Source organism: Flavobacterium praedii (assembly GCF_026810365.1).
Taxonomy (GTDB): Bacteria; Bacteroidota; Bacteroidia; order Flavobacteriales; family Flavobacteriaceae; genus Flavobacterium; species Flavobacterium praedii.
The window spans coordinates 3915858-3973528 of sequence record NZ_CP113948.1; the positions used below are offsets into that span (position 1 = coordinate 3915858).

The window sequence follows — 57671 nt, forward strand, 5'->3', positions numbered from 1 at the left end:
TTTTCTAACTGAGTTGCATCACTTGAAAGTTTTACATTTACATTTGTTGAACTTGCTGATTTCTCTGATGATCTCATCCCGACATAGCTAAATACCAATACATCACTTGGTGCTGCTTTAATGGTATACTTACCATCGAAATCTGATTGTGTTCCAGTTTTTGTTCCTTTTATTAATACACTTACACCTGGTAATGGCATTCCTGCATTGTCGGAAACAATTCCTGAAACAGATCTTTCTTGCGCAAAAGTTAGTTGCGCCATTAGTACTACTAGAAGTACTAAGAATCCATTGAACTTTAGTTTCATTTTTAAATATTTTGAATTAGTGAGGCAAAAATCATAATAAATTGTTAAGTATCCTAATAACTTAAACTCTTTTTTTTGTTAAAGCTAAAATTTAACATTATAACTTATGGTTATGTTTGTGTTATATAATTTTATTTCTTCTTTTTTTGTTTTGCCATTTGTTATGGAGAATTTCATTAAGCCATTATCGGTTAATATGCCAAAACCAAGCCCAATGCCTATAAGGTTCTTATTTTTGTTTTCTGTTTTTATGGTTGTTGGATCATTGTAAAAACAGTAATCTAGTACTGAATTAAGGTATATTTTGGGAGAAAGTAAATATCGATATTCTGTCATTAGTCCGGTCATAAAATTACTTTGCAGACTATTTTCTGTAAATCCTCTTATTGAATTTGTACCTCCAAAACGATACAATTCGTTTGTTAAATAAGTTTTGCTTTTTAATATGAAACTTTGAAAGTTAAAATATATAAAGTTATTCTTATTAAGATGCAAATTATTCATTATGTTAAAATTTACAAAATTTTGTTTTGTAGATGTGTTTTGTGTGTTTGTTCTTTTTCCGGTTCCTATAGTCAATTTTATATAATTTTTTATTGGAAATAAGTTGTTCTTAAAATCATTTTTATTCAATTCAAAGTTCGATGTTAAAAAAGTGCTGTTGTAATCATTTAAATTAATTGTATTTGAATTTTGTATATCGCTTGATTCGGTTGATTCAAATCCTAAGTATATTCGTTTGTTGTAGTTTATTAAATAACCAAGTTGAATTGTTGTTTTTGTGTTTTGAAAAATACTGTCTTGTTTAAATATGTTGATTTGTCCCTTAATTCCTAAACGACTATTAAGGATATATGGTATTTCGATCTTTAGGTTGAATATTTTTTGATTATTACCATTTTCTTTCCAGTATACTGATAATTCTTCTCCGTTTTTTATTGCATTAATTAGTGTTAGATCTAAAAACCCGTTAAATTTTATTTTTTTATTTTCGGAATTATTGAATCCTAAATATCCATCAAAATTATTAGCTTTTCTTTTTTCTAAATAGACAAATACTTTAGTGCTGTCTTTTGAAAAAAGAATTTCAGGGTATTTAGTTTGATTTATAAATCCAAATTTTTCAAAATCATTATGAATGTTTTCTACGATTTCATTATTGAATATTGTGTCTTTGTATTTTTTATTTATTTGAATTTCGGCGCCTTTTGGGAAAATATTTTTTTGGGTTTGTGTACTGTATTTTAGTTCAATTTTTTTTAATTTTCTTTTGCTTCCCGGTTTTATAATTAATGTGGTATATAATATTTGTTTTTTTTCTGTAAAGTTGATTAGTTTTACTTTTGCGAATGAATAACCTTTTTTTTCTAATTTTTGTGAAGTTTGTTTTAAAAACGATTCTATTTGAGAATATGGTAAAAAGATGGAGTCTTGTTTTAGATCTAATATTTCTAATATTTTTATTTCGTTTTTTATACCTATATATATATGTAATTCTTTTATTTTATTTTCAAGAGATATTTTCGCGATATAACTACTGTCTTTTTCTTTAATGATATGTGATATTTTGTTGTAGATATAGCCTGCTGTGGCTAGTTTTTGTGTTATTGTTTTGATTTCATCGTTTGCTTGTTTTGTGTTTAAGAGTTTGGATGTGTATCCAATAGAATCTATTGTTTTAGTTTCTGCAATAGAATTTCCGATAATTTTTATTTGTATCTCTTGACTTTTTATAGTTAAACTATAAAAAATGGCAATTAAACATAATATGATTTCGTGTTTCAATTTTGATTTATTTATATGAATGTCATTGTGCAAATATCTATTGTTTGTTTGAAATTTCATAATTTTTTAAAATTGTTAAATATTACCATTTTTAATTGAGTGTGTTTTTGTATTGTATTTAAAATAATAAAAGTGTATTGGTTTAATTGACAATAGTCTGCTTCTGTTGAAAATAAATCGAATATGGTTTGTAGAGTGAAAAATATTTTATACATTTGCAACCCCGTAAAAAGCGGGAATTTAATATAATAAGAAATTTTTAGTATTAATTATGCCAACAATTCAACAATTAGTAAGAACAGGAAGAACTCAGATAACTAAGAAGAGTAAATCGGTTGCTTTAGATTCTTGTCCTCAAAGAAGAGGGGTTTGTACGCGTGTTTACACTACAACACCAAAAAAACCAAACTCTGCAATGCGTAAAGTAGCGCGTGTACGTTTGACAAATGGTAATGAAGTGAATGCCTACATCCCTGGAGAAGGACACAATTTACAAGAGCACTCGATAGTATTAGTTAGGGGTGGAAGGGTAAAAGATTTGCCAGGAGTAAGATATCACATCGTTCGTGGTGCACTTGATACGTCAGGAGTAGCAGGAAGAACGCAAAGAAGATCTAAGTACGGAGCAAAACGCCCAAAAGAAGCAAAAAAGTAATTTAAAACGTTATTCTTGTAGAGACGCGATTTATCGTGCCTAGATGAGTATGAAATTTTATTAAAAAAAAGACATGAGAAAAAGAGCGGCAAAGAAAAGACCACTTTTACCAGATCCAAGGTTTAATGACCAATTGGTAACACGTTTTGTGAATAACTTAATGTGGGATGGTAAGAAATCAACAGCTTTTAAAGTTTTTTATGATGCAATTGACATTATAGAGGCTAAAAAGCAAGATGCAGAGAAACCTTCATTAGAAATTTGGAAAGATGCTTTAACAAACGTTATGCCTCACGTAGAAGTACGTAGTCGTAGAGTAGGTGGAGCTACATTTCAAATTCCAATGCAAATTAGACCAGACAGAAAAATATCTATGGCTATGAAATGGTTGATTCTTTATTCAAGAAGAAGAAACGAAAAATCAATGGCACAAAGATTAGCTTCAGAATGTTTAGCTGCTGCTAAAGAAGAAGGGGCAGCTGTTAAGAAAAGAATGGATACTCACAAAATGGCAGAGGCTAACAAAGCATTCTCTCACTTTAGATTTTAATTCTTAAGAAATGGCTAGAGATCTTAAATATACAAGAAATATAGGAATTGCTGCTCACATTGATGCTGGTAAAACAACAACAACAGAGCGTATATTATTCTATACTGGAAAATCACACAAAATTGGTGAAGTACACGATGGTGCTGCAACAATGGACTGGATGGCACAAGAGCAAGAAAGAGGTATTACAATTACTTCTGCTGCTACTACTTGTGAATGGAATTTTCCAACTACACAAGGTAAAATTTTACCTGAAACATTACCTTATCACTTTAATATTATCGATACCCCGGGACACGTTGACTTTACAGTTGAAGTAAACCGTTCTTTGCGTGTACTTGATGGTTTGGTTTTCTTATTTAGCGCGGTTGATGGTGTTGAGCCACAATCAGAAACTAACTGGAGATTAGCAGATCAATACAGGGTACCACGTATTGGATTTGTTAATAAAATGGATAGACAAGGATCTAACTTTTTGATGGTATGTCAACAAGTAAGAGATATGTTAAAATCAAATGCTGTTGCAATCACTTTGCCAATTGGTGAGGAAAATGATTTTAAAGGCGTTGTTGATTTGGTAAAGAATCAAGCTATAGTTTGGCATGAAGAAGGTTTAGGGGCTACTTATGATATTGTGCCTATTCCTGAAGATATGCTTGAAGAAGTAAAAGAATACAGATCAATTCTTATTGAAGCAGTTGCTGATTATGATGAGAATTTGCTTGAAAAATTCATGGAAGATGAAAACTCTATAACAGAGGAAGAAATCAACATTGCTTTAAGAGCTGCTGTAATGGATATGGCTATCATTCCTATGATTGCTGGTTCTTCTTTTAAAAACAAAGGGGTTCAATTCATGTTGGATGCAGTGTGTAAATACTTGCCGTCTCCAATGGATAAAGAAGGTATTACTGGTATTCATCCAGATGATGCTGAATTGCTTGAAGAAGATCAAACTAAAATATTGCGTAAGCCAGATGTTAAAGAGCCATTCGCTGCTTTAGCTTTTAAAATTGCTACTGACCCATTCGTAGGTCGTTTGGCTTTCTTCCGTGCTTACTCAGGACGTTTAGATGCAGGTTCTTATGTCTTAAACACTCGTTCTGGAAACAAAGAAAGAATTTCTCGTATCTACCAAATGCATGCTAACAAACAAAATCCAATCGAATATATCGAGGCGGGTGATATTGGAGCGGCTGTTGGATTTAAAGATATTAAAACAGGAGATACATTGTGTGATGAAAAACACCCTATTATTCTTGAGTCAATGAAATTTCCAGCGCCAGTAATTGGTATTGCTATTGAGCCTAAAACTAAGGCTGACGTAGATAAAATGGGTATGGCTTTGGCTAAATTAGCTGAAGAAGATCCAACATTTACAGTTAGAACTGATGAAGCTTCTGGTCAAACTATTATTTCTGGTATGGGTGAGCTTCACTTGGATATCTTGGTTGATAGGATGAGACGTGAATTTAAAGTTGAAGTAAACCAAGGTGAGCCTCAAGTTGAATACAAAGAAGCGTTTACTAAAAAAGCTCAACATAGAGAAACTTATAAGAAACAATCTGGAGGTCGTGGTAAATTCGGTGATATCGTATTTATTTTAGAGCCTGCTGATGAAGTTGATGGTAAAACTCCAGTTGGATTACAGTTTGTGAATTCTGTAAAAGGTGGTAACGTGCCAAAAGAGTATATTCCTTCTGTTGAAAAAGGTTTCCGTGAAGCTATGAAAACGGGTCCTTTAGCAGGATATCAAGTAGATAGTTTAAAAGTAACTTTGTTAGACGGATCTTTTCACCCAGTCGATTCTGATGCTCTTTCGTTTGAATTAGCTGCTAGAATGGGTTATAGAGAAGTGGCTAAAGCTGCTGGAGCTGTAATACTTGAGCCAATCATGAAAATGGAAGTGATTACACCAGAAGAAAACATGGGAGATATCGTTGGTGATATTAACCGTCGTAGAGGTCAGGTGAATGATATGGGAGACAGAGCTGGTGCTAAAACTATTAAAGCTGATGTGCCTTTATCAGAAATGTTTGGATATGTTACTACATTAAGAACATTATCTTCTGGTAGAGCAACTTCAACAATGGAATTTTCACACTACGCTGAAACACCTTCTAATATTTCGGAAGCAGTTATCAAAAAAGCAAAAGGAAACGCATAATCTTTAAGAAAATGAGTCAAAAAATCAGAATAAAATTAAAATCTTACGATCACATGTTGGTAGATAAGTCTGCTGAAAAGATTGTAAAAACGGTAAAAAGTACAGGTGCTGTTGTAACTGGTCCAATTCCATTACCTACACACAAAAAACTTTTTACAGTTCTACGTTCTCCACACGTTAACAAAAAAGCGAGAGAGCAATTTGAAGTAATGTCATATAAAAGATTAATTGACATTTATTCTTCTTCATCTAAAACTATTGATGCTTTAATGAAACTTGAATTGCCAAGTGGAGTTGAAGTTGAAATCAAAGTTTAAGTACTTTAAGAGTAAAAAGGAACGCTGTTTTTAAGCAAAAAATATTTTTTTGGTTTGTATGTAAATAAGTTATACATTTGCACCCACTAAAAAAATAGGATTTGCTTAAAAGCTGCGTTCTATATTTATATTTAATAATTAATAATTAATATTTATGTCTGGGTTAATTGGTAGAAAAATCGGCATGACTAGTATTTTCGACGAAAACGGGAAGAATATTCCTTGTACAGTAATCGAAGCTGGACCATGCGTTGTTACCCAAGTCAGAACCAAAGGTGTTGACGGGTACGAAGCGTTGCAACTTGGTTTCGATGACAAAAACGAGAAACATTCCACAAAAGCGGCTTTAGGTCACTTTAAAAAAGCGGGAACTGTAGCTAAGAAAAAAGTCGTTGAATTCCAAGATTTCGCAACAGAACAAAAATTAGGAGATCTTATTGATGTTTCTATTTTTTCTGAAGGAGAATTTGTAGATGTACAAGGTGTATCTAAAGGTAAAGGTTTTCAAGGGGTTGTAAAACGTCACGGTTTTGGTGGTGTTGGTCAAGCAACTCACGGTCAACATAACCGTTTAAGAGCGCCAGGTTCTGTAGGAGCTTCTTCTTATCCATCTAGAGTATTCAAAGGAATGCGTATGGCTGGAAGAATGGGAGGAGATAATGTAAAAGTTCAAAACCTTAGAGTTTTAAAAGTAGTTGCTGAAAAGAACCTACTTGTTATAAAAGGATGTGTTCCTGGATGTAACAACTCTTATGTAATCATTCAGAAGTAATGGAAGTAAAAGTATTAGATTTCAACGGAAAAGATACTGGAAGAAAAGTTCAACTTTCTGATTCAGTATATGCAATTGAGCCAAACAATCACGCAGTATATCTTGATGTTAAGCAATATCTTGCTAATCAAAGACAAGGAACGCACAAAGCTAAAGAAAGAGCTGAAGTAGCGGGAAGTACTCGTAAAATTAAAAAACAAAAAGGAACTGGTACTGCTCGTGCGGGTAGTGCAAAGAATCCATTGTTTAAAGGTGGTGGAACAGTTTTTGGACCAAGACCAAGAAGTTATTCATTCAAATTGAATAAAAGCTTAAAACGTCTTGCTAGAAAATCTGCTTTCTCTATTAAAGCAAAAGAGTCAAATATAATTGTACTTGAAGATTTTAATTTTGAAACGCCAAACACTAAAAATTTCATTAATGTTTTGAAAGCTTTAGAGTTAGAAAACAAAAAATCACTGTTCGTGTTGGGTGATACAAATAAAAATGTATATTTGTCCTCACGTAATTTAAAGGCGGCTAATGTTGTAAGTAGCTATGAATTAAGTACTTACGCTATTTTACATGCTAATAATTTAGTGCTTTTAGAGAGTTCTTTGGAAGTAATTGAAGAAAATTTAAGTAAATAATAGGATATGAGCATCATAATTAAACCTATAGTAACGGAAAAAGTAACCAAAGAAAGTGAAGTTTTAAACCGTTTTGGATTCGTTGTTAACAAAAAAGCAAACAAAGTGCAAATTAAGAAAGCTATTGAAGCTGCTTATGGAGTTACTATTTTGAGTGTTAACACAATGAATGTAAGACCAGACAGAACTACAAAATACACTAAAAGTGGTTTAATCAGTGGAAAGACAAATGCTATTAAAAAAGCAATTGTACAAGTACAAGAAGGAGAAACAATTGATTTTTACAACAATATCTAAGATAAAATGTCAGTAAGAAAATTAAAACCTATTACCCCAGGTCAGCGATTTAGAGTTGTGAATGGTTATGACGCCATTACAACTGATAAGCCGGAACGCTCTTTGATAGCGCCGATAAAAAACTCTGGAGGTAGAAATAGTCAAGGAAAGATGACCATGCGTTATACGGGTGGTGGTCACAAGCAGAGATATCGTATTATTGATTTCAAACGTACAAAAGAAGGAATTCCAGCTACAGTGAAATCAATCGAATATGATCCAAATCGTACTGCCTTTATCGCTTTATTAGCTTATGCTGATGGTGAAAAAACTTATGTTATTGCTCAAAATGGATTGAAAGTTGGTCAGAAATTAGTTTCTGGTCCAGAATCTCAACCAGAAATTGGTAATACATTACCTTTAAGTAGAGTTCCACTTGGAACTGTTATTTCTTGTATCGAATTGAGACCAGGGCAAGGAGCTGTAATCGCTCGTTCTGCTGGAACATTTGCTCAATTAATGGCAAGAGATGGAAAATATGCAACAATTAAAATGCCTTCTGGAGAAACAAGATTAATCTTGTTAACTTGTTCGGCTACAATTGGAGCGGTTTCTAATTCAGATCACCAATTAGTTGTATCAGGAAAAGCTGGTAGAACAAGATGGTTAGGAAGAAGACCTAGAACAAGACCTGTTGCAATGAACCCTGTCGATCACCCAATGGGTGGTGGTGAAGGACGTTCTTCTGGTGGACATCCACGTTCAAGAAATGGAATACCAGCTAAAGGTTATAGAACTCGTTCTAAGAAAAACCCGAGTAACAAGTATATCGTAGAACGTAGAAAGAAATAATAAGATATGGCACGTTCATTAAAAAAAGGACCTTTCGTTCATTATAAGTTAGACAAGAAAGTTCAAGAAAACATTGCAGGTGGAAATAAAGGAGTTGTTAAGACATGGTCTAGAGCTTCTATGATTACTCCAGACTTTGTTGGACAAACTATCGCAGTTCATAACGGTCGTCAATTTGTACCAGTTTACGTAACAGAAAACATGGTAGGTCACAAATTAGGAGAATTTTCACCAACTAGATCTTTTAGAGGTCATGCTGGAGCAAAAAATAAAGGTAAAAAATAAGAAGCAATGGGAGTTCGTAAAAGAGAAACAGCAGATGCGAGAAAAGAGGCTAATAAGTCTTTAGCTTTCGCAAAATTGAATAACTGCCCTACTTCACCTAGAAAAATGCGCTTAGTAGCGGACTTGGTAAGAGGTCAGAAGGTAGAAAGAGCACTAAACATCTTGAGATTTAGTTCTAAAGAAGCTTCAAGAAAATTAGAGAAATTGGTTTTATCTGTTATTGCCAACTGGCAAGCAAAAAACCCTGAAGCTAATATGGAAGAAGCTGGTTTATTTGTTAAGGAAATCCGTGTAGATGGTGGAATGATGTTAAAAAGACTTCGTCCAGCTCCACAAGGAAGAGCACACAGAATAAGAAAACGTTCAAATCACGTAACAATCGTGTTAGGAGCTATCAATAACACACAAAGCAATTCTTAAGCAGCATGGGACAAAAGACAAATCCAATTGGAAATAGACTTGGTATCATCAGAGGATGGGACTCAAACTGGTATGGTGGAAATGATTATGGTGATAAACTTGCCGAAGATCATAAAATCAGAAAGTATATCCATGCTCGTTTATCAAAAGCAAGTGTATCAAAAGTGATTATTGAGAGAACTTTAAAACTTGTAACCGTTACTATCACTACTGCTAGACCTGGTATTATTATCGGAAAAGGTGGACAAGAGGTAGACAAGTTGAAAGAAGAACTTAAAAAAATTACTGACAAAGAGGTTCAAATCAACATCTTTGAAATAAAAAGACCTGAACTTGACGCGTATCTAGTTGCTACAAGCATCTGTCGTCAAATCGAAAGCAGAATTTCTTACAGACGTGCAATCAAAATGGCTATTGCTGCTTCTATGCGTATGAACGCAGAAGGTATCAAAGTTTTGATTTCTGGACGTTTGAATGGTGCTGAGATGGCTCGTTCAGAAGGTTTCAAAGAAGGTAGAATTCCTCTATCAACTTTCAGAGCAGATATTGATTATGCGCTTGCAGAAGCTCACACTACTTATGGTAGAATGGGAATTAAAGTGTGGATCATGAAAGGTGAAGTTTATGGAAAGAGAGATCTTTCTCCGCTAGCAGGAATGGATAAAAAACAATCTGGTGGTGGTAAAGGTGGAGATTCTCCTAGAGGAGATAGAAAGCCTTTTAATAAAGGTGGTAAACCAGACGCTCGTAAACGAAAGTAAATTTTTAAACTAAAAAAAAATGTTACAGCCTAAAAGAACAAAATACCGTAAGGTACAAAAAGGTAAAATGAAAGGAAATTCTCAAAGAGGACATGAACTTTCTAATGGAATGTTTGGTATTAAATCTGTACATGAAGATGGAATGTTCTTAACCTCTCGTCAAATCGAAGCTGCGCGTATTGCTGCAACTCGTTTTATGAAAAGAGAAGGACAATTATGGATCAAAATATTTCCAGACAAACCTATCACTAAGAAGCCTCTTGAGGTACGTATGGGTAAAGGTAAAGGTGCAGTTGAGTATTGGGCTGCCGTTGTTAAACCCGGAAGAATAATGTTTGAAGTTGGAGGAGTACCTTTGTCAGTTGCAAAAGAGGCGTTACGTCTTGCGGCTCAAAAACTTCCAGTAAAAACTAAATTCGTTGTTGCTAGAGATTTCGAAGCATAATCTATATTATATTATGAAACAATCAGAAATAAAAGATCTTTCTGCAGCAGAGTTGCAAGAAAAACTTAGCCAGACTAAGAAGGCATATGCCGACCTAAAAATGGCTCACGCTATTTCACCAATTGAGAATCCGCTTCAAATTAGAGGTGTAAGAAGAACAGTTGCAAGATTAGCTACGGAACTTACTAAAAGAGAATTACAATAATTCTGCTGAAAGATGGAAGAAAAAAGAAATTTAAGAAAAGAAAGAGTTGGGGTTGTTACTTCAAACAAAATGGATAAATCCATTGTTGTTGCTCAAGTAACAAAAGTAAAACACCCATTATACGGTAAGTTTGTGTTGAAAACAAAGAAATTTGTAGCACATGACGAAACAAACGACTGTAACATTGGAGATACTGTAAGAATTAGCGAAACGCGTCCTTTGAGTAAATCAAAATGTTGGAGATTAGTTGAAATCCTAGAAAGAGCTAAATAATTATGGTACAACAAGAATCAAGACTAAAAGTAGCAGATAACACGGGAGCAAAAGAAGTTTTAACTATTCGTGTTTTAGGAGGTACCAAAAGAAGGTATGCCTCTGTTGGAGACAAGATTGTAGTATCTATAAAAGACGCAACACCTAACGGAAACGTTAAAAAAGGTGCTGTTTCAACTGCAGTTGTTGTACGTACCAAAAAAGAAGTGAGAAGAGCTGATGGTTCTTATATCCGTTTCGATGATAATGCATGTGTTCTTTTGAATGCTGCAGGTGAAATGAGAGGAACTCGTGTTTTTGGTCCGGTAGCAAGAGAACTTCGTGAAAAACAATTCATGAAAATTGTATCATTAGCACCAGAAGTGCTTTAATTCGTTTTAAGATGATAAAGCTAAAAATAAAATCAGGAGACATCGTAAGAGTAATTGCTGGAGACCATAAAGGAGCTGAAGGTAAAGTTTTACGTGTTTACCGTGAGAAAAACAAAGCAATTGTTGAAGGTGTAAACATGGTTTCTAAACATACGAAACCTAGTGCAAAAAGCCCTCAAGGTGGTATTGTAAAGAAAGAAGCTTCTATTCAAATCTCTAACATCTCTTTAATAGATCCTAAAACTAAGGAAACAACAAGAGTAGGTATTAGAGTTGAAGGAGATAAGAAAGTAAGATTTTCAAAAAAATCTAATCAAGTACTATAGTAATGGCATATATACCTAGACTAAAAGAAGAATATAAGAGTAGAGTTATCTCTGCTCTTAAAGAAGAATTCGGTTACACAAACGTAATGCAAGTTCCTAAATTGGAAAAAATCGTTTTGAGTAAGGGAGTTGGTGCAGCAGTATCTGATAAAAAATTGATTGACTATGCAGTTGATGAATTGACAAAGATAACTGGACAAAAAGCAGTATCTACAATCTCAAAGAAAGACGTTGCGTCATTCAAATTGAGAAAAGGAATGCCTATTGGAGCAAAAGTTACTTTGCGCGGTGAAAGAATGTATGAGTTTTTAGATAGACTTATAACTTCGGCGTTACCACGTGTTAGAGATTTCAGTGGTATTAAAGCAACTGGTTTTGATGGTAGAGGAAATTATAATTTAGGTGTTTTAGAGCAAATCATTTTCCCGGAAATTGATATTGACAAAGTAAATAAAATATCTGGAATGGACATTTCTTTTGTAACCACTGCAAAAACAGACAAAGAAGCAAAGTCATTGTTGGCTGAATTAGGTTTACCTTTTAAAAAGAATTAAGATATGGCTAAAGAATCAATGAAAGCCCGTGAGGTTAAGAGAGAAAAAACGGTTGTTAAGTATGCTGAGAAAAGAAAAGCTTTGTTAGAAGCTGGAGATTTCGTAGGTTTGCAGAAATTACCGAAAAATGCTTCACCAGTACGTTTGCACAATCGTTGCAAATTGACAGGTAGACCAAGAGGGTATATGCGTCAATTCGGTATTTCACGTGTAACATTTCGTGAAATGGCTAATAATGGACTAATACCAGGTGTTAAAAAAGCATCTTGGTAGAAAAATATTCAGACGTGAGTAATCACGTCTGTTTTTCACATTTATAAACTGGTTTCAGGTTCAATTACGTTTAATTGAAAACCGTTACCGCAAATCAATACATATGTATACAGATCCTATTGCAGATTATTTGACGAGAGTTAGAAACGCTGTGGCTGCAAACCACAAAGTTGTCGAAATTCCAGCATCTAATTTAAAAAAAGAAATAACAAAGATCTTATTTGATCAAGGTTATATCTTAAGTTACAAATTTGAAGACAACTCTGTACAGGGTTCAATCAAAATTGCTTTGAAGTATGATAAAGATACCAAAGAGCCTGTAATTAAAGATATCCAAAGAATTAGTAAACCAGGTTTACGTAAGTACGCAGGTGCTTCTAAAATACCAAGAATCCTTAATGGATTAGGAATTGCTATTGTTTCAACTTCAAAAGGGTTGATGACAGGAAAACAAGCCAAGCAATTAAATGTAGGAGGAGAAGTAATTTGTTACGTATACTAATTTTAAAGACTATATAAGATGTCAAGAATAGGTAAAAGCCCAGTAACAATACCTGCTGGAGTAACTGTTACAGTTGCAGATGGTATTATTACAGTAAAAGGAAAAAACGGTCAGCTTACACAGGAGTTCTCGGACGTAACTGTTACAGTTGAAGGAGATCAAGTTCAAGTTGAAAGATCTTCTGATCATAAAGACCAAAGAGCAAAACACGGATTGTATAGATCTTTGATTAATAACATGGTTATTGGTGTTACAGAAGGTTTTACAAAATCTTTAGAATTGGTAGGAGTTGGTTATAGAGCTTCAAATCAAGGTCAAAAGTTAGATTTGGCACTTGGGTTCTCTCACAATATTATTTTAGAAGTAGCTCCAGAGGTAACACTTGAAACTATTTCTGAAAAAGGAAAAAACCCAATTGTAAAATTAACATCATTAGATAAACAACTTTTAGGTCAAATTGCGGCTAAAATTAGAGGTTTCCGTAAACCAGAACCATATAAAGGAAAAGGTGTTAAATTTGTAGGTGAAGTATTAAGAAGAAAAGCAGGTAAATCAGCTTAAAAAATAAGATTATGTCATTAACAAAACCTGAAAGAAGACAACGAATTAGATTCAGAATTAGAAAAACGATTAGTGGTACTGCTACTAATCCAAGACTATCTGTATTTAGAAGTAACAAGGAAATTTACGCTCAATTAATTGATGATGTAAACGGAGTTACTTTATTGGCTGCTTCTTCAAGAGAAAAAGAAATAGGAAAAGGTACGAATATTGAAGTAGCAACTGCAGTTGGGAAACTAGTAGCAGAAAAAGCTTTAAAAGCTGGTATAGATGTAGTAACATTCGATAGAGGAGGTTATTTATATCACGGTCGTATTAAATCATTAGCGGAAGGCGCGAGAGCGGCTGGACTTAAATTCTAATATAGTATGTCTAATAGTAAATACAAGAATGTAGAGCTAGTAAAACCAAGTGGTCTTGAATTAAAAGATCGTTTGGTAAGTGTAAATCGTGTTACTAAAGTTACAAAAGGTGGTAGAGCTTTCGGTTTTTCTGCAATTGTAGTCGTAGGTGATGAAAATGGAGTAGTTGGACATGGATTAGGAAAATCTAAAGATGTTTCTGAAGCAATTGCGAAAGCAGTGGAAGATGCAAAGAAAAATTTAGTAAAAATTCCTTTGAATGGACAATCTGTTCCTCACGAACAAAAAGGTAAATTTGGTGGTGCACGTGTATTCTTAATTCCTGCTTCTCATGGTACAGGAGTTATTGCTGGTGGAGCTGTTCGTTCAGTTCTTGAATCAGTTGGGATTCATGATGTATTATCTAAATCACAAGGATCTTCAAATCCTCACAACGTGGTAAAAGCAACTTTTGATGCTTTATTACAAATGAGAAGTGCTTATACAGTTGCAAAACAAAGAGGCGTTTCTTTAGAAAAAGTTTTTAAAGGTTAATTCAAGGAAATTATGGCTAAATTATTAGTAAAACAAGTTAGAAGCAAAATTAACTGTCCTCTTACTCAAAAAAGAGGTTTGGAAGCTTTAGGTCTACGTAAAATGGGACAAGTTGTAGAGCATGATTCAAATCCTACAATCCTTGGGATGATAAATAAAGTTAAACACTTAGTTTCTGTTGAAGAAGCTAAATAACAAATACTGTTATGAATTTAAGTAACTTACAACCTGCTGAGGGTTCTACACACAATCAAAATAAAAGATTAGGTAGAGGTGAAGGTTCTGGTAAAGGTGGTACTTCTGCAAGAGGTCACAAAGGAGCAAAATCTCGTTCTGGTTATTCTAAAAAGATTGGTTTTGAAGGTGGTCAAATGCCACTTCAAAGACGTGTACCTAAGTTTGGTTTCACTAACATCAATCGTAAAGAATACGAAGGTGTTAATCTTGATACTCTTCAATTATTAGTTGATAATGGAGTAATTACAGATACTGTTGATATGACAGTTTATGTAGCTAATCGTCTTGCTACCAAAAATGAAATCGTTAAGATTTTAGGTAGAGGAGAATTGACAGCAAAATTAAAAGTAACTGCTCACAAATTTACTGCTACTGCAAAAGCTGCTATTGAAGCTGCTGGTGGAGAAGCTGTAATCATGTAATTTTTCAATTAAGATGAAGAAATTTATTGAATCAATAAGTAATGTTTGGAAAATAGAAGAACTAAAAAATAGAATTCTTATTACTTTAGGTCTACTTCTTGTTTATCGTTTTGGTGCCCATGTTACACTTCCTGGAATTGACGCAACTCAATTGACTGGATTAGCTGGACAGACAAAAAATGGATTAGGATCTATTCTAGACATGTTTACCGGAGGTGCATTTTCTAAAGCTTCAGTTTTTGCTTTGGGTATTATGCCTTATATTTCTGCATCTATTGTTGTGCAACTTATGGGAATTGCTATTCCTTATTTGCAAAAACTTCAAAGCGATGGAGAGAGTGGTAGAAAAAAAATCAATCAAATTACCCGTTGGTTAACTATTGTTATTACTTTAGTACAAGGACCAACTTATATCTACAATCTTTATAGAACTTTACCTAGTTCAGCATTTTTATTAGGGTTTAATTCTTTTGAATTTTTGTTTTCTTCAGTTGTTATTCTAGTTACTGGTACAATTTTTGCCATGTGGTTAGGAGAAAAAATTACTGATAAGGGAATTGGAAATGGTATCTCCCTTTTAATTATGGTTGGTATTTTAGCTAGATTGCCACAAGCTTTTATGCAAGAGTTTACAACAAGAGTTACTAATAACAACGGAGGGCCAATGTTATTGGTTATCGAAATTATTATTTGGTTACTTGTTATTATTTCTTGTGTGTTATTAGTAATGGCAATAAGAAAGATCCCAGTACAGTATGCGCGTCGTACAACATCTGGTGATTTTGAGCAAGATATGATGGGTGGTAACAGACAATGGATACCATTAAAGCTTAATGCATCTGGTGTAATGCCAATTATATTTGCACAAGCTATTATGTTTATACCTGCAGCTGTTGCTGGTTTGTCTAAATCAGATGCATCTCAAACTATTGTTGGTGCTTTTAGTAATATGTTTGGATTTTGGTATAATTTAGTTTTTGCGACTTTAATTGTTGTTTTTACTTTCTTTTATACTGCAATTACAGTACCTACTAACAAAATGTCTGATGATTTAAAGAGAAGCGGTGGTTTTATTCCTGGTGTTAGACCTGGGGCTGAAACTTCTGATTATCTTGATAAAGTGATGTCTTTGATAACTTTTCCAGGATCTTTATTTCTTGCTTTGATAGCTGTGTTCCCAGCAATTGTTGTAAGTCTTATGGATGTTCAACAATCTTGGGCTATGTTTTTTGGAGGGACTTCATTGATAATTATGGTTGGAGTTGCAATTGATACAATTCAACAAATCAATTCATACTTGTTGAATAAACATTATGATGGTTTGATGAAAAGTGGTAAAAATAGAAAAGCAGTAGCTTAACTTATGGCAAAACAATCAGCAATAGAACAAGACGGATCTATCATCGAAGCATTATCAAATGCGATGTTCCGTGTAGAGTTAGAAAATGGACATATTGTAATTGCTCATATTTCTGGAAAAATGCGAATGCATTATATCAAGTTATTACCTGGTGATAAAGTGAAACTAGAAATGAGTCCTTATGATTTGTCAAAAGCAAGAATTACTTATAGATATTAAAGGATATTCACTATGAAAGTTAGAGCATCAGTAAAAAAGAGAAGTCCCGAGTGCAAAATTGTACGTAGAAAAGGGAGATTGTACGTAATAAACAAAAAGAATCCTAGATTTAAACAAAGACAAGGATAATTATGGCAAGAATAGCAGGGGTAGATATCCCAAAAAATAAGAGAGGTGTTATAGCACTTACCTACATCTTTGGATTAGGAAAAAGTAGAGCTATTGAGATTTTAGAAAAAGCTCAAGTTAGCCAAGACAAAAAAGTTCAAGATTGGAATGATGACGAAATCGGAGCAATTCGTGAAGCGGTATCAACTTTCAAAATTGAAGGAGAATTACGTTCAGAAGTTTCTTTAAACATCAAACGTTTAATGGATATTGGTTGTTATAGAGGTATCCGTCATAGATCTGGTCTACCATTAAGAGGACAAAGAACTAAAAACAACTCTAGAACAAGAAAAGGTAAAAGAAAAACTGTTGCGAACAAGAAAAAAGCAACTAAATAATAAGTAATATGGCTAAAGCAACTGCAAAAAAACGTAAAGTTATCGTTGAATCAACGGGAGAAGCTCATATTTCTGCTACCTTCAATAACATCATTATTTCTTTGACAAACAAAAAAGGTGAAGTTATTTCTTGGTCTTCAGCTGGTAAAATGGGTTTTAGAGGTTCTAAAAAGAATACTCCATACGCAGCTCAAATGGCAGCAGAAGATTGTAGTAAAGTAGCTCTTGAGGCTGGACTTAAAAAAGTAAAAGTATATGTAAAAGGACCAGGAAATGGACGTGAGTCTGCAATCCGTTCTTTGCATAATGGTGGGATTGAAGTGACTGAGATTATCGATGTTACTCCTATGCCGCATAATGGTTGTCGTCCTCCAAAAAGACGTAGAGTTTAATACTCAAATTTAATAATAGTATAACCTAGATTGAAAATAGATTATCGAAGGATAAGACCTGAATTCATAATCTCAATCTTAAACAATTTAAAATGGCAAGATATACTGGTCCTAGTACAAGAATCGCTCGTAAATTTGGCGAAGCGATTTTCGGAGACGATAAAGCTTTCGAAAAAAGAAATTATCCACCTGGTCAACACGGGATGGCTAAAAAAAGAGGAAAAAAATCTGAATATGCTGTTCAATTAATGGAAAAGCAAAAAGCTAAATATTCTTATGGAATTTTAGAAAAACAATTCAGAAATTTATTCGAAAAAGCATCAGCTACAAAAGGTGTAACTGGTGAAGTTTTGTTACAATTGTGTGAAGCAAGATTAGACAATGTGGTTTTTAGAATGGGAATTGCTCCAACTAGAAGAGGTGCTCGTCAAATCGTTTCTCACCGTCACATTACTGTAAACGGAGAAAATGTAAATATTCCTTCTTATCACTTGAAACCAGGTGATGTAGTAGGTGTTCGTGAAAAATCTAAATCTATAGAGGCTATCGAACGTTCTTTATCAAATTCTAGTCATGTTTATGAGTGGATTACTTGGAATAATGAAACTAAATCAGGTACTTTTGTAACTGTTCCTGCAAGACTTCAAATTCCAGAAAACATCAAAGAACAATTAATCGTAGAGTTGTACAACAAATAATAATTGACTTAGTCGAAATTTATGGCAATATTTAATTTTCAGAAGCCCGATAAAGTTATCATGATCGATTCAACCGATTTTGAAGGTAAGTTTGAATTCAGACCTTTAGAACCAGGTTACGGATTGACCGTTGGTAATGCACTTAGAAGAGTTTTGCTTTCAGCATTAGAAGGTTATGCAATTACATCTGTTCGTATAGAAGGTGTAGATCATGAGTTTTCTACTATTTCAGGAGTTGTTGAAGACGTTACCGAAATTATCCTTAATCTTAAACAAGTGCGTTTCAAACGTCAAATTGAAGATATCGATAATGAAGCAGTTACAATATCTGTTTCCGGTAAAGATCAATTAACAGCTGGTGATTTTCAAAAATTTATTTCCGGTTTCCAAGTTTTGAATCCAGAACTTGTTATCTGTAATTTAGATAGTAAAATTAAACTGAATTTCGATTTAACAATCGAAAAAGGTAGAGGATATGTTCCTGCTGAAGAGAACAAAAAACAGAATGCTGCAATAGGAACTATTTTTACTGACTCAATTTTTACTCCTGTGAAAAATGTGAAGTATGCAATTGAAAACTTCCGTGTAGAGCAAAAAACAGATTATGAAAAATTGGTTTTTGAAATAAAAACTGATGGTTCAATTAATCCAAAGGATGCTCTTACTGAAGCTGCAAAAGTTTTAATTCATCATTTCATGTTGTTTTCTGATGAAAGAATTACACTAGAGGCTGACGAAATTGCACAAACAGAATCTTATGACGAAGAGTCATTGCATATGAGACAACTGCTTAAAACTAAGCTTGTTGATATGGATCTTTCTGTTAGAGCATTAAATTGTTTGAAAGCGGCTGAAGTTGATACACTTGGTGATTTAGTATCGTTCAATAAAAATGACCTAATGAAATTTCGTAATTTCGGAAAAAAATCTTTAACGGAGCTAGATGAATTAGTTGCGATTAAGAATTTGACCTTCGGAATGGATTTAGCAAAATACAAACTAGATAAAGAATAATCTAATCCCGCTTGCGGGGTTAAATTTCATAAAGCAATGAGACACGGAAAAAAATTCAATCACTTAAGCAGACAGACAGCTCATAGAAGTTCTATGTTAGCTAATATGGCTTGTTCTCTTATTGAGCACAAACGTATTAATACTACTGTTGCTAAAGCTAAAGCGCTTAAACAATTTGTTGAGCCGCTTATAACAAAATCAAAATCAGATACTACTCACAATCGTCGTATCGTTTTTGCTTACTTACGTAGTAAATATGCAGTAACTGACTTGTTCAGAGATGTAGCAGCTAAAGTAGGTGACCGCCCAGGAGGATACACTCGTATCATTAAAGTTGGAAATCGTTTAGGAGATAATGCTGATATGGCAATGATCGAATTAGTTGATTTCAATGAACTTTATAATGGAGGTAAAAAAGAAGTTAAAAAAGCAAAAAGCCGTCGTGGTGGAAAAGCTAAAAAAGCAGATGAGGCTACTGAGGCTCCTGCTGCTGAGGCTGAATCAACTGATACTGCTGAATAATTATGAGAATAATTATTTGATAATAATTAAGGATAAACTATTTATAGTTTATCCTTTTTTTTTGATTTTATTTTTAGTTAAAATTGTAGATTCTCTTTTTTTTTGTTTTACTGTTTAAAATGGTTTTTTCTTTTTTTAAACATTTTATTAATTTTTTGTTAAGCTACTCTGTAGAGTATTAATTTGTATTAATTATTACTAAAAAACGTTGCATCCACTGTTTTAAACAATTAAATTTGCACAATATTTAAAATACACATGAAATATACAACACGAAAACGCGCTATTCTTCTATTAAGTGACGGAACCATATTCCACGGTAAATCTATCGGAATTAATGGAAAAACATTTGGTGAAGTTTGTTTTAATACTGGTATGACAGGATATCAAGAGATTTTTACAGATCCTTCTTATTTTGGTCAATTGATGGTAGCTACAAATGCCCATATAGGAAATTATGGTGTTAATGATAAGGAAGTTGAATCTAGTAGTATAAAAATTGCTGGTTTAGTTTGTAAAAATTTTAGTTTTAGTTATTCTAGGGTAGATTCCTCAGGAAGTTTAGAAGATTATTTTATAAAACAAAATTTAATTTGCATTTCAGATGTTGATACACGAGCATTAGTTAGTTACATTCGTGAGCATGGAGCTATGAATGCTGTTATCTGTACTGATGAGACGCCTGTTAATGAGTTGAAAGAGTTGTTATCTAAAGTGCCAGATATGAAGGGTTTGGAGTTGGCATCAAAGGTGTCTACATTAGAGCCTTATTATTATGGTGATGAAAAATCTACCTATAAAATTGCAGCTTTAGATTTAGGAATTAAAGAGAATATACTTCGTAATTTTGCTAAAAGAGATTGTTACATTAAAGTTTTCCCTTACAATTCTTCTTATCGAGAATTAGCAGCTTTTAATCCAGATGGTTTTTTCTTGTCTAACGGGCCTGGTGATCCTGATCCTTTGGATAGTGCAATACAGGTAGCAAAGGAAATTCTTCAAAATAATAAGCCATTATTTGGTATTTGTTTAGGGCATCAAGTAATAGCTTTAGCTAATGGAGTTTCTACATTCAAAATGTTTAACGGTCATAGAGGAATAAATCATCCTGTACAGAATATTATTACAGGAAAAGGAGAGATTACTTCTCAAAATCATGGTTTTGCAGTAAATAAAGAAGAGTTAATTAATCATCCAGATTTAGAAATAACACATTTACATTTAAATGATGGAACTGTAGCAGGGATGAAAATGAAAAATAAGAATTGTTTTTCAGTGCAATATCACCCAGAAGCGAGTCCAGGTCCGCACGATTCTTCTTATCTTTTTGATCAGTTTATCGAAAACATGAAAACAGTATAAGACTAAAACGTTATCGTTAATAAAAAAATATATATTAACGTTTTCAGAATAAAGACTTGTGAATTATTTTGCTTAATTTTGAGTAAAATACAAATTAATAACATAAAAAATAAGAATAATGAGTATTATTATTAAAATTCACGCAAGACAAATTTTTGATTCTAGAGGTAATCCTACAGTAGAAGTTGATGTAATTACTGAAAATGGTGTCTTAGGACGTGCTGCTGTTCCTTCAGGGGCTTCTACGGGAGAACACGAAGCACATGAACTTCGTGATGGAGGGAAAGCTTTTCTAGGAAAAGGAGTTTTGAAAGCGGTTGAAAATGTAAATACTAAAATTGCTGAAGAATTAGTTGGAACTTCTGTTTTCGAACAAAATCTTATAGATCAAATGATGATTGACTTGGATGGTACTGCAACTAAATCTAATTTGGGAGCAAATGCTATCTTAGGAGTTTCTTTGGCAGTTGCTAAAGCAGCAGCAGAAGAGTTAGGATTGCCTTTGTATAGATATGTAGGTGGTGTTTCTGCTAATACATTGCCTTTACCGATGATGAATATCATCAATGGAGGATCTCATTCTGATGCCCCTATCGCTTTTCAAGAATTTATGATTATGCCAGTAAAAGCGACTTCTTTTGCACAGGCTTTACAAATGGGTACTGAAATTTTCCATAACCTTAAAAAAGTGTTACACGATAGAAATCTTTCTACTGCTGTAGGTGATGAAGGTGGATTTGCTCCAACTTTGGCTGGAGGAACAGAGGATGCTTTAGATACTATAAAAAAAGCTGTTGAAATGGCAGGATATACTTTCGGAGACGAAATTATGATTGCTTTAGATTGTGCTTCTGCGGAATTCTATGTAAATGGTAAATATGATTATTCTAAGTTTGAAGGGCCAACTGGTAAAGTTAGAACATCTGCTGAACAAGTTGAGTATTTGTCAGAACTAGTTTCTAAATATCCAATTATTTCTATCGAAGATGGAATGGATGAAAATGACTGGGATGGTTGGAAAATGTTGACTGATAAAATCGGTCACAAAGTACAATTAGTAGGTGATGATTTGTTTGTTACTAATGTAAATCGTTTGTCAACAGGTATAGAAAAAGGTATTGCTAATTCTATTTTAGTAAAAGTAAACCAAATTGGTACTTTGTCTGAAACAATTGCAGCAGTAAATATGGCTAAAAATGCTGGTTATACATCTGTAATGTCTCACCGTTCAGGAGAAACTGAAGATTATACTATTGCTGATTTAGCAGTTGCTTTAAACTGTGGGCAAATTAAAACAGGTTCTGCTTCTCGTTCTGATCGTATGGCAAAATACAATCAATTACTAAGAATTGAAGAAGAATTAGGTAATTCAGCTTATTTTCCTGGAAAAAAAGCTTTTAAAATAAAGTAATTTTAATAGTTTTATAATAATTAAGCCATTCGTCTTTGATGAATGGCTTTTTTTTTAATATTTAACAAATTCGATGATCAATTAGTTTTTAAATTAATGGGAATTCCTTAGATTTGATAAATTATAAATTAAATTTTATTTCATTAAAAAATATGTCAAAAATAGCAATATTAGAAATAGATGGTAATAAGTTTGAGCTTCCAGTAATAATTGGAAGTGAAAATGAAGCTGCCGTTGATATTAGTAAATTACGGGATATGTCTGGTGTGATTACTCTTGATCCTGGTTATAAGAATTCTGGTGCATGTAAAAGTGAAATTACCTTTTTGGATGGAGAACTTGGGATTTTACGTTACAGAGGGTATTCAATTGAGGAATTAGCCGAAAAATCACATTTTTTAGAAGTTTCTTATTTAATTATTTTTGGAGAATTACCTTCTGCTGAACGATTGGAACAGTTTGAAAATGATATTAGAAAATTCACATTGGTTAGTGAAGAGATGAAGATTATTTTAGACGGTTTTCCAAGAACTGCTCACCCAATGGGAGTTTTGTCTGCTTTGACTAGTGCATTGACAGCTTTTAATCCTAAATCTGTAGATGCAGATAATGCAAAAGACATGTATGATGCAGTTTGTAAAACGATTGCCAAATTCTTAGTTATTGCTACTTGGACATATAGAAAAAGCATGGGGTATCCATTGAATTATTATGATAATACAATAGGATATGTTGAAAACTTTATGAATTTAATGTTTAAATTGCCTACGGGGCCTTACACGGCAAATCCTGTTGTTATTGATGCATTAGATAAATTATTTATTCTTCATGCTGATCATGAACAAAACTGTTCGACTTCGACGGTAAGGATGGTAGGTTCTTCACACGCTGGACTTTTTGCTTCTATTTCTGCTGGAGTATCTGCATTATGGGGACCACTTCATGGTGGTGCAAATCAAGCTGTACTTGAGATGTTGGAAGAAATTCATGCTAATGGAGGAGATGCTGATAAGTATTTGGCAAAAGCAAAAGATAAAAATGATCCTTTTAGATTGATGGGATTTGGTCATAGAGTTTACAAAAACTTTGACCCAAGAGCAAAAATAATCAAAAAAGCGGCAGATGAAGTGCTTTCAACTTTGGGAGTAAACGATCCTATTTTAGACATTGCAAAAAAATTAGAAGTTGCAGCATTAGAAGATGAGTATTTCAAATCAAGAAATTTATATCCAAATGTAGATTTTTATTCTGGAATTATTTATAGAGCTTTAGGAATTCCAACAGATATGTTTACTGTATTGTTTGCAATTGGTAGATTGCCAGGTTGGATTGCACAATGGAAAGAGATGAGAGAAAATAAAGAACCAATAGGAAGACCAAGACAGATATATACTGGTTATCCTTTAAGAGAATATGTTAAATCATAAAACTTAAATAGTTTATCAAAGCTTCACTTTACGGTGGAGCTTTTTTTTTTATCTTTGGCAAAAGTTTAAAAAAAATGCTAGAATTAAACATAAAAAATGAAACTTCAAGATTGAAGGCAGTAGTGTTGGGTTCTGCTATAAATAATGGGCCAACACCGAAAGCTGAAGAAGCTTACGATCCTAAATCTTTAGAGCATATTTTAGCCAATACATATCCTATTGAAGCAGATATGGTTGTTGAAATGGAGGCTTTTAACTCGGTATTTCAAAAATATGGTGTAACAGTTTTACGTCCAGAAATGATTGAAAATTACAATCAAATTTTCACAAGGGATATTGGCTTTGTCATAGATGATATTTTTATTAAATCAAATATTTTACCGGATCGAGAACGAGAATTAGATGCCATTCAATATGTAATTGATCAAATTGATCCTTCAAAAGTAGTTCGTCCACCGGATGAAGTTCATATTGAAGGTGGAGATGTTATGCTTTGGAATGATTATATTTTTGTAGGAACATACAAAGGCAGTGATTATGCGAGTTATGTTACTGCAAGAACCAATTGGCAAGGAGTTGATTTTTTAAAAGAGCTATTCCCAAATAAAATTGTCAAAGAATTTGATTTGGTGAAATCAAAAATAGAAGCTCGTGATAATGCTTTGCATTTGGATTGCTGTTTTCAACCAGTTGGAAAAGATAAAGGTATTATTTATAAAAGTGGATTTAGAGAAGAAGCAGATTATATGTTTTTGGTAGATCTTTTTGGAAAAGAAAATTTATTCCATATTACACGAGACGAAATGTATAATATGAACTCGAATGTGTTTTCTATTGATACAAATATTGTTGTTTCTGAAAAGAATTTTACAAGATTAAATAATTGGCTGCGATCAAATGGTTTTGTAGTAGAAGAGATTCCATATTCTGAAATTGCTAAGCAAGAAGGTTTGCTCCGTTGTTCTACTTTGCCATTAATAAGAGATTAAAATTTTTGTTTTAGGTTTAAAGTCTTAATTCTTGAGCTTTAAACTTTAAATCTGAAACTTTTAACTTAAAAAAAATAACATGAAACAAACAACAAACTCCATTTTGATGATTCGGCCAGTAGCATTCCGTATGAATGAGCAAACGGCAGTAAATAATTATTATCAAAAAGTTTTAGATGGTCTTATGCCAGCCACTGTAAATGCAAAAGCGCAACAGGAATTTGATGTTTTTGTTGAAAAGCTTCGAGCAGTTGGTGTTGATGTAACTGTAGTTGATGATCGAGAAAATTCGGATACACCAGACAGTATTTTTCCTAATAATTGGATTTCATTTCATGAGAATGGAGACGTAGCTCTATATCCTATGTTTGCAGAGAATCGCCGACTAGAGCGACGTGAAGATATTTTAGACATTTTGGAAGAGAAAGGGTTTGTGATCGAAAATATTATGGATTATACTTCTGCGGAAGAAGATGGTTTTTTCTTAGAAGGAACAGGAAGTGTAGTACTAGATAGAGAAAATGGTAAAGCTTATTGTGCACTATCCCCTCGAGCCGATGAAGAATTGTTTATTGAATTTTGTGAAGACTTTGAATTTACTCCTGTAATTTTTGAGGCTTTTCAAACGGTTGATAAGGAACGAAAACTGATTTACCATACTAATGTGATGATGTGTTTGGGCGAAACATTTGCTGTTATTTGTGCTGATTGTATTGACGACAAAAAAGAACGAAAAATGGTTTTGGACAGTCTAAAAGGAGATGAAAAAGAAGTGATTCTTATTACCGAAGATCAAGTAAATAATTTTGCTGGAAATATGCTTGAAGTCAAAGGAACTGACGAAAGAAGGTATCTAGTAATGAGTGCATCTGCTCATCAAAGTTTGACTAAAAAACAAATCGCTCAATTAGAAGAGCATGTAACAATTTTAAGTTCAAGTCTTGATACTATTGAGGCATGTGGTGGAGGAAGTGCTCGCTGTATGATGGCAGAGATTTTCTTACCGAGAGAATAAAAAATTGATCCTAAAGAATAATCCAAATTCCAAATGTTATATAACCTGGAATTTGGATTTTTTTGTTTTTTAATAACATCAAAAATTTCCTTTGATAATATTGATAAGTGCACTAACGATGTATTGAATTCCAATTGCAATTACTATAAAACCAACAATTCTAGATATGGCTACGATACCAGAAGCCCCTAGTATTTGCGCCAAAAAGTTTGCACTCCTAAGAATAATAAAAATAGCAATTGCAATAGCTAATATTGCACACGAAGCAATAATTAGTTCATTGGTTTCATGGTGTTCCTGATAAAAAGCAATTAATAAAGATATTGATCCTGGTCCAGCAAGCATTGGCATTGCCAAAGGTGTTAATGCAATGTCATTTCGTTGTTGGGCATCTGATTCTATTTTTTTGTTGATACCTCGTTTTTTGTTGAACTTTCCAGACAATAGGGAGAATCCAGAACTAACAATAATCAATCCACCTGCAATTCGAAGTGAATCTATATTAATCCCAAAAAAACTAAGTACATATTTACCGGCAAAAAAAGAGATTATGAGGATAAGAAATACATTTATGGCAGTCCATAATGAAATTCTAGAACACTCTTTTTTGGAATCACTACTTGTTAATCCAACAAAAATTGGAACTGTTCCGATGGGATTTAGTACAGAAAATAATGCAGCAAATAGGTAAATAAACAAATCCATTAATTTTTATTTTTACTGTAAAAGTAAACATTTTATAAGAACTTAAATTACCTATTTGTTAGGATTTCGTTCACTTATTGTCATTTTATTCACAAATCCATAAAAATATTTATTTTGAGGTGGAATTATAATCAAAAATGCAAAGGGTATGTTCTAATAAATAGCAAGTGCTAAATCCATTTTGATTACTTTTGTAACTTATATTGATTTAAAATGATAAAAAATAAAAAAACATTAGTTATTGGAGCGACTACAAAACCAGAAAGAGCTGCTTTTAAAGCTATTGAAATGCTTGTAGCAAAAGGAAATTCCGTTCTTGCTTTGGGTCAAAATACTGGAGAAATTGCAGGGATTAAGATAAATACTAAAGCAATTCCGGTAAAAAACATTGATACCATCTCTTTGTATATCAATTCTTCCCGTCAAAAAGAGTACTACAATTATATAATTGAAGCTAAACCTAAACGAGTCTTGTTTAATCCAGGAACCGAAAATTCTCAGTTTTACCAATTGTTAGAATTGAATAATATCAAGTATGAAGTAGCGTGTACTTTGGTTTTACTCACTTTAAATAAGTATTAATTTTATTAGGATCTATTTCCAGCTGTACACTATATCTTTTTTGGCCTCTAAAAAAAAAGAGCCCAAAAAAGGATGCCGTTTCCATCTGGGATAAGCTACTTGGAAGTGATGTTTTTTAGATTGAAATAATAATGATTTTTTGGCAACTTTTAGAATTGGCATAAACTCAAAATAGATTTAAAAAAAAACAGGTTGTCTTGTAAGTTAAAATAGATTTAATTTTCTAAAAAGCAGTTTGTCGAATTGCTTACTTTTGTAAATATGGAATTTTCTTCAAAATTAATTGAAAAAGCAGTTAATGAAATGGCTCAATTACCAGGAATTGGTAAAAGAACCGCTTTGAGATTGGTCTTGCATTTATTAAAACAACCCAAAGATCAAGCTGTTTTTTTAGCACAAGCTTTGGTTACCATGCGAGAAGAAATAAAGTATTGTAAAAGTTGTCATAATATTTCGGATAGTGAAATTTGTGAAATTTGTGCCAATGCTAATAGGAATCATCAAATTATCTGTGTTGTAGAGGATATTCGTGATGTAATGGCAATTGAAAATACAGGACAATTTAAAGGAATTTACCATGTTTTGGGGGGCAAAATTTCTCCAATAGATGGCGTAGGTCCCAGTCAACTGACTATTTCTACATTGGTAGAAAAAGCTAAGTTAGGTCAAGTAAGTGAAATTATATTTGCTTTAAGCTCTACAATGGAAGGGGATACTACCAATTTTTATATTTACAAACAAATATCCGATTTGAAAATAATTGTTTCAACAATTGCAAGAGGTATTGCTGTTGGAGACGAATTGGAGTATGCAGACGAAGTTACACTTGGGAGAAGTATACTACAAAGAGTTCCATTTGAGAAATCATTGAAAATTAATTGATCAGCTAGTTGAGAATCTAGCTTTTTAAATCGTAAGCGAAAAACTATCTTTGCTATCAAAATTATACTAATGAACAAACGTTTAGCCTTTATATTTTTAATTTTCAGTGTTGTATTTACATCTTGTATTCCTGTAAAAGATTTGGTTTATCTTCAAAAAAAAGGTAATTCGTCTAGCGAGGATCCAATTACAATGGTAGAATCTAAACCTTATCGTTTGCAAACCCATGATGTGTTAAGTGTCACTATCAAAGCATCGGATCCCAAATTGGTCACTATATTTAATCCAACGGTCAGTGGAACTGAATCGGAACAATCAGAATCAGGTTTGTATTTTAATGGCTTTACCGTTGATGATCATGGCAATATACGAATTCCAGTATTGGGAGAAATGAATGTAATGGGATTTACGCTAGAGGAAGTTCGTGTTAGTATCGAAAAACAATTATTAGCTGAATATTTTAAGGATAACGCAAGTATTTTTGTTGTGGTAAAATTAGCGGGCTTTCGATATACAATCAATGGAGAAGTTGGAAGTACAGGAACAAAGACTTTATTTCAAGAAAAAGTAAATGTTATGGAGGCTATTGCCAATGCAGGTGATATAACAACTACTGGAGATAGAAAGGCAGTAACTATCATTAGACAAACACCAAATGGGACCGAGATGAAAGACTTAGATCTTACCAATATTAATGTGATGAATTCGCCTTATTATTTCTTGCAACCCAATGATTACATTTATGTCAAACCACTGAAGCAAAAAACGTGGGGAACTGGAAGTACCGGAATTCAATCATTGACAACCATAATTACATTGTTGTCCTTATTTACAACAACTTATTTGTTGCTTAAAAATTAAAACTATTTCAAAAGATGTTAGATATTAAAGATTTTACGGTTTTTGAAAATCATCCTAGTTTTGATTTTAAAGGTTTTTTAATAAAGATATTGAGTTATTGGAAATGGTTTTTGCTATCTGTTTTTGTAGCATTAATGATAGCGTATCAAGTCAATATACGAAAGGAAAAGATTTATGGAGTCGAAACCTTGATTTCTGTAAAAGAAGAAACCAATCCACTCTTTACCTCAAGCACTAACTTAGTGTTTAATTGGGGTGGTGCATCCGATCAAATTCAGACTATTTCAACTACTTTACAATCCCGTTCTCATAATGAATTGGTGGTTGATAAATTGCAGTTTTATATTGATTATTTGGTACAAGGGGAATACAATATTTTAGACGCTTATGGAGCAGTCCCTTTTTATGTGGATATAGATAAAAAACAAGGGCAGTTAGTTGGAAATCTTATTGGAGTTAAATTTATTACCGAAAATGTGTATGAATTGAGAATTCCATTTGAAGGAACTAGCGCATCATTGATTCATTATTTGGATAATAGTTATACCAATACTTCCGTTGTAGAAGGTGAATTTGTAAAGAAATATAAAGTAGGCGAACTGGTTTCATTGCCTTTTTTGAATTGGAAATTGAGGATAAAAGACAGTCCTGGTTTGTATAAAGGCAATGAATATTTTGTCAGATTTAATGATTTTGACGGAACAGTTTCTAACTACCGTAATGTTAATGTCAAATCGGATGATAAAGGTGGATCAATAATTACTTTAGGAATGCAAGGGGCCAATAAAGCACGTATGGTTGAATATTTGAATTCGACTGTAAAAATGCTGATAAAAAGACAGTTGGATGGTAAAAATCAATTTGCTACCAATACGATTAATTTTATAGACAGTACGCTTATTGCCATGGAATCCCAATTAAAAGAAACGGGAGATGAGTTGAAATCTTTTAGAAAAGATAAAAACATTTATGATGTTGAAGAAGGTGGTGGTGCTAAGTTCTCGGATAAAGTGTTGAATTTTGATGTTGAAAAAGATGCAATTAATCGTAAAATTCAGTATTACAACTCCCTGAAAGCCTATTTGAAAAACAGCGTCGATTACTCTAAGTTACCAGCACCTTCAGTAGCAGGTATCGAGGATCCTAATATTGTTGTGAATGTTTCCAAACTAATTGCACTTTCTACTCAAAGATCAGAAATGGCTTACGCTGTAAAGAGTGAGAAAATTTTTAGAGATTTTGACAATCAAATGGAAGCAGTAAAGAATGTATTATTAGAAAATATAACTACAGCAAAATCTTCTTTGCAATATGATTTGGCAACTGTTGAAAGTAAAATCAATCAGACGGAAAGCAAGATTAAGAGACTTCCAGATGACCAACAGGAATTGATAAAGATCAAAAGAAAATATGATTTAAGTGATAATATTTACAATACTTTTTTGCAAAAGCGTAGTGAGGCAGATATTGTTAAAGCCGCTAATTTGTCAGATATTCATTTTATTGATCCTGCAAAAGATATAGGAGGAGGTTTAATCGGGCCAAAAACAGGAGTAAATTATGTTTTAGCCTTATTTCTTGGTTTGTTACTTCCTTTACTTATTATTGTTGTTATGTTTTTTATCAATAATACGATTCATAATCCAGAAGACATCCAGAAACTAACAAGCATACCATTAATAGGAGTGGTTGGAATCAATATGGATAATATAAATTTAGCGGTTTTTGAAAAACCAAAATCTGCATTATCTGAATCATTTAGAGCGATCCGATCATCTCTTCAATTTTTGTATAAAAAAAATAACGTAGCGGGAGCCAAAACCTTAATGATTACTTCATCGGTAAGTGGGGAAGGAAAAACATTTTGTTCGATTAACATTGCTACAGTATTTGCTTTGAGCGAAAAAAAGACAGTGATTGTTGGTTTGGATTTGAGAAAACCAAAACTGTTTGAAGAATTTAATTTACAAAATACGGTAGGGGTAGTCAATTATTTAATCGATCAAAAAAGTTTGGATGAGATTGTAAATCCTACTTCTATTCCTTTTTTGGATGTGATACTTTCTGGGCCAATTCCTCCGAATCCTTCTGAATTGATTATGAGTGATGGAATGAAAGAATTGATAGAAGAGCTAAAAACAAAATACGATTATATTATTTTGGATACACCTCCAGTTGGTCTGGTTGCTGATTCACTTGAATTGTCCCAATATTGCGATGTAACTTTATATATGGTGCGACAAAATTTCACTAAAAAAGAAATGATTACATTATTGAACAATAGGGTTAATCGAGGGGAGTTACACAATACTAGTATTATTCTAAATGGTTTTGAAAATAAAGCTAAGTATGGTGGTGGGTATGGTTATGGATATGGGTATGGAAATGGTAATTATTCTAGCGGTTATCATGAAGAGGAAAAGAAGAAAACTATATTGGATAAATTTAAAAGAAAGAATTAAAAATGTAATTCATTTAAAAAATGATTGAAAACAGTAACAAAAAAATATTAATTACAGGAGGAGCCGGATTTATAGGGTCTAATTTATGTGACTATTTTTTGTCTAAAAATTACAAAGTAGTTTGTTTGGATAATTTCGCAACTGGGCATCGACATAATTTGAAAGATTTTTTGAATAATAAAGATTTTAAATTAATTGAAGGTGATATTCGGAATTTAGAAACCTGTCAACAAGCCGTTATAGGAGTTGATTATATCTTGCATCAGGCAGCTTTGGGTTCTGTTCCAAGATCTATTAACGACCCTATCACTTCAAATGATGTCAATGTTTCCGGCTTTTTGAATATGTTAGTAGCAGCGAGAGATGCTAAGGTAAAACGGTTTGTATATGCTGCTAGTTCTTCAACTTATGGAGATTCAATTGGATTGCCAAAAGTAGAAGATGTAATTGGTAAACCTTTGTCACCATATGCTATAACCAAATATGTAAATGAGTTGTATGCTGAAATTTTTAGTAGAACCTATGGATTGGAGACTATTGGATTGCGTTATTTTAATGTATTTGGCAGAAAACAAGATCCCAATGGAGCTTATGCAGCAGTTATTCCAAAATTTGTGATGCAATTGATGCAACATGAAAGTCCTAAAATAAATGGTGACGGAAATTATTCGCGTGATTTTACATATATTGACAATGTGATTCAGATGAATGAATTGGCAATGACTACGGAAAATCCAGAGGCTGTTAATACGGTTTATAATACTGCTTATGGGGATCGGAATACTTTAAATGACTTGGTGGGTTATTTAAAAAACTATTTATCTGCATACGATCCCAAAATTGCTCAAGTTGCAATTGAATATGGTCCCAATAGAGCAGGAGATATTCCGCATTCATTAGCCAGTATTGATAAAGCCAAAACAATTTTGGGTTATGATCCTAAATTTTCTTTGCAAGAAGGATTGAAGGAAGCTGTGGGTTGGTATTGGGAGAATTTGAGCAGCTAGTAGATTTTAGACTACAGATTTCAGGTTTTAGAATTTAGAGAATAGAATATTGAGAAAAATGAATAGTGATATGAAAATTACAAAAATTTGTTGCATCGGAGCAGGATATGTCGGAGGACCAACCATGGCTGTTATTGCACAAAAATGCCCAGACATTCAAGTTACCGTTGTCGATTTGAATGCAGAAAGAATTGCCGCATGGAATGATGAAAATACAGATAATATTCCAATTTATGAACCAGGTTTAGCCACCATTGTAGCAGAAGCCAGAGGAAGAAACTTGTTTTTTTCTACCGAAGTAGACAAAGCAATTGACGAGGCCCAAATCATTTTTATTTCGGTAAATACTCCAACAAAAACCTATGGAAAAGGTAAGGGAATGGCTGCTGATTTGAAATACATTGAATTGTGTGCTAGGCAAATTGCTAGAGTCGCTAAAAGTAATAAAATAGTTGTCGAGAAATCTACTTTGCCAGTACGAACCGCAGAGGCTATCAAAAGCATTCTTGACACTACTGGAAACGGCGTTCAGTTTCAAATTTTGTCGAACCCTGAGTTTTTAGCTGAAGGTACTGCTGTGCAAGATTTATTGAATCCAGATCGAATTTTGATTGGAGGAGACACTTCAATAGAGGGACAAAAAGCAATTCAGTCATTGGTTGATGTTTATTCGAATTGGGTAAGTCCAGAGAAAATATTGACTACTAATGTTTGGTCTTCGGAGTTGTCTAAATTGACAGCGAATGCTTTTTTGGCTCAAAGAATATCGTCTATCAATGCGATGTCAGAACTTTGTGAAAAAACAGGTGCAGATGTCAATGAAGTTGCCAGAGCTATTGGAATGGATAGCCGTATAGGTCCAAAATTTTTAAAGGCATCGGTTGGGTTTGGAGGCTCTTGTTTTCAAAAAGACATTTTAAACTTAGTTTATATTGCAAAATCATACGGACTGAATGAAGTAGCAGATTATTGGGAACAAGTTATTATTATGAATGACCATCAAAAGCGTCGTTTCTCTAATACAATAGTACAAACACTTTATAATACAGTTGCAGATAAAAAAATCACATTTTTGGGTTGGGCGTTCAAGAAAGATACTAATGATACTAGAGAGTCTGCTGCGATTTATGTAGCAAACGATTTGATTAATGAACAAGCCAAAATTGCAGTTTATGATCCCAAAGTTTCTCGCAAAAAGATGTTAGCCGACTTGGATTATTTGGAAAGCAGAACAGCTGAAGAAAACGCAAAAGGGATTGATACTTTTGATGATCCCTATTTATGCTGTAAAAATGCCCATGCTATCGCTATACTCACAGAATGGGATGAATTTGCAACTTATGATTGGAAAAAGATATATGAAGGAATGCAAAAACCCGCTTTTGTATTTGATGGTAGAAATATATTGAGTAAATCAGAATTAGAAGCGATTGGCTTTATATATCAGGCTATTGGTTCTTGATAGTTTGTAATTGTATTAAAAACTTGCAAATGGAGTTTTAGTATCGTTTTTGGTATCACCAAAAACAGTGATTTTTTATATAACCCTAACATTTTGAATTAAAGATTTTTATTGACTATGAGTTGTTTACAATTGTAGTTTATAAAAATCTTTTTTTTGCTTTTTGGAGGCCCTTTTTTGATCCCATTGGATTCTTATTTTTTGTACATTTGTGAGCTTAATTCAGAGTAGATTTGTAACCAATTATAGAAGTGTATTTCTAATTGCTCTGTTTTTTACGAAAAGACTTTTAAAACCAACAATAGTTTAAGAAATTGAATAAAGACATAAAAATTGCAGTAATAGGTTTGGGATATGTTGGTTTGCCTTTGGCTCGATTGTTTGCTACCCAATTTTCGGTTGTAGGATTTGATATTAATGTATCGAGAGTTGTAGCTTTGCAATCAGGCACAGATAGTACTCTAGAGGTGGATGATGCAACATTGCAAAAGGTATTGGTTTCAAAACCAAGTAATGAAAAAGGTTTGTATTGTACCTCCCAAAAATCAGATATAGCCAACTGTACTTATTTTATTGTAACGGTTCCTACTCCGGTTGACAAAAACAACCGTCCTGATTTGACTCCTTTGTTTAAATCCAGTGAAACTGTTGGTTCCGTTTTGAAAAAAGGAGATATCGTTATTTACGAGTCTACCGTATATCCAGGAGTTACAGAAGAAGAATGTGTGCCTGTTTTAGAAAAAATATCCGGATTAAAATTCAACATCGATTTTTTTGCAGGCTATTCCCCAGAACGAATCAATCCAGGGGATAAAGAACATACTGTTGAAAAAATATTAAAAATAACCTCAGGATCCACTCCTGAAATTGGTCATAAAGTAAATGAATTGTATCAATCGGTTATTACTGCAGGAACGCATTTAGCCCCCTCTATAAAAGTGGCTGAAGCTGCAAAAGTCATCGAGAATTCCCAACGCGATATCAATATTGCTTTTGTAAACGAATTGGCCAAAATTTTTAATCTTTTGGATATTGATACTGCTGCTGTACTTAAAGCCGCGGGAACCAAATGGAATTTTTTGCCTTTCAAACCGGGCTTGGTTGGCGGGCATTGTATAGGGGTTGATCCCTATTATTTGGCGCAAAAAGCGCAAGAGAAAGGCTATCATCCTGAAATTATATTGGCCGGTCGTCGATTGAATGACAGTATGGGCGATTATGTAGCCTCACAAGTAGTGAAGTTAATGATTAAAAAAGGGGTGACTATCAATGGTGCCCGCTTGTTAATGCTCGGTATTACTTTTAAAGAAAATTGTCCTGATGTTCGCAATACCAAAATTGTAGATGTGATCCAGGCACTGGAAGATTACGGAATCGAAGTGACTATTTTTGATCCTTGGGCTAATCCTTCTGAGGTGCAACACGAATATGGTTTAACAATGGTGAATGAGGTGCCAAAAGCTACTTATGATGCGATAGTTCTTGGTGTGGCGCATACTGAATTTTTGAATTTGGATATTAATTCGTTAAGAGAAACATGCAGTATATTGTATGATGTTAAGGGCGTTTTGACGGACGGGGTTGATGGGAAATTGTGAGTAGTGAATTGTGAGTAGTGAATGGTGAGGAGTGAATAGTTAGAGGTTAGAAGTGAGTGGTGAGAAGTGAAAAGTGAGTTGTGGGTTGTGGGTTGTTGGTTGTGAGTTTTTAGAGAAGAGAATTAAGGGAATAGAAAATAGAAATAACTGAAAACAGAAAGTCAGCATATCGAATTAAAATCGAGCTTCAATGATGAGGTAATTATTACTTTGGTGGCTTTTGCCAATGCCGAAGGAGGAAGTGTTTGTGTAGGAGTGGATGATAATGGTGTGGCAATTTCTTCTTTTAAAATAGGAAAAGAAAGTGTTCAACAATGGACAAACGAAATAAAAAATAAAACCATTCCGTCCATTATACCGGATGTTGCTGTTGAGGAAATGGATGGTGTATCAGTGTTAGTTTTCAGTATTCAAGAATTTCCGATTAAGCCTGTGGCTTTCAAAGTGCGCTATTACAAAAGGGTAAAAAATGCCAATTATCAAATGAATTTACAAGAGATATCCGATTTGCATTTGAAGACTTTCAATAGCAGTTGGGATTATTATCCTTCTCCACATTATGATTTGGGGTCTATTGACTTAGATAAAGTAAATCGTTTTATTGAATCGTCTAATGGAATTCGGGAGACTCAAATACAAGATGATCCGCTTACGGTACTTCGGAAGTTTGAAATGTTGAAAGAAAATGGACAAATGGCCAATGCCTGTCATTTGTTGTTTTCCAAAAATGAAGTTTTTGATGCCACAATTTCAATTGGCCGGTTTTCTACAGAGACGAGCATCAAAGACAGTATTGTTTTGCGATCGGATTTGTTTACAGAAGTAGAAGCTACACTAGCATTTGTTCGGAAACACATGAATAAAAATTATATTATAACGGGAGATCCCAAAAGGGAAGAACGTTGGGAATACCCTTTGGACGCTTTGCGCGAAATTGTTGTCAATATGATTGTACATCGCGATTATCAAAATACAGGGGATTCCATTATTAAAATTTTTGACCATAAAATTGAGTTTTACAATCCCGGAGGATTAGGAAACGGGATTACTTTTGATGAATTGCGTGCTGGGACATATACCTCTTATGCTCGAAACAGAAAAATTGCCGACCTGTTTAGGGAATCAGGGATTATAGAAAAATACGGATCGGGTATCAAGCGCATCACCAATGCATTTGTGCATTACGGTTTGACAGCTCCAACTTTCGAAGCTTTTCAAAATGGTTTTCGTGTAACGGTTTATGCCAATGGAACTGAAACAAACGATGGCGGTGTAAATGGCGGTGTACGTGGCGGTGTAAATGGCGGTGTAAATTTAGAAAAAGTAGATGCAGCAATTTTAGATTCAAATTCAATTTTTAGTTTTATTGCAAAAAATCCTGGAGTAAATATTTTGTCATTGATAAATCATTTCAGTGTTCCGAAACGTACCGTAGAACGTTGGGTAAAGCAATTAAAGGATGATCGTAAAATTGAATTCAGAGGTGCTCCAAAAACGGGAGGGTATTGGGTGATTGGAAGTTAGAAGTCAGATTTTAGAGGGTAGAATAGAGAAAATAGAAAACATAAAGAAATAGTTAAGTCAAAATAAAAATATTAAAATGAAAAAAATACTTATTACAGGAGGAGCGGGGTTTATTGGTTCACATGTCGTAAGACGATTTGTGCAAAATTATCCAGATTATCAAATTTTTAATTTGGATGCATTGACCTATGCTGGGAATTTAGAAAATATCAAGGATATTGAAAAAGAACCGAATTATACTTTTGTAAAAGGAGATATAACTGATGAAAATTTCATAGATGCTTTGTTTCAAAACCAACAGTTTGATGGAGTGATTCACTTAGCTGCCGAATCACATGTGGATCGTTCGATTGAAGATCCTTTGGCTTTTGTGAAAACCAATGTGATTGGAACGATGAATTTATTGAATGCGGCCAAAAAACAATGGTTGGGGAACTTTGAAGGCAAACGTTTTTATCACGTGAGTACCGATGAGGTTTATGGTTCTCTAGGGGCCGAGGGTTTATTTACAGAGACTACTGCCTATGACCCGAATTCGCCTTATTCAGCATCCAAAGCCAGTTCGGATCATTTTGTTCGGGCTTATGGCGAAACGTATGGATTGCCGTATGTAATTACGAATTGCTCTAATAATTATGGTCCTTACCATTTTCCAGAGAAATTGATTCCGTTGTTCATCAACAATATTATCAATAATAAACCATTGCCGGTTTATGGGGACGGAAATTATACCAGAGATTGGCTTTTTGTAAAAGACCATGCCGTGGCTATTGATTTGGTTTTTCATGATGGAAAAAATCATGAAACCTATAATATTGGAGGTTTTAATGAGTGGAAAAATATCGATTTGGTCAAAGTGTTGTGCCAAATTATGGATCAAAAACTAGGAAGAACTACTGGAGAATCAGCTCAATTGATCACTTACGTGAAAGACAGACCGGGACATGATTTGCGTTATGCTATTGATGCCTCCAAAATTAATACACAGTTGGGCTGGAAACCATCTGTTACTTTTGAACAAGGATTAGAAATCACTATTGATTGGTATTTGAATAATCAAGATTGGTTGAACAATGTGACTTCGGGAGCGTATGCTTCGTATTATGAGAAGCAGTATTCGTAGGATGTAGTGAATGGTGAATAGTTTTAAGTGAGAAGTGGATAGTGAGAAGTGCCTCTCGACTGTGCTCGAGGTGACAAGTGAGGTGTGAGAATATTGATTTGAATAAAGCTTGATTACGTATAAAGGAATTAATAAGATAAGAAAACATGAACTGGTACGTAGTTTACACCAAACCCAAGTGGGAAAAGAAAGTTGCGGAGCGGCTAAGTGAGATAGGAGTAATTTCCTATTGTCCTTTGATAACCAAAATCAGTCAATGGTCGGATCGTAAAAAGAAAATAGAAGTTCCACTTTTTAATTCCTATATTTTTGTTCAAGTGAATGAAAAGGAACGGAATGTTATTTTTGAAATTCCTGGTGCGATTCGCTATTTATTTTGGCTAGGAAAACCTGCTATTGTAAAGGAAAATGAGATTCAAGCTATACAAGATTGGCTGAATGTACCCGACACTTTTGAAGTGATGGTGGATACTTGGCAAAAAGGGGATAAAATCGTTTTGGAATCTGGGCCATTTGTCGCACAATCGGCCATAGTTCAAGAGGTAAAACTGAATCATTATGTACTTGTCTTGGAGTCTTTGGGATGTATTCTTAAAGTAGAAAAGAAAATAAAATAATTTTTTGTTTTTTTAAAAAGTTGAAATAAAGAGCTTTAGTATTTTGTGTAATTGCTTACAAATATAATTGTAAAAATACAGCTTAAAAAGTACAGGAAAATCTTTATTTTTAGTTTAATTTCGCAAATTCTTAGAAATAGTGAACCATTATGGGACTCACAGTGGCGAAGCCGTGGAGTGATTTTATCGGTTTACTGTTTTGAGTTGTGGGTTTTGAGTTAAGAGTTTTGCTACACTGCAGTATTTTAACTTGGCACAGCCTAAACGGCTTTACTTGAAAAAATTACTTGAATAACAATATTAGATAAAAGTAACCTCTAGGGTTTCATCGTTTTTTACTAGTTATAAGTATAGAATTTTATAACTATGTCAATGTCATTTCCTTAAGGAACTGTCAGACCAAATTCGTTTAGTTTGTCATTTCGACCAGCGGGAGAAATCACATTACAGGAACACCTAATGTGATTCCTCCTTCGTCGGAATGACAAAACCCACTCTTAAGGAAACGACATTGATTACTGTGCGGTAAAAAATGTTTTAATGGTCAAAAAAAAATAATATGAGAAAAATAATTACAGCAATTGTCCTTTTTATAGCTCTTTTTCAGTCTTCCTCTTTGATGGCTCAAGATATTTTGAAGGGCAGTGATCTGAGTACCGTAAGAGTAGATTATTTATCGGATGGAGATATATCCAAGATAAAATCGCAACTGCAAAGTAATAATGTTTCGATAGATCAAGCGGAGTCTATGGCGCTTTCTAAAGGTATGAGTGCTACGGAATTTGCTAAATTGAAAAAGAGGTTAGCTGTACCAACCAAAACGATATCCAAACAAAAGAAAAATGATTTGGATGCGGACCAAAATAATAGTGAAGAAAGTGAGCGAAAGCAAGAAAAAATAGAAAACATTAAAGTAAAAGACAGTTTAAATTCACTTGTTTTTGGCTCTGAGTTGTTTGACAATCCCACTTTGAATTTTCAACCTAACTTAAAATTGGCTACTCCTGTAAATTATGTTTTAGGCCCTGGTGATGAATTGCAAGTAAGTGTAAATGGCGTGCAAGAATTTGATGATACCGTACCCGTAACTGTTGAAGGAAAAGTCAATATTCAATATGTTGGACAGATTGCAGTGTCTGGAATGACCATTGAAGCTGCCACTCAAAAAATTAAAGGAGCTATTTCTAGAATTTACAGTACCGTTCGTTCGGGGCAATCACAAGTTAGCATAAGTTTGAGTCGTATTCGTACTATTAAGGTGACTATTATCGGTAGCAAGCAACCTGGAAATTATTCTATTTCATCCCTTGCAACTGTTTATAATGCCTTGTTTTTGGGGGGAGGTCCGAGCAAAAACGGAAGTTACCGAAACATTGAATTGATTCGTAATAATAAGGTGTTTAAAAATATTGACATCTATCGCTTTTTGGTCAGTGGAAACCAGTCGGATAATGTGGGTTTAAAAGACAATGACGTTATACGGATTCCAGCTTACACCAATAGGGTGACTGTTGAAGGAGAAGTAAAACGTCCGGGAATTTTTGAGATGAAAAAAGGAGAGAATTTCTCTAATTTATTGAATTTTGCTTCCGGATTCAATGAGTTTGCTTATACCGCATCGGTTAATGTTTTACAAAAAACAGGAAAAGAATTTAAGGTAGCCGATATACAAGCGGCACAATACAGCAGTTATATACCTTTGAACGGGGATGTGTACCGTGTTTCAAAAATTCTGAACCGTTTTGAGAATCGTATTATTATTCAAGGAGCAGTATTTAGACCCGATACTTATTCCTTCTATCAAGGAATGCGTGTTACAGATTTGATCCGTCAAGCCGAAGGATTAAAAGAAGACGCCTATTTAAAAAGAGCTCGTATCATTCGTTTAAAGTCGGATTTGACTTACGAGAATGTAACTATTGATTTGTCCAAAGCAATGTCGGGTGATTTTGAAGCGAATTTAGCTTTAAAAAAGGAAGATGTTTTAACGGTATATTCTGTTTTAGATTTCAAAGAAGAATATAAAGTTACCATTGATGGTGAAGTAAACAAACCAAATGTATATGACTATCAGGACAATTTAACCCTTAACGATTTGATTATTGCGGCTGGTGGGTTAACAGGTTCAGCCTCCAAACGTGTTGAAATTGCGAGAATGATCAAAGCTGAAAATATTGATGATACCAATCCTAAGAAAGTTGAATTGTTTACTATAGAAATCACACCCGATTCGAATGAACAAATTACTAATTTTGAATTGAAACCATTTGATGTTGTTAATATTAGGCGAATGGCTGTTACCGATAAACCAGAAATGGTCCTTATAAAAGGGGCAGTTGCTTACCCAGGAAAATATGTATTGGCCAATAAAAAAGAAAAAATCTATGATGTTATTGTAAGAGCAGGAGGATTAACATCGATGGCGAGTTTGAATGGAGTAAAAATAAAAAGACCTATAAAAGCAGCACAAATTGAAGATTTAGAAAATGTGAATTTGAATTTGGGTAAAAAAGACAGTATTCAAAACAAATTAGAAAAGAAACTCAAAGAGGATTTAAAATACGCCACCATACCTGTAGATTGGACTAAAGTAGCCAAAAATCAAACCGGGAATGCGAATGTTACGTTATTGCCTGGAGACGAAATTGAAGTTTCTACTTTCAATGAAACCGTAAAAGTGGCCGGGAATGTACTTTTAACTTCTGAGATTCCATACGTAAAAGGCAGGGGCTTTAATTATTATCTGGATGCCGTTGGCGGACTTGATGCTAAAGGATGGAGAAAGAATGCCTATATTATCTATCCTAACGGTCAAGCTGCAGTATCTCATAACATATTATTATTTTTTAGGTCAACTCCAACCGTTCTGCCTGGTTCCCAAATTATAGTCCCAGAAAAACCAGAAGTCAAAAAAATGAGTGCTGGAGAATGGGTGAGTATTGCTTCTGTGTTAGTGAGTATGGGCGTTTTGTTGGTGACAGCTATTAAATAAATCAGTTATGGGTTATCTGTTGTGGGTTATGAGTTGTCAGTTTAAAAGTTTAAAAGTTGTTTAATGAGTTTAGACAACAGAAAACAGATAAAAGAGAACAGACAACAGAGAACAGACAACAGAGAACAGAAAACTTACAACAGATAACCAATAAAGGTTAACCAAAAACCGATTACAGAAAACATAAAACCGACAACGGAAATATGGAAGAACAAATACCCAACGACGAGATTTCGTTAAAAGAATTGATAGAAAAGGCTAAGGAATGGTATAGCTATTTACTTTCCCAATGGAAAATCATTGTATTGGCAGGGATTGTAGGAGCTGCTTTGGGGTTAACGTATTCTTTGACTAAAAAACCAATTTATACCGCTACTTTGTCTTTTGCTTTGGAAGATGAAAAAGGAGGTGGAGCTGGAGGTCTAGGGTCACTGGCTAGTTCTTTTGGGATTGATCTTGGTGGTGGAGGTGGAAGTATATTTACGGGTTCTAATTTGACTGAGTTGTTTAAATCCCGCACCATGGTTGAAGAAACCTTAATGACTCCTGTTACGGTTAATGGAAAAGTAATTTCTTTGGCTGAAATGTACATTCAAAATAACGAATGGAGAGACAGCTGGAAGGAGAATCCTAAATTCAAGAACATACAATTTTTACCCAATACCAAACGTAAGTACTTTACTCGTGTGCATGATAGCATTTTGGGTATAATTTATCAGAATTTATCTAAATCTTCTTTAGCTGTGGCTCAAAAAGACAAGAAAATAGCTATTATTTCTATGGATGTAGCTTCAACCAATGAAATGTTTTCGAAGTATTTCTGCGAAGCGCTAGCCAAACAGGTTGGACAGTTTTATGTGACGACCAAAAGCAAAAAGGCCCGTGCTAATATGGAAATTTTGGAACGACAAACCGATTCCATTCGTGCCGAGCTCAATGGTGCTATTACGGGAGTAGCAGTGGCCAATGATAATACCTTTATGTTGAATCCTGCTCTTAATGTGCGTCGTACCCCATCTGCCCGCAGACAGGTTGATGTGCAGGCGAATACCGCCATACTGACTGAATTAGTGAAACAAACCGAATTGGCTAAAGTTACTTTGCGTAAAGAAACACCTTTGATTCAAGTTATTGACCGACCTATTTTGCCCTTACCGAAAGAACGTTTCGGAAAAGCCAAAGGTTTGGTGATGGGAGGATTTTTGGCTGGGTTTTTAACTGTTTTGGTCTTGATTGTGAGGAGGTTGTTGAAGGAGTTAGCAGGTTAAGGGTTTGAATTGTTTACAGTTTAAAGTTGTTTAAGGGTTTAAATTGTTTAAAGTTATTTAAAAGTTTAAAGTTGATTGGGCGTAACCGCAATCCCGATAGCAATCGGGACGCAAAGGAGTCGCAAAGAACGCTAAGATATAAGGGATGATTTTTCTTTTGTCCCGACCCTAACGGGAGTTGAAAAAAAATGATGAATTTTCGTTTTAAACCAGCCCTAAAGGGAACGAAAATTGAAGTATAGGTTTAAATTTTTGTTTTGCCTGCGCCCCATAAGGAAGCAGGGAAATATAGTTTAGAAAGAGGTTTTCATAATGGCACTCGACAATTTGATAAACGAAAACCAAAAAAATAATTAAATATGAAAACAGGAATAACTTTTAGTGCTTTTGACTTGTTTCATGCTGGTCATGTTAAAATGTTGGAAGAAGCCAAACGCCATTGTGATTATTTGATTGTAGGTTTGCAAACGGATCCTACTCTGGATCGTCCCGATAAAAATCAACCCGCACAAACAGTAGTGGAGCGTTACATACAATTGAAAGGATGTAAGTTTGTAGATGAGATTGTTCCTTATGCTACCGAACAGGATTTAGAAGACATCTTGCGTTCCTTTAAAATTGATGTGCGCATTGTAGGAGATGAATATCGAGAGCAAGATTTTACGGGGAGAATGTATTGTGAAGCGAAAGGAATTGAATTGTATTTTAATACTCGTGACCATCGGTTTTCGAGTTCGGGTTTAAGAAGGGAAGTTCATCAGAAAGAGTTGAATAAAAAATAAAAAAATAGGTTTTAGAATAAAGAATCAATCTGTTTTGCCAGATAGATAAAAATCATGAAAAATTACACTTTAAAAGTTCACGATATAAAAAAAGAGACAAAAGATACCATTACTCTTTGTTTCAAGCAACCTGGTTTAAAAAAGATTAAATATCAAGCGGGTCAGTATCTTACTTTGTCTTTTAGAATTAACGGGAGAAAATATACTAGACCTTATTCCTTTTCATCGGCACCTTCGGCAGATGCTTTTTTGGAAACGACTATCAAGCGCGTGCCCAATGGTATTTTTTCTAATTATGTGCATGATACCGTTCAAGTTGGAGATATTGTAGAAGTGATGGAGCCTATAGGTGATTTTGTACATACCCATGATGAGTTTACTAATCAGATTTATTTTTGGGGAGTTGGTAGCGGTGTAACGCCATTAATGTCGATTATAAAAGAAGTTTTAATTTCGAATCCATTGGTTCAGGTAAATCTAATATATGGAAATAAGAATTTTGAATCTACGATTTTTTTAGATTTAATTGACGACTTATTGAAACAGTATCCAGAAAAATTTAAAGTTTGGCACTTTCATACCCAATACAATCATGTTGAAAGACATCATTTTGTAAAAAGCGGGAGAATTAACACAGCATTCATCTTGGATTTACTTCAAGACACGGATGTTGAACAGACAAAACATTACATTTGCGGTCCAATAGATTTGAAAAATACCATCAAAGAAGCTTTGGGTATTTTAAAATGTCCGAAAGAAAACATTCTTTCGGAAGATTTTGAATTGATTAAAAATCCAAAAGATTTTGAAGATATCGTTACCCATACTATAAATATTCAATTTCAAGGAATTGATACCATAGTTGAAGTTGAAAAAGGAAAAAGTGTTTTGGAAGCTGCTCTTGATGCCGGAATTGAATTGCCGTATTCCTGTCAAACTGGAAGTTGTAATACCTGCAAAGGGAAATTAGTAGCTGGAGAATTGCGAATGATAGGACTTTCGAAAGAACGAGATGATTTGGAATCTGAAGATTTTTTATTGTGTTGCAGTTATCCTTTGACTGATGGTGTTTTTGTTGAAATAGCCCCCTAACCCCGAAGGGGGAACTTCGCTAGGTGGGTAAGGGTTGAAAGGAGTAGTGAATGGTGAATACTGAATAGAATGCAGAATAAAGAAAGTTTTAAGCAAAACAAAAAATAGAAACATAAAGATTTAGAGTTGAAAATTTATCCCTATACCTTTGGGACAAAAGTTTAAACCTAAAATCTAAAATCTAAAATCTATATATGAAAGTAGTCATTTTTGCAGGTGGTTTTGGAACACGCCTGATGGAAGAAACGGAAGCAAGACCTAAACCTATGGTAGAAATTGGCGGAAAGCCTATTTTATGGCACATTCTAAAAATGTATGAGCATTATGGGTACAATGAATTTGTGATTTGTTTGGGCTATAAAGCAACCTACATCAAAGAATATTTCTATAATTATTATTTACACAATTCGGATGTTACAATTGAATTAGCCAATAATAACATTAATGTCCATTATTCGGAAACTGAATCTTTCAAAGTAACTTTGATAGACACTGGATTGCATACCAACACAGCGGGAAGATTGAAGCGTATTGAAAAATATGTAACAGGAGAAACCTTTATGTTAACCTATGGGGATGGTGTAGCCGATGTCAATTTATCTGCACTTTTAGATTTTCATAAATCACATGGGAGGTTAGCTACTTTAACGAGTGTACAAGTACCTGGGCGTTTCGGAAATTTAGAAATAAAACCTCAAGGGGAGGTCGATAGTTTCGTGGAAAAACCAGCGGGCGATGGAATGTGGATTAATGGAGGTTTTTTTGTTTTAGAATCAGGTATTTTTAAATATCTAGAAGGAGATGTGGAAGATACACAATGGGAAAAGGAACCATTAGGAGCTATTGCTAAAGATCAACAGCTGGCAGCATACAAGCACACTGGATTTTGGAAATGTATGGATGCTTTAAGAGATAGAATTGAGTTAGAAGCTATGTGGAATTCCGGTAATGCAAAATGGAAAACATGGTAGAATCATTATTTTATAAACTGAAAAATACTTACCAAGGGAAAAAGGTTTTTTTAACTGGGCACACTGGTTTTAAAGGTGCTTGGATGTTAAAAACCTTATCGCTTCTAGGAGCAGAGGTCAAAGGATATGCGTTGGCACCGCAAACTAAAGAGGATCTGTTTCATTTGATTGATGGCGAGACTATTTGTACTTCAGTCATTGCCGATTTAAGAGATAAACAACGTCTGGAAGAAGAATTAGTGTCTTTTCAGCCCGATTTTGTTTTTCATCTAGCTGCACAGCCCTTAGTACGCTTGTCTTACGATATACCTGCCGAAACTTTTGAGGTAAACGTTATTGGCACTGCCAATGTTTTGGATGCCGTGCGTTTACTCGACAAGAAATGTGATGTGGTATTGATAACTACTGATAAAGTGTATCACAACAACGAATGGATTTACCCATATAGAGAAAACGACCGTTTGGGTGGTTACGACCCTTATAGTGCGAGTAAAGCTTGTGCGGAGTTGGTGATTGACTCGTATAGAAATTCTTTTTTTAATATAAAAAACTACGACCAACATGAAAAAAGCATTGCCGTAGCGAGAGCGGGAAATGTAATTGGTGGTGGCGACTGGTCGCAAGACAGATTGATACCAGATATTGCCAAAGCTTTTGCTTTCGAAAATCCTGTGGTGATACGCAACCCAAACTCGGTGAGACCTTGGCAACATGTGTTGGAACCTGTTATGGGCTATTTGCTGTTGGGAGCTAATTTAGCTGTTGAACCCATAAAATTTGGCCAAGCCTACAATTTTGGACCGCATTTACCCGATGCACTTCCTGTGGAGGAAATGCTGAAATTGGCTATTGCTAGTTGGGGAAAAGGCGAATACATAGTAGAAAAAGTAGAAGGACAGCCACACGAAGCAGGATTGTTGAAACTGGACATTAGTAAAGCTATAGCTGAATTGAAATGGCAGCCCAAAATGAATGCGAGACAAGCAGTGAGTATGACGATGGACTGGTATAGTGAGTTTGTACAGAAAAGGAATCAAATCAATCAGTTTACAGAATTACAGATAATATCATTTTTACAATAAAATAATATGAATATTAAGACTACCGAGTTTAATGATTTATATGTTTTGGAATATAATTCATTCAAGGATGACAGAGGGGAATTTGTTAAGACAATATATAAGGACACTTTTATAGACAACAAATTAGAATGGAATTTTGCCGAAAGTTTTTATTCCGTTTCACATCAAAATGTTTTTAGGGGGATGCATTTTCAATACAGTCCGAATGATCATGAAAAATTGGTTTATGTTGTTAAAGGAGCGATTTTGGATGTAGTTCTTGATTTGAGATTTCATTCAGAAACGTATGGTAAATATTTGACAGTTGAACTTTCTGATAAAAATCGAAAAGGATTATATATAGGAAAAGGATTTGCACATGGCTTTTTGTCTTTGGAAAACGATACAATTGTAGAATATCATACAACGACAGTACAGAGTAAAGAAAGTGAAGGAGGCGTAAAGTGGAATTCGTTTGGATTTGATTTGTTTATTGAGAATCCTATAATTTCAGAACGTGATGATTCGTTTTCTCCATTTGACAAAGGATTTAAATATTTTTAGGATGAAGGTATTAGTAATTGGAGCATCAGGTTTAGTAGGGTCACATTGTTTAAAATATTTTAAAGAGAAAGATGTTGAAGTAATAGGGACATATAGAAATTTTAAAACTGAAGGAACTTATTTTTTTGATCCTTTGGAAGAGAATTGTTTTGATTTTTTAGAAGAAATAAATTTTAAACCTGAGGTGATTGTTCATTGTGGTGCATTAACTAATGTTGATTATTGTGAAGAGCATCAGGCGGATAGTGAAAACCAAACATTGACTTCAACGAAAGTAATTGCCGACTATTGTAAAAAAAATAACACTAGGTTAGTTTATATATCAACAGATTATGTTTTTGATGGTTTGAACGGACCTTATTCAGAGACTGAAAGGACAAATCCAATTAACGTTTACGGAAAACATAAGTTAGAAGCAGAATGGGTTGCTGAAAAAATAGAAAGTTGCATTATTGCTAGAATTACTAATGTTTATGGAGAGGAAGAACGATCAAAAAATTTTGTCGCTCATTTATTAAGTGTAATTCATTCTGGTATGGAAAAGAATTTTAATCTTCCATTCGATCAGTTTGCAACGCCGATTTATGCAGGAGACATAGCCAGGATGATTTATTTACTGGTTATGGATGATAAGAAAGGAGTTTATCATTTGGCATCAACTGATTATTACAACAGATACCAATTGGCAAAAAAAGTGAAATCTTATTTTAAGAACGCTAGTCATTTGTTATTGGAACCGATTTCTACACAGTCTTTGCAACAAAAAGCTAAACGACCTTTAAATGGAGGGTTGCTGAACATAAAATTTACGAGGGAATATCCTCAATTTGAATATACCAATGTAGATGCTTTTATTTTAAAAAATATAAAAAATGGAATATAAAAATATTAACGAAGAGTTAGAAAAACAATTGATGCCTGCATTGCAGAAAAACATTAGCAAACCAATAGTTCCTGGAGTGGATTATGTTTCCGTTACTGGAAAAATAATAGATGCTGAGGATATATTAAATGGTGTTGATGCAGCAATGGATGGTTGGTTGACTGCTGGTCGTTTTGCTAACAAATTTGAAGAAGATTTTGCGAAATACTTTGGAGCGACAAAAGCTTTGTTAGTAAATTCGGGTTCTTCTGCGAATTTGGTGGCATTTTATGCACTTACTTCTCCAAAATTAGGCGAACGTGCTATAAAACCAGGTGATGAAGTGATTACAGTGGCAGCTGGTTTTCCTACTACGATAAACCCAATCATTCAGTTTGGAGCTATTCCCGTTTTTATTGATGTGGACATTGCTACACACAATGTGAAAGCCGATATGATTGAAGCAGCTGTGGGGCCAAAAACAAAAGCAATTATGATTGCACACTCCTTGGGGAATCCTTTCGATTTGGATGAGGTAATGCGTGTGGCAAAAAAATACAATCTTTGGGTAGTAGAAGACGATTGCGATTCGCTTGGAGCTACTTACAAAGGGCAAAAAACTGGAACTTTTGGGGATATCTCCACATTTTCGTTCTATCCGGCGCACCACATCACTATGGGAGAAGGAGGTGCGGTTGTGATTAACAATCCTGTTTTAGCCAAATTGGCAGAAAGTTTCCGTGATTGGGGGCGTGATTGTTATTGTGAGCCAGGGAAAGATGATACCTGCGGTTGTCGCTTTGGACAACAGTTGGGTACTTTACCTTATGGTTATGACCATAAATACACCTATTCACATATTGGTTTCAACTTGAAAGTGACCGATATGCAAGCCGCTTTCGGGGTGTCTCAAATTAAAAAGATTGATCAGTTCGTTCAAAGACGTAGAGAAAATTATGCTGCTTTGTATGAGCGTATGAAGGAATTTGAAGAAGTGTTTATTTTGCCTGAACCAACACCTGATTCTGATCCGTCTTGGTTTGGTTTTCTGTTGACCCTTAGAGAAGGAGATGCTGCTGATAGACATATGCTGGTGCAACATTTAGAAGAAAAGAAAATTGGAACCCGTTTGTTGTTTGGGGGTAACTTGTTAAGACAACCCGCTTATGCCAATATTGAGCATCGCGTGGTCGGCGATTTGACAAATACGGATACGATCATGAACCAATCTTTTTGGTTGGGGGTTTGGCCAGGGTTGAATGAAAGTCATTATGATTATATGGCGGATGTTATTAGGGAGTATTTGAATGAATAAAAAGAAAATTATATCTTCAAATATTCAAGGTTTTAATGAGTTTTATTTAATTAATTCATGAGTATAGTATTATCAAAAAAAGATATTTTTTGGGGGTATTTTGCTCAGTTTTTTTCTATAGCATCAGGAGTCATTACTTTGCCTTTGATACTTAGGATGTTAACCAAAGAAGAAATAGGTTTGAATTATTTATTGCTAACCTTTGGTTCTTTGGTTTCTCTTTTTGACTTTGGTTTTGCTTCACAATTTGGACGCAATATTTCCTATATTTTTGGAGGGGCACAAAGTTTGCAAAAAGAGGGGATTCAAGTTGAGAGTTATTCAAGAGAAATTAATTACCGTTTATTGGCAACAATGATTCATACAGCTCGTTATGTTTATAGACGAATTGGTTTAGTAGTTTTGGCGACTTTACTTACTTTTGGAACATGGTATATTTACGAGGTAACAAATGGATTTAAGACAGTTCATAATGCTTTGATAATTTGGTTTATTTTTTCTTTTTCAGTTTTTTTTGAAATGTTTTATTCGTATTATACTGCTTTACTTGGCGGTAGAGGTATGATAATGGAATCAAGAAAAGCCATTGTATATTCAAGGATGGTTTATGTAATTTTGGCTTTTGTTTTTCTTTATATGGGCTTTGGATTGATTGGAGTTGTAATAGCTAATTTTATTGCTCCTTTTTTTAATAGAATTATTTCTTATCGTTTCTTTTTTACTGAAGACTTAAAGAGTAAAATTGATTGTTTTGATATTTCAAAAAAGGAAAAATTAGAACTTTTTAATATTGTATGGTACAATGCTCGAAAAATGGGGCTAGTGTTTATAGGAGCATATGCTATAAATAAATTTAGTCTTTTCTTAGCTGGTTTGTATTTGCCTTTATCAGAAATTGCTTCATATGGATTAATGATACAATTAGTTGGCTTGATTAGTACTGTTTCTGGAACTTTTTTTTTGATTAGTCAATCTAAATTTTCAGCAATGCGAGTAAATGAAGATAAAGAAAAGATTTTAAAAGAATTTGCTTTTAGTATGAATGTGTATTATTTGTTATTTGTATTTGGAGCTGTTTTCTTGGTTATTGTATGTCCATGGTTACTGATAATAATTGGTGCAAAAGCTAAGTTACCATCAGTTTTAGTTTTGTGCGTTTTTGCCTTAATTGTACTGTTGGAAGGGAATCATTCAAATTTTGCTGGATTTATTATTACTAAAAACAATATTCCATTTGTTAAATCTTCATTAATTGCAGGATTGGCTATTGTATTAGGAGATTATTTTTCTTTGGTTTACACTACCTATGGAATTTTAGGACTAGTAGTAGTGCAAGGTTTGTCTCAAATTGCGTATGCAAATTGGAAATGGCCTTATGTCGTTTGCAAAGAGTTTGGAATTAGTTTTTTATCTTTTGTTGAGATTGGAATGAAAGAATCGTTAATCAGATTAAAAATAAAATAAAAATAGTGATTGATAAGGACACGGATTTTTTAAAAATCACGAATAATTTTGCTAAAACAGCAAGTATATCATCGATTCAGATAATAAAATCCAACTTGGATTTTACGCCAAAAGTAACTATCGCTATCCCCACTTACAAGAGAGTAGCTCTTTTGAAAGAAGCAATTGATAGTGCAATAAATCAGTTAGGTTATGAATTCTATGACATAATTGTAGTAGATAATGACCCAGAAAGGGGTTGCGAGACGGAAAAATTATTGCTGTCCTATAATGATAAAAGAATTGCTTATTATAAGAATTCTGAAAATATTGGAATGGCAGGTAATTGGAATCGTTTGTTTGAATTGGCTCTGGGAGATTATGTGGTAATGTTACATGATGATGATTTAATACTTTCTTCTTTCTTGTCTGAATGTATGTGTTTTGTTGATAATAAACGAGATATAGGTATTTTGAGGCCTGTTTCGCAATTATTTAATGATACATTAATTCAAGATCAGATTCTTCAATTTGAAAAAGATTCAAATATTATAAGGGGACGTAAATGGAGAGGTAAGTTCAAGCGTATATTTGATATTGATAATTGCTTAAGTTTTGCGTTAGGTCCACCTACAGGTTGTTTATTTAATAAAAAGGCAGTTTTTGATATAGGCGGGTATAATGCAGATTTTTTTCCATCACTTGATTATTGTTTTGCGCTATTATTTTCTTGTCACTATAAAGTTTTTGTATTAAAAAAGACGTTGACATTATATCGATGGGGAGTAAATGAATCCCTAAATATTTCAACAAGAAAGGCTTTTGTTACAGATGCTTATTACTTAAGAAAATTTATTTTTAAGAAATATGGTTTGCCAAAATATATAGCTGACAGATATTTATATTGCTTTATAGATATTCATAAAGATTTAAATTTTGAGTTTGAGTTTGATGAGAGTGTTTTGAGTCATAAAAAGATAAATATTGAAAATATGGCTTTATTCTCAAGTATTATTTGGGTTTATATGAAAATGGTAAAAGCAATTAAATACAAAATAGGTATAGATATTTGGTAATGATGTTAATATTGTGGATAAAAATATAGTAAAATAATTATAAATATTATGTTAATAGTGATGTGTTGAGAAACCTTTTAGCCATAAAAAATGTCAAAAGTTGTGGAAATTAGTGCAAATATTAGAAAATCTTATGAATGGTTATTTGTAAGTTGCTTTAGTGCTGAAAAGAAAGATTATATTTTAGAAAATAAATTATGGAAAAAAAAGAATACGATTATTTAATAATTGGAGCGGGTTTATTTGGTAGTGTATTTGCACATGAAATGACAAAAAAAGGCAAGAAGTGTGTTGTTATTGAAAAAAGAGATCATATAGCGGGAAATATTTATACAGAAAAAACAGAAGGAATAAATGTCCACAAATATGGTGCACATATATTTCATACTAGTAATAAAAAAGTTTGGGATTATGTGAATTCATTTGTTGAGTTTAATAGATTTACTAACTCTCCAATTGCAAATTATAAGGGGAAAATGTATAATCTTCCTTTTAATATGAATACTTTTTATCAGCTTTGGGGAGTTAAAACACCTGAAGAAGCTCGAAAAAAGATAGATGAACAAAAAGCCGAATATGCTCATATTACTGAGCCTAAAAATCTTGAAGAACAGGCTTTGGTTCTAGGAGGTACTGATATTTACGAAAAACTAATAAAAGGATATACAGAAAAACAATGGGGAAGACCAGCAACAGAAATACCAGCGTTTATTATTCGTAGATTACCTTTTAGATTTACATTTGATAATAATTATTTTAATGATATTTATCAAGGTATTCCAGTTGACGGATACACAAAGCTTATTGAAAAAATGTTGATTGGTATAAATGTAATTACAAATATTAATTATTTTGAGGATAGGCAAAAATGGCATAATCTCGCTGATAAAATTGTATTTACAGGGAAGATAGATGAGTTTTATGATTTTAAATACGGTAAGTTGGAATACAGAAGCCTTCATTTTGAAAGTGAAGTATTAAATATATCGAATTATCAAGGGAATGCTGTTGTAAATTATACAGAAAGTGAAATTCCTTATACAAGAATTATAGAACATAAACATTTTGAATTTGGAACTCAAGAAAAAACAGTTGTGACCAAAGAATATCCTCACGAATATTCTAAGGACAACGAACCTTATTATCCAATAAATGATGATAAAAATCAAGAGCTATTTGACAAGTATCAATTGCTGTCTCAAAAAGATAATCAAGTGATTTTTGGTGGACGATTAGCAGAATATAAATACTATGATATGCATCATGTTATAGAAAAAGCGCTAGAATTAACGGAAACATTAGAGTAAATATGAAAGTAATACAAATAAGTACCGGTTTTGATATTAGTTTTAATGGAGGAATTACCAATTATGTTAGAAATATTTCGGAATCGTTAATAGATGCAGGACATGAAGTTACTGTTATTTATTCAAACGATAATGGTATTAAAAAAGAGTATGTATTTAATACTATTTCAATTGATACAAAAATGCAAGCATTTGGTTTAACAAGTGTTGTTTCAAATGGGGATATTGCTAAATTGGAAAAGATTATTAAAAGAGAAAAGCCGGATATTATTCATGTACACATGATGATTGATCTTCCAATTAAGGTGTTAGAAATGTTTAAAAAACATGCAAAGTTAGTTATTTCTTTACATGATTATTATTATATCTGTAATAGGATTGTACTTATGAAGGCAGATGGGTCAAATTGTGTGGATTCAAATGAAAATAAAGATTGTAATTCATGTATTCAAAGAAATGAAGCTATAGGAAATAGATATTGGCGTTTTATCAATAAAAAAATTAAAAATATATTTTATAAAGATTCGTTTTCTCCTTCTTCTGGTCATCACGAAAGATTTGTTGTTGGTAATAAAATGTTTAAAGAAGCAGATTTATTAATTGCTGTTTCTAATAGAGTAAGAGAGATTTATCAAAATAATGGATTTGTTAATGATAAGTTTGTTGTAAATCATATTGGTAATTATACAGCTGAGGAGGATTTTAGAAGTTTGTTTGGAGGAAGAAAGTTCAAAGAGACAAATGACATCATTAGGTTTGGATTTATGGGAAATTTAAATTATCATAAAGGCGCTAACATATTACTTGAGTTGATTAAAAACACGAAACATGAATTTCACATCTATGGTCGTGTGGCTCCAAATGTTTTAGAAGAAATTAAAACAAATGAAAAGGTTATATATCATGGTGAATATAAACATACAGATTTGCCTTCTATACTAAAAGATATAGATTTTGGACTCGTATTACCTGTTTGGGAGGATAATGCACCTCAGGTAATTTTTGAATTTTTAAATGCGGGTATTCCAATTATAGGAACCAAAAAAGGGGGACTTCCAGATTTTATTAATGATAAAAATGGTAAATTGTTTGGGGTTAATGAAAATGATATTGTTGAAATGAAAAAGTATATAAATTCAACTGAATTGATTGGTTTTTACAATAAAGTTATTAATAATATTGAAGGAACTAAAAAAGCAAATCAGCACTCAAGAGAATTAATTGAACTATATAATGATTTGTAGATGACAGAGAAGAGGTTAGTCAGTATGTTTTATTTTGATAAAAATGTAGCAGGAAAAGATATGTTTCTTGTTCCTAAATATTTGAACGATTATTTAGGAATGCAAGGAGAGATAGTTTATCCAATAAATAAAGAAAATATTGATTTTAATGATAATTATAGAGGAATGAAACTGACTCCTATTAAATCTCTCAGTAAGTTTCATTCAACTATTTGGAGTGAGAAAGAAATGACTTGGTGGCTAATAAAAAATGCCAAGAGAATTGATGTATTATGTCTTTTTTGGCTAAATCAACGAAATGTTTTTTTTGCTAAGATTTATAAATTATTAAATTCTAAAGGGATTTGTTATATAAAAGGGGATTTAGGATATACTGATTTTTCAAAACCTACTAATAAAGGTTTTAGGAGGTATTTTAGAAATTTATTTTTGAAAGCTGTTGATGTTTATTCTGTAGAAACGGAAGTTAATTATGAAGCCATAAAACAAGGTTTGTTAGGTGAGCATTTAAGAAAATCAACGGTACTGATGTCAAATGGCTTTGATGCAAAACTTTTTGAAGAATTAAATATTACTAAGAGAGAGTTCAATGAAAAAGAAAATTTATTAATTACAGTTGGCAGATTAGGGACTGTACAAAAAAATAATGAAATGATGCTAGAAGCACTTGATGGAGTTGATATGCATGATTGGAAATTTATGTTGATTGGAAGTGTAGAAGAAAAGTTTTTAAAAACTTACAATGAATTTATATTAAAAAATCCTGATAAAAAAGAAAAGGTTATAATTACGGGAGCAATTTATGATAGGGCAATATTATTGGATTTATATAATAAATCAAAATTATTTGTATTGACGTCAACTTGGGAAGGAATGGCAAATGTTTTTCCTGAGGCTCTTGCATTTGGGAATTATATACTTACAACAAATGTTAGTGGTGCCAAAGAAATTTCGGACAATGGGAAACTAGGGAAAATTATAAAAATTGGAGATATCGATGCTTTAAGAGTAGCTTTGTGTGATGTTTTTAAGTCAAAAGTTGATTTAGAAACAAATTATAGAGAAGCTATTAATTTCTCAGATTCAAGTTTTAATTGGAGACAACTTGTTACAAGAGTTGGGGATAGAATTATTGAAATTAATTTGAGGAGATAAATCGTAATGGGACTCCCAATTTATTGGGGGTGAGTTTTAAATTAAATTTTAAAAAATGAAAAGACTGCTCTATCCGATTTTGGAATTATTTGGTTATATATTATCTAAGATATTTGACCTTAAATTTTTAATGAGGTTTAAATTAGTTAAAAGGTTGATTTATTCTTCTTGGTATAAAAGATTTTTTAAAGTTTATGGTAAAAATTTCAATCTTGACTATCCTTTTTATGGGTTAGGTCTGGAGTTTGTTGAAATAGGTGATGATTTTATTGGTTGTCCAGGATTAAGAATTGAGGCTTGGTCTAAATATGGGAATGATTATTTTAAGCCAGAGATTGTCATCGGAAACAATGTTTGTTTTAATTATAATTGTCACATTGGTGGAATTGGGAAGATAATAATAGGAAACAATGTGCTGGTAGGCAGTAATGTTTTGATTACGGATCATTATCATGGTAAAACAGACGACGAAAGTTTACAAATACCACCTATTTCGAGACCATTGTATTACAAAGGAGAAGTGATAATTGAAGATAATGTTTGGATTGGGGAGAATGTTTCAATAATGCCAGGTGTAGTAATAGGTGAAAATTGTGTAATAGGAGCTAATTCAGTTGTGACTAAAAGTTTTCCTAAAAATTCAATAATAGCAGGAGTTCCTGCGAAAAGAATAAATTAAAAATGAAAAATACAGTTTTTACAATTTGTGCAAAAAATTACATAGGTTTAGCATTAGCCCTTGAAAAATCAATAAAAAAACATAATATAGATGTTGATTTTTTTGTTTTTGTTGCAGATGAATTTTCTTTAGAAGAGGAGTTGAAAAATCTTCCGGACAATGTCATTATTGCTAAGGATGCGATAGGAATTTCAGAAGCTAAATGGCAACAGATGAGTTTTAAATATGATATTACTGAGTTCTGTACTTCCATTAAACCATCGTGTTTTAAATATGTTTTAGAACATTTTTCTCCAAATGCCTGTATTTATTTTGATCCTGATATTTTAGTATTTAATTCTTTGGATACTATTTTTAATCAATTGGATCAGAAATCTATTATTGTAACTCCACATATTACTACAATTGAGAGAATATATACAGGAAATTTAAATGAAAGAAATTTATTGTTCTCGGGTATGTTTAATTTGGGTTTTCTAGCTTTGAAAAATGATGAATCTGCAAAGAAAATGCTAGATTGGTGGGAAATTCGTCTTGAAGACAGGTGCTTTCAGAATATGATGGAAAATTATTTTACAGACCAGAAGTGGATGGATTTTTTGCCCTCATTTTTTCCAACGCAATTATTGATTTCTTCAGATTTAGGATTAAATGTTGCACCATGGAACTTTTTTGAGAGAGAAATTGTAAATATTGATGGTGCTTTTTTTGTCAAGAATCGTATTGAAAAGGAGGTGAATAATTTTTACCCACTTACATTTGTTCACTTTTCGGGTTATAATTATAATGCTTTGGTTAATGGAGATATTGTCCAGGGGAATATTAAAAATTTTGAAGGTTACAAGGATTTTAATGAAATATTTGAGATTTATGCTAACTTTATTAGAGAAAGTGACTTTTTAAAATATATCAAACTCGGTTATTCTTATAATTATTTTTCAGATGGCATTGTGATTTCTAAAATTTACAGAGGTTTGTTCAGACGATTATTGGAGGATGAAAAAATAAATTCCAACCCATTTGATGAAAAAGGAGGTTTTTATTTGTCTTTGAAGAGTAGTAAAATCCTTAATACTCATATGCAAAAGATTGATAAAGTAACAATGGATTCGGTTGCAAATATTGAACATAAAACAATTATGATAAATAAAATTTTAAGCTTTGTGTTTAAAATAATTGGTGCTAATAAATTCTTTATGATTGTTAGGCTCATGCGTTCGTATTCAAAAATTGAGAACCATGTTTATCTTCTGAATAAAGATTATTTTAAACAATTTAAA

66 protein-coding genes (2 of these 66 cut by a window edge) are annotated in these 57671 nt (G+C 33.2%); 63 read left to right on the forward strand and 3 right to left on the reverse strand.

The genetic code is table 11. The annotated features are described in order from the left end of the window. On the reverse strand, positions 1–308 hold the start of the coding sequence (locus OYT91_RS16525; protein WP_281238817.1) for a SusC/RagA family TonB-linked outer membrane protein. 2905 nt of this gene lie to the left of the window's left edge; 308 of the gene's 3213 nt are visible here — the first part of the coding sequence; its start codon is at positions 306–308; its stop codon lies beyond the left edge, outside the window. 84 nt (positions 309–392) lie between these two features. Then, positions 393–2153: a BamA/TamA family outer membrane protein gene (locus OYT91_RS16530; RefSeq protein WP_281238818.1), complete on the reverse strand. Its 1761-nt coding sequence runs from the start codon at positions 2151–2153 to the stop codon at positions 393–395. 211 nt (positions 2154–2364) lie between these two features. Here OYT91_RS16530 and rpsL point away from each other — a divergent pair, with 211 nt between their 5' ends. The 37 genes from rpsL (at position 2365) to ctlX (ending at position 25757) form a co-directional block, all read left to right on the forward strand. Next, positions 2365–2748: a 30S ribosomal protein S12 gene (rpsL, locus tag OYT91_RS16535; protein WP_007136570.1), complete on the forward strand. Its 384-nt coding sequence runs from the start codon at positions 2365–2367 to the stop codon at positions 2746–2748. Positions 2749–2821: 73 nt separating this feature from the next. Next, positions 2822–3298 (forward strand): 30S ribosomal protein S7, encoded by a 477-nt coding sequence (gene rpsG, locus OYT91_RS16540; protein WP_026707019.1) that lies wholly within the window; start codon positions 2822–2824, stop codon positions 3296–3298. 10 nt (positions 3299–3308) lie between these two features. After that, positions 3309–5465, forward strand: coding sequence for an elongation factor G (gene fusA, locus OYT91_RS16545; RefSeq protein ID WP_281238819.1), 2157 nt, complete (start codon positions 3309–3311; stop codon positions 5463–5465). A gap of 11 nt (positions 5466–5476) precedes the next feature. Beyond that, on the forward strand, positions 5477–5782 hold the full coding sequence (gene rpsJ, locus OYT91_RS16550) for a 30S ribosomal protein S10 (RefSeq protein ID WP_011963470.1): 306 nt from the start codon (positions 5477–5479) through the stop codon (positions 5780–5782). A gap of 154 nt (positions 5783–5936) precedes the next feature. Further along, entirely contained in the window at positions 5937–6554 is a 618-nt protein-coding gene (rplC, locus tag OYT91_RS16555) for a 50S ribosomal protein L3 (RefSeq protein ID WP_132065672.1), read from the forward strand. Continuing rightward, entirely contained in the window at positions 6554–7183 is a 630-nt protein-coding gene (gene rplD / locus OYT91_RS16560; RefSeq protein ID WP_281238820.1) for a 50S ribosomal protein L4, read from the forward strand. Before rplC ends, rplD begins: the two co-directional genes overlap by 1 nt. Positions 7184–7189: 6 nt before the next feature. After that, on the forward strand, positions 7190–7480 hold the full coding sequence (gene rplW / locus OYT91_RS16565; protein WP_269223826.1) for a 50S ribosomal protein L23: 291 nt from the start codon (positions 7190–7192) through the stop codon (positions 7478–7480). Between the two features lie 6 nt (positions 7481–7486). Continuing rightward, positions 7487–8311, forward strand: a complete 825-nt coding sequence (gene rplB / locus OYT91_RS16570; RefSeq protein ID WP_035668122.1) for a 50S ribosomal protein L2 — start codon at positions 7487–7489, stop codon at positions 8309–8311. 6 nt (positions 8312–8317) lie between these two features. Next, on the forward strand, positions 8318–8596 hold the full coding sequence (rpsS, locus tag OYT91_RS16575; protein ID WP_007136562.1) for a 30S ribosomal protein S19: 279 nt from the start codon (positions 8318–8320) through the stop codon (positions 8594–8596). Between the two features lie 6 nt (positions 8597–8602). After that, positions 8603–9016 carry a 50S ribosomal protein L22 gene (gene rplV, locus OYT91_RS16580; RefSeq protein WP_035668120.1) on the forward strand — a complete coding sequence of 138 codons (414 nt, stop codon included), beginning with the start codon at positions 8603–8605 and terminating at the stop codon, positions 9014–9016. A gap of 5 nt (positions 9017–9021) precedes the next feature. Then, positions 9022–9777 carry a 30S ribosomal protein S3 gene (gene rpsC / locus OYT91_RS16585; RefSeq protein WP_269223825.1) on the forward strand — a complete coding sequence of 252 codons (756 nt, stop codon included), beginning with the start codon at positions 9022–9024 and terminating at the stop codon, positions 9775–9777. 19 nt (positions 9778–9796) lie between these two features. After that, on the forward strand, positions 9797–10222 hold the full coding sequence (rplP, locus tag OYT91_RS16590) for a 50S ribosomal protein L16 (protein ID WP_007803637.1): 426 nt from the start codon (positions 9797–9799) through the stop codon (positions 10220–10222). Positions 10223–10235: 13 nt separating this feature from the next. Further along, entirely contained in the window at positions 10236–10427 is a 192-nt protein-coding gene (gene rpmC / locus OYT91_RS16595; protein WP_026707011.1) for a 50S ribosomal protein L29, read from the forward strand. A gap of 12 nt (positions 10428–10439) precedes the next feature. Further along, positions 10440–10700 carry a 30S ribosomal protein S17 gene (rpsQ, locus tag OYT91_RS16600; protein WP_026707010.1) on the forward strand — a complete coding sequence of 87 codons (261 nt, stop codon included), beginning with the start codon at positions 10440–10442 and terminating at the stop codon, positions 10698–10700. Between the two features lie 2 nt (positions 10701–10702). Next, the gene (rplN, locus tag OYT91_RS16605; protein ID WP_007803649.1) at positions 10703–11071 is read left to right on the forward strand and encodes a 50S ribosomal protein L14; all 369 of its coding nucleotides are present in this window, start codon (positions 10703–10705) and stop codon (positions 11069–11071) included. Positions 11072–11082: 11 nt separating this feature from the next. Further along, positions 11083–11397 carry a 50S ribosomal protein L24 gene (gene rplX / locus OYT91_RS16610; protein ID WP_035668111.1) on the forward strand — a complete coding sequence of 105 codons (315 nt, stop codon included), beginning with the start codon at positions 11083–11085 and terminating at the stop codon, positions 11395–11397. A gap of 2 nt (positions 11398–11399) precedes the next feature. Next, positions 11400–11951, forward strand: a complete 552-nt coding sequence (gene rplE, locus OYT91_RS16615; RefSeq protein ID WP_077377755.1) for a 50S ribosomal protein L5 — start codon at positions 11400–11402, stop codon at positions 11949–11951. Between the two features lie 3 nt (positions 11952–11954). After that, positions 11955–12224, forward strand: a complete 270-nt coding sequence (gene rpsN, locus OYT91_RS16620; RefSeq protein ID WP_116761851.1) for a 30S ribosomal protein S14 — start codon at positions 11955–11957, stop codon at positions 12222–12224. Between the two features lie 103 nt (positions 12225–12327). Continuing rightward, on the forward strand, positions 12328–12726 hold the full coding sequence (gene rpsH, locus OYT91_RS16625) for a 30S ribosomal protein S8 (RefSeq protein WP_100433328.1): 399 nt from the start codon (positions 12328–12330) through the stop codon (positions 12724–12726). 18 nt (positions 12727–12744) lie between these two features. After that, positions 12745–13287 (forward strand): 50S ribosomal protein L6, encoded by a 543-nt coding sequence (rplF, locus tag OYT91_RS16630; protein ID WP_269223824.1) that lies wholly within the window; start codon positions 12745–12747, stop codon positions 13285–13287. 11 nt (positions 13288–13298) lie between these two features. Continuing rightward, a complete protein-coding gene (gene rplR / locus OYT91_RS16635; RefSeq protein WP_116761858.1) occupies positions 13299–13649 on the forward strand; it encodes a 50S ribosomal protein L18 in 351 nt (116 codons plus the stop codon). A 6-nt stretch (positions 13650–13655) separates the two neighbouring features. Then, a complete protein-coding gene (gene rpsE, locus OYT91_RS16640) occupies positions 13656–14183 on the forward strand; it encodes a 30S ribosomal protein S5 (protein WP_035668102.1) in 528 nt (175 codons plus the stop codon). Between the two features lie 12 nt (positions 14184–14195). Continuing rightward, complete coding sequence (rpmD, locus tag OYT91_RS16645; RefSeq protein WP_027310825.1) at positions 14196–14378, forward strand: 50S ribosomal protein L30; 183 nt, start codon at positions 14196–14198, stop codon at positions 14376–14378. An 11-nt stretch (positions 14379–14389) separates the two neighbouring features. After that, the gene (rplO, locus tag OYT91_RS16650) at positions 14390–14842 is read left to right on the forward strand and encodes a 50S ribosomal protein L15 (RefSeq protein ID WP_264566657.1); all 453 of its coding nucleotides are present in this window, start codon (positions 14390–14392) and stop codon (positions 14840–14842) included. Between the two features lie 13 nt (positions 14843–14855). After that, a complete protein-coding gene (gene secY / locus OYT91_RS16655; RefSeq protein ID WP_281238821.1) occupies positions 14856–16202 on the forward strand; it encodes a preprotein translocase subunit SecY in 1347 nt (448 codons plus the stop codon). Between the two features lie 3 nt (positions 16203–16205). Next, positions 16206–16421 carry a translation initiation factor IF-1 gene (gene infA / locus OYT91_RS16660; RefSeq protein ID WP_007136545.1) on the forward strand — a complete coding sequence of 72 codons (216 nt, stop codon included), beginning with the start codon at positions 16206–16208 and terminating at the stop codon, positions 16419–16421. Positions 16422–16433: 12 nt separating this feature from the next. After that, a complete protein-coding gene (ykgO, locus tag OYT91_RS16665) occupies positions 16434–16550 on the forward strand; it encodes a type B 50S ribosomal protein L36 (RefSeq protein ID WP_008992256.1) in 117 nt (38 codons plus the stop codon). Positions 16551–16552: 2 nt separating this feature from the next. Beyond that, the gene (gene rpsM, locus OYT91_RS16670) at positions 16553–16927 is read left to right on the forward strand and encodes a 30S ribosomal protein S13 (protein WP_073018962.1); all 375 of its coding nucleotides are present in this window, start codon (positions 16553–16555) and stop codon (positions 16925–16927) included. Between the two features lie 8 nt (positions 16928–16935). Next, positions 16936–17319, forward strand: a complete 384-nt coding sequence (gene rpsK / locus OYT91_RS16675) for a 30S ribosomal protein S11 (RefSeq protein WP_024981527.1) — start codon at positions 16936–16938, stop codon at positions 17317–17319. Between the two features lie 92 nt (positions 17320–17411). Next, positions 17412–18017, forward strand: a complete 606-nt coding sequence (gene rpsD, locus OYT91_RS16680; RefSeq protein WP_281238822.1) for a 30S ribosomal protein S4 — start codon at positions 17412–17414, stop codon at positions 18015–18017. Positions 18018–18038: 21 nt separating this feature from the next. Continuing rightward, positions 18039–19031 (forward strand): DNA-directed RNA polymerase subunit alpha, encoded by a 993-nt coding sequence (locus tag OYT91_RS16685; RefSeq protein ID WP_269223822.1) that lies wholly within the window; start codon positions 18039–18041, stop codon positions 19029–19031. 36 nt (positions 19032–19067) lie between these two features. After that, on the forward strand, positions 19068–19553 hold the full coding sequence (gene rplQ / locus OYT91_RS16690; protein WP_269223821.1) for a 50S ribosomal protein L17: 486 nt from the start codon (positions 19068–19070) through the stop codon (positions 19551–19553). A 258-nt stretch (positions 19554–19811) separates the two neighbouring features. Next, positions 19812–20915, forward strand: coding sequence for a glutamine-hydrolyzing carbamoyl-phosphate synthase small subunit (carA, locus tag OYT91_RS16695; RefSeq protein ID WP_281238823.1), 1104 nt, complete (start codon positions 19812–19814; stop codon positions 20913–20915). 118 nt (positions 20916–21033) lie between these two features. Then, positions 21034–22326, forward strand: coding sequence for a phosphopyruvate hydratase (eno, locus tag OYT91_RS16700; RefSeq protein WP_281238824.1), 1293 nt, complete (start codon positions 21034–21036; stop codon positions 22324–22326). Between the two features lie 152 nt (positions 22327–22478). Continuing rightward, the gene (locus tag OYT91_RS16705; RefSeq protein ID WP_269223818.1) at positions 22479–23753 is read left to right on the forward strand and encodes a citrate synthase; all 1275 of its coding nucleotides are present in this window, start codon (positions 22479–22481) and stop codon (positions 23751–23753) included. Between the two features lie 74 nt (positions 23754–23827). After that, the gene (locus OYT91_RS16710; RefSeq protein WP_281238825.1) at positions 23828–24742 is read left to right on the forward strand and encodes a dimethylarginine dimethylaminohydrolase family protein; all 915 of its coding nucleotides are present in this window, start codon (positions 23828–23830) and stop codon (positions 24740–24742) included. A 79-nt stretch (positions 24743–24821) separates the two neighbouring features. Further along, entirely contained in the window at positions 24822–25757 is a 936-nt protein-coding gene (gene ctlX / locus OYT91_RS16715; RefSeq protein ID WP_269223816.1) for a citrulline utilization hydrolase CtlX, read from the forward strand. A 78-nt stretch (positions 25758–25835) separates the two neighbouring features. Here ctlX and OYT91_RS16720 read toward each other — a convergent pair whose 3' ends face one another. Next, entirely contained in the window at positions 25836–26462 is a 627-nt protein-coding gene (locus OYT91_RS16720) for a MarC family protein (RefSeq protein ID WP_281238826.1), read from the reverse strand. A gap of 216 nt (positions 26463–26678) precedes the next feature. On the opposite strand from OYT91_RS16720, the gene OYT91_RS16725 reads away from it, so the two are divergent. The 26 genes from OYT91_RS16725 to OYT91_RS16850 form a co-directional block, all read left to right on the forward strand. Further along, positions 26679–27044, forward strand: coding sequence for a CoA-binding protein (locus OYT91_RS16725; RefSeq protein WP_281240395.1), 366 nt, complete (start codon positions 26679–26681; stop codon positions 27042–27044). 261 nt (positions 27045–27305) lie between these two features. After that, the gene (recR, locus tag OYT91_RS16730) at positions 27306–27926 is read left to right on the forward strand and encodes a recombination mediator RecR (protein ID WP_281238827.1); all 621 of its coding nucleotides are present in this window, start codon (positions 27306–27308) and stop codon (positions 27924–27926) included. A 69-nt stretch (positions 27927–27995) separates the two neighbouring features. Further along, a complete protein-coding gene (locus OYT91_RS16735; protein ID WP_281238828.1) occupies positions 27996–28787 on the forward strand; it encodes a polysaccharide biosynthesis/export family protein in 792 nt (263 codons plus the stop codon). A gap of 14 nt (positions 28788–28801) precedes the next feature. Further along, positions 28802–31249 (forward strand): polysaccharide biosynthesis tyrosine autokinase, encoded by a 2448-nt coding sequence (locus OYT91_RS16740; protein ID WP_281238829.1) that lies wholly within the window; start codon positions 28802–28804, stop codon positions 31247–31249. A 20-nt stretch (positions 31250–31269) separates the two neighbouring features. After that, positions 31270–32256 (forward strand): SDR family oxidoreductase, encoded by a 987-nt coding sequence (locus tag OYT91_RS16745; RefSeq protein ID WP_281238830.1) that lies wholly within the window; start codon positions 31270–31272, stop codon positions 32254–32256. A gap of 70 nt (positions 32257–32326) precedes the next feature. Beyond that, complete coding sequence (locus tag OYT91_RS16750) at positions 32327–33718, forward strand: UDP-glucose 6-dehydrogenase (protein ID WP_281238831.1); 1392 nt, start codon at positions 32327–32329, stop codon at positions 33716–33718. A gap of 314 nt (positions 33719–34032) precedes the next feature. Beyond that, positions 34033–35316: a nucleotide sugar dehydrogenase gene (locus tag OYT91_RS16755; protein ID WP_281238832.1), complete on the forward strand. Its 1284-nt coding sequence runs from the start codon at positions 34033–34035 to the stop codon at positions 35314–35316. A 168-nt stretch (positions 35317–35484) separates the two neighbouring features. Beyond that, a complete protein-coding gene (locus OYT91_RS16760) occupies positions 35485–36840 on the forward strand; it encodes an ATP-binding protein (RefSeq protein ID WP_281240396.1) in 1356 nt (451 codons plus the stop codon). A 76-nt stretch (positions 36841–36916) separates the two neighbouring features. Further along, positions 36917–37963: a dTDP-glucose 4,6-dehydratase gene (gene rfbB, locus OYT91_RS16765; RefSeq protein WP_281238833.1), complete on the forward strand. Its 1047-nt coding sequence runs from the start codon at positions 36917–36919 to the stop codon at positions 37961–37963. Positions 37964–38109: 146 nt separating this feature from the next. Next, the gene (locus OYT91_RS16770) at positions 38110–38580 is read left to right on the forward strand and encodes a UpxY family transcription antiterminator (protein WP_281238834.1); all 471 of its coding nucleotides are present in this window, start codon (positions 38110–38112) and stop codon (positions 38578–38580) included. A gap of 559 nt (positions 38581–39139) precedes the next feature. Further along, positions 39140–41572, forward strand: a complete 2433-nt coding sequence (locus OYT91_RS16775) for an SLBB domain-containing protein (protein ID WP_281238835.1) — start codon at positions 39140–39142, stop codon at positions 41570–41572. A gap of 203 nt (positions 41573–41775) precedes the next feature. Next, on the forward strand, positions 41776–42840 hold the full coding sequence (locus OYT91_RS16780) for a Wzz/FepE/Etk N-terminal domain-containing protein (RefSeq protein ID WP_281238836.1): 1065 nt from the start codon (positions 41776–41778) through the stop codon (positions 42838–42840). 359 nt (positions 42841–43199) lie between these two features. Continuing rightward, a complete protein-coding gene (locus OYT91_RS16785) occupies positions 43200–43622 on the forward strand; it encodes an adenylyltransferase/cytidyltransferase family protein (protein ID WP_281238837.1) in 423 nt (140 codons plus the stop codon). Positions 43623–43676: 54 nt separating this feature from the next. Then, positions 43677–44714 (forward strand): flavin reductase family protein, encoded by a 1038-nt coding sequence (locus tag OYT91_RS16790; protein WP_281238838.1) that lies wholly within the window; start codon positions 43677–43679, stop codon positions 44712–44714. Positions 44715–44908: 194 nt separating this feature from the next. Further along, positions 44909–45685, forward strand: coding sequence for a glucose-1-phosphate cytidylyltransferase (gene rfbF, locus OYT91_RS16795; protein WP_281238839.1), 777 nt, complete (start codon positions 44909–44911; stop codon positions 45683–45685). After that, on the forward strand, positions 45679–46767 hold the full coding sequence (gene rfbG / locus OYT91_RS16800) for a CDP-glucose 4,6-dehydratase (RefSeq protein ID WP_281238840.1): 1089 nt from the start codon (positions 45679–45681) through the stop codon (positions 46765–46767). The genes rfbF and rfbG overlap by 7 nt, the downstream gene beginning before the upstream one ends. Before the next feature lie 6 nt (positions 46768–46773). Next, positions 46774–47310 (forward strand): dTDP-4-dehydrorhamnose 3,5-epimerase family protein, encoded by a 537-nt coding sequence (locus tag OYT91_RS16805; RefSeq protein ID WP_281238841.1) that lies wholly within the window; start codon positions 46774–46776, stop codon positions 47308–47310. 1 nt (position 47311) lies between these two features. Then, on the forward strand, positions 47312–48193 hold the full coding sequence (locus OYT91_RS16810; RefSeq protein ID WP_281238842.1) for an SDR family oxidoreductase: 882 nt from the start codon (positions 47312–47314) through the stop codon (positions 48191–48193). Beyond that, on the forward strand, positions 48183–49487 hold the full coding sequence (gene rfbH / locus OYT91_RS16815) for a lipopolysaccharide biosynthesis protein RfbH (RefSeq protein ID WP_281238843.1): 1305 nt from the start codon (positions 48183–48185) through the stop codon (positions 49485–49487). The genes OYT91_RS16810 and rfbH overlap by 11 nt, the downstream gene beginning before the upstream one ends. Before the next feature lie 57 nt (positions 49488–49544). Beyond that, entirely contained in the window at positions 49545–50951 is a 1407-nt protein-coding gene (gene wzx, locus OYT91_RS16820; RefSeq protein ID WP_281238844.1) for an O-unit flippase-like protein, read from the forward strand. Between the two features lie 5 nt (positions 50952–50956). Then, positions 50957–52006 (forward strand): glycosyltransferase family A protein, encoded by a 1050-nt coding sequence (locus tag OYT91_RS16825; RefSeq protein WP_281238845.1) that lies wholly within the window; start codon positions 50957–50959, stop codon positions 52004–52006. Positions 52007–52203: 197 nt separating this feature from the next. Continuing rightward, entirely contained in the window at positions 52204–53313 is a 1110-nt protein-coding gene (glf, locus tag OYT91_RS16830) for a UDP-galactopyranose mutase (RefSeq protein WP_281238846.1), read from the forward strand. A 2-nt stretch (positions 53314–53315) separates the two neighbouring features. Then, a complete protein-coding gene (locus OYT91_RS16835) occupies positions 53316–54557 on the forward strand; it encodes a glycosyltransferase (RefSeq protein WP_281238847.1) in 1242 nt (413 codons plus the stop codon). Further along, positions 54558–55712, forward strand: coding sequence for a glycosyltransferase (locus OYT91_RS16840; RefSeq protein ID WP_281238848.1), 1155 nt, complete (start codon positions 54558–54560; stop codon positions 55710–55712). Between the two features lie 55 nt (positions 55713–55767). Beyond that, on the forward strand, positions 55768–56391 hold the full coding sequence (locus OYT91_RS16845) for an acyltransferase (protein ID WP_281238849.1): 624 nt from the start codon (positions 55768–55770) through the stop codon (positions 56389–56391). A gap of 2 nt (positions 56392–56393) precedes the next feature. Continuing rightward, positions 56394–57671, forward strand: the 5' portion of a protein-coding gene (locus OYT91_RS16850) for a glycosyltransferase family protein (RefSeq protein ID WP_281238850.1). The gene runs 12 nt beyond the window's last position; 1278 of the gene's 1290 nt are visible here — the first part of the coding sequence; the start codon lies at positions 56394–56396; the stop codon falls past the right edge of the window.

What these genes read in the sequence shown, in the direction of transcription:
- OYT91_RS16735 (WP_281238828.1), top strand. Translation starts at nt 27,996, where the DNA reads ATGAACAAACGTTTAGCCTTTATATTTTTAATTTTCAGTGTTGTATTT.
- rpsG (WP_026707019.1), top strand. Translation starts at nt 2,822, where the DNA reads ATGAGAAAAAGAGCGGCAAAGAAAAGACCACTTTTACCAGATCCAAGG.
- rplC (WP_132065672.1), top strand. Translation starts at nt 5,937, where the DNA reads ATGTCTGGGTTAATTGGTAGAAAAATCGGCATGACTAGTATTTTCGAC.
- OYT91_RS16775 (WP_281238835.1), top strand. Translation starts at nt 39,140, where the DNA reads ATGAGAAAAATAATTACAGCAATTGTCCTTTTTATAGCTCTTTTTCAG.
- rpsM (WP_073018962.1), top strand. Translation starts at nt 16,553, where the DNA reads ATGGCAAGAATAGCAGGGGTAGATATCCCAAAAAATAAGAGAGGTGTT.
- rplN (WP_007803649.1), top strand. Translation starts at nt 10,703, where the DNA reads ATGGTACAACAAGAATCAAGACTAAAAGTAGCAGATAACACGGGAGCA.
- rpsJ (WP_011963470.1), top strand. Translation starts at nt 5,477, where the DNA reads ATGAGTCAAAAAATCAGAATAAAATTAAAATCTTACGATCACATGTTG.
- rpsK (WP_024981527.1), top strand. Translation starts at nt 16,936, where the DNA reads ATGGCTAAAGCAACTGCAAAAAAACGTAAAGTTATCGTTGAATCAACG.
- eno (WP_281238824.1), top strand. Translation starts at nt 21,034, where the DNA reads ATGAGTATTATTATTAAAATTCACGCAAGACAAATTTTTGATTCTAGA.
- OYT91_RS16770 (WP_281238834.1), top strand. Translation starts at nt 38,110, where the DNA reads ATGAACTGGTACGTAGTTTACACCAAACCCAAGTGGGAAAAGAAAGTT.
- rpsL (WP_007136570.1), top strand. Translation starts at nt 2,365, where the DNA reads ATGCCAACAATTCAACAATTAGTAAGAACAGGAAGAACTCAGATAACT.
- OYT91_RS16530 (WP_281238818.1), bottom strand. Translation starts at nt 2,153, where the DNA reads ATGAAATTTCAAACAAACAATAGATATTTGCACAATGACATTCATATA.
- wzx (WP_281238844.1), top strand. Translation starts at nt 49,545, where the DNA reads ATGAGTATAGTATTATCAAAAAAAGATATTTTTTGGGGGTATTTTGCT.
- rfbB (WP_281238833.1), top strand. Translation starts at nt 36,917, where the DNA reads ATGAAAAAAATACTTATTACAGGAGGAGCGGGGTTTATTGGTTCACAT.
- rplO (WP_264566657.1), top strand. Translation starts at nt 14,390, where the DNA reads ATGAATTTAAGTAACTTACAACCTGCTGAGGGTTCTACACACAATCAA.
- glf (WP_281238846.1), top strand. Translation starts at nt 52,204, where the DNA reads ATGGAAAAAAAAGAATACGATTATTTAATAATTGGAGCGGGTTTATTT.
- OYT91_RS16840 (WP_281238848.1), top strand. Translation starts at nt 54,558, where the DNA reads ATGACAGAGAAGAGGTTAGTCAGTATGTTTTATTTTGATAAAAATGTA.
- OYT91_RS16740 (WP_281238829.1), top strand. Translation starts at nt 28,802, where the DNA reads ATGTTAGATATTAAAGATTTTACGGTTTTTGAAAATCATCCTAGTTTT.
- OYT91_RS16810 (WP_281238842.1), top strand. Translation starts at nt 47,312, where the DNA reads ATGAAGGTATTAGTAATTGGAGCATCAGGTTTAGTAGGGTCACATTGT.
- rplP (WP_007803637.1), top strand. Translation starts at nt 9,797, where the DNA reads ATGTTACAGCCTAAAAGAACAAAATACCGTAAGGTACAAAAAGGTAAA.
- rfbH (WP_281238843.1), top strand. Translation starts at nt 48,183, where the DNA reads ATGGAATATAAAAATATTAACGAAGAGTTAGAAAAACAATTGATGCCT.
- rplF (WP_269223824.1), top strand. Translation starts at nt 12,745, where the DNA reads ATGTCAAGAATAGGTAAAAGCCCAGTAACAATACCTGCTGGAGTAACT.
- fusA (WP_281238819.1), top strand. Translation starts at nt 3,309, where the DNA reads ATGGCTAGAGATCTTAAATATACAAGAAATATAGGAATTGCTGCTCAC.
- rplW (WP_269223826.1), top strand. Translation starts at nt 7,190, where the DNA reads ATGAGCATCATAATTAAACCTATAGTAACGGAAAAAGTAACCAAAGAA.
- infA (WP_007136545.1), top strand. Translation starts at nt 16,206, where the DNA reads ATGGCAAAACAATCAGCAATAGAACAAGACGGATCTATCATCGAAGCA.
- rpsS (WP_007136562.1), top strand. Translation starts at nt 8,318, where the DNA reads ATGGCACGTTCATTAAAAAAAGGACCTTTCGTTCATTATAAGTTAGAC.
- OYT91_RS16785 (WP_281238837.1), top strand. Translation starts at nt 43,200, where the DNA reads ATGAAAACAGGAATAACTTTTAGTGCTTTTGACTTGTTTCATGCTGGT.
- rfbG (WP_281238840.1), top strand. Translation starts at nt 45,679, where the DNA reads ATGGTAGAATCATTATTTTATAAACTGAAAAATACTTACCAAGGGAAA.
- rplB (WP_035668122.1), top strand. Translation starts at nt 7,487, where the DNA reads ATGTCAGTAAGAAAATTAAAACCTATTACCCCAGGTCAGCGATTTAGA.
- ykgO (WP_008992256.1), top strand. Translation starts at nt 16,434, where the DNA reads ATGAAAGTTAGAGCATCAGTAAAAAAGAGAAGTCCCGAGTGCAAAATT.
- OYT91_RS16835 (WP_281238847.1), top strand. Translation starts at nt 53,316, where the DNA reads ATGAAAGTAATACAAATAAGTACCGGTTTTGATATTAGTTTTAATGGA.
- OYT91_RS16790 (WP_281238838.1), top strand. Translation starts at nt 43,677, where the DNA reads ATGAAAAATTACACTTTAAAAGTTCACGATATAAAAAAAGAGACAAAA.
- rpsH (WP_100433328.1), top strand. Translation starts at nt 12,328, where the DNA reads ATGTATACAGATCCTATTGCAGATTATTTGACGAGAGTTAGAAACGCT.
- OYT91_RS16805 (WP_281238841.1), top strand. Translation starts at nt 46,774, where the DNA reads ATGAATATTAAGACTACCGAGTTTAATGATTTATATGTTTTGGAATAT.
- OYT91_RS16750 (WP_281238831.1), top strand. Translation starts at nt 32,327, where the DNA reads ATGAAAATTACAAAAATTTGTTGCATCGGAGCAGGATATGTCGGAGGA.
- rpsE (WP_035668102.1), top strand. Translation starts at nt 13,656, where the DNA reads ATGTCTAATAGTAAATACAAGAATGTAGAGCTAGTAAAACCAAGTGGT.
- rplV (WP_035668120.1), top strand. Translation starts at nt 8,603, where the DNA reads ATGGGAGTTCGTAAAAGAGAAACAGCAGATGCGAGAAAAGAGGCTAAT.
- OYT91_RS16720 (WP_281238826.1), bottom strand. Translation starts at nt 26,462, where the DNA reads ATGGATTTGTTTATTTACCTATTTGCTGCATTATTTTCTGTACTAAAT.
- OYT91_RS16705 (WP_269223818.1), top strand. Translation starts at nt 22,479, where the DNA reads ATGTCAAAAATAGCAATATTAGAAATAGATGGTAATAAGTTTGAGCTT.
- rpsQ (WP_026707010.1), top strand. Translation starts at nt 10,440, where the DNA reads ATGGAAGAAAAAAGAAATTTAAGAAAAGAAAGAGTTGGGGTTGTTACT.
- rplE (WP_077377755.1), top strand. Translation starts at nt 11,400, where the DNA reads ATGGCATATATACCTAGACTAAAAGAAGAATATAAGAGTAGAGTTATC.
- OYT91_RS16745 (WP_281238830.1), top strand. Translation starts at nt 31,270, where the DNA reads ATGATTGAAAACAGTAACAAAAAAATATTAATTACAGGAGGAGCCGGA.
- ctlX (WP_269223816.1), top strand. Translation starts at nt 24,822, where the DNA reads ATGAAACAAACAACAAACTCCATTTTGATGATTCGGCCAGTAGCATTC.
- OYT91_RS16845 (WP_281238849.1), top strand. Translation starts at nt 55,768, where the DNA reads ATGAAAAGACTGCTCTATCCGATTTTGGAATTATTTGGTTATATATTA.
- rpsD (WP_281238822.1), top strand. Translation starts at nt 17,412, where the DNA reads ATGGCAAGATATACTGGTCCTAGTACAAGAATCGCTCGTAAATTTGGC.
- rpsN (WP_116761851.1), top strand. Translation starts at nt 11,955, where the DNA reads ATGGCTAAAGAATCAATGAAAGCCCGTGAGGTTAAGAGAGAAAAAACG.
- rplQ (WP_269223821.1), top strand. Translation starts at nt 19,068, where the DNA reads ATGAGACACGGAAAAAAATTCAATCACTTAAGCAGACAGACAGCTCAT.
- rpsC (WP_269223825.1), top strand. Translation starts at nt 9,022, where the DNA reads ATGGGACAAAAGACAAATCCAATTGGAAATAGACTTGGTATCATCAGA.
- rpmC (WP_026707011.1), top strand. Translation starts at nt 10,236, where the DNA reads ATGAAACAATCAGAAATAAAAGATCTTTCTGCAGCAGAGTTGCAAGAA.
- OYT91_RS16710 (WP_281238825.1), top strand. Translation starts at nt 23,828, where the DNA reads ATGCTAGAATTAAACATAAAAAATGAAACTTCAAGATTGAAGGCAGTA.
- OYT91_RS16780 (WP_281238836.1), top strand. Translation starts at nt 41,776, where the DNA reads ATGGAAGAACAAATACCCAACGACGAGATTTCGTTAAAAGAATTGATA.
- OYT91_RS16685 (WP_269223822.1), top strand. Translation starts at nt 18,039, where the DNA reads ATGGCAATATTTAATTTTCAGAAGCCCGATAAAGTTATCATGATCGAT.
- rplR (WP_116761858.1), top strand. Translation starts at nt 13,299, where the DNA reads ATGTCATTAACAAAACCTGAAAGAAGACAACGAATTAGATTCAGAATT.
- rfbF (WP_281238839.1), top strand. Translation starts at nt 44,909, where the DNA reads ATGAAAGTAGTCATTTTTGCAGGTGGTTTTGGAACACGCCTGATGGAA.
- rplX (WP_035668111.1), top strand. Translation starts at nt 11,083, where the DNA reads ATGATAAAGCTAAAAATAAAATCAGGAGACATCGTAAGAGTAATTGCT.
- rplD (WP_281238820.1), top strand. Translation starts at nt 6,554, where the DNA reads ATGGAAGTAAAAGTATTAGATTTCAACGGAAAAGATACTGGAAGAAAA.
- secY (WP_281238821.1), top strand. Translation starts at nt 14,856, where the DNA reads ATGAAGAAATTTATTGAATCAATAAGTAATGTTTGGAAAATAGAAGAA.
- rpmD (WP_027310825.1), top strand. Translation starts at nt 14,196, where the DNA reads ATGGCTAAATTATTAGTAAAACAAGTTAGAAGCAAAATTAACTGTCCT.
- recR (WP_281238827.1), top strand. Translation starts at nt 27,306, where the DNA reads ATGGAATTTTCTTCAAAATTAATTGAAAAAGCAGTTAATGAAATGGCT.
- carA (WP_281238823.1), top strand. Translation starts at nt 19,812, where the DNA reads ATGAAATATACAACACGAAAACGCGCTATTCTTCTATTAAGTGACGGA.